Here is a 57,671-nt window from a genome sequence, read left to right as displayed (position 1 = left end):
TTCAAAGATTTTGCGAGCGTCACCCTCGTAACCATTATTGCTATATTTTTTTAGCATACAAATGTATTTACATTTTTTGTTACGTGTCAGAAGTTTGCGTTTGCTGAGGCTATAAAAGCATTACTTCTACTCTTATTTGTCGTCATTTGATTCTGTATTTGTTTTGTTGTCTATTACAAACCAAGATGCAACAAAAGCAGTAAATGTCCCGAATAAACCTACACCAGCCGTCATTAAGATTGCTGCAATAATTCGTCCTTCTGTTGTCACAGGAAATTTGTCACCATAACCAACTGTTGTGATAGTAACGTAAGCCCACCAAATTGCATCTTCGGCAGTTTTTATATTACTATTTGGGTCGTTTTCAACTTGTAAAATTCCAATTGCAGAAAAAATAACAAGTAAGATTGCAATTATGGATATTGATGTAAAAGCCCCTTGTGCTTTATTAGCAAAAATATGATTTACAAGATGTCTTGTTGAACGAAAAGCTCTTATAACTCTTAATAGTCTGATAAGTCTTAACAGTCTACCTGCACGAAGAAAACCAACCATAGGAATGCTTGAAAGTAGGTCAATCCAACCCCATTTCATAAATTTTAATTTACTTTCTGCTTTGAAGAACCGAATTGAAAATTCAAAAAAGAAAAATGCACAAATTGTATTATCAATGTAATTCAATAAGGTTGATGTTTCTGTCGGAAGAACGAAAATGGTGTCAATTATTAATGCTCCCAATACATAAATTGAAAGTATAATAACAATTATATTTAAAAGTCCAAGTTTGTTTTCGGTATTATTTAATGCAGTCATATTTTTTTTCTAATGTTGATAACACCTTCCGTTTGAACTGGTAGTCATTCTTTTGCATCTACTACCAGATTTTGTAGTTCCAGAGCATTGAACAGAAGTTGAACTGCTTTTTGTTGGTTCATTAGAATGGTTCTTGATTTCTTCGGTATTGCCTTTCGGATTGTCACTATTAATTTGCGTTTCGTGTTGATAACAATATCCACTAATATTTAATGTTTTGTTTTTACATTTCTCTCCGGCTTTTGTCACTCCATTACATTGAACGGATTCTGCTGCTTTATTTTCATTTTTTTCAATTGCTGTTTTGATGTTCTTCCAAGACCAACATTTAATACAAAGAGTTTTTTCAATTAAATCTTCTTGGTCGTCTTGTAGCAATGGGAAGAAGTCAATTCCAGTCATTTTTTCAACGCTGTCAATTGATACAGCATAATATTGAAGTTGTTCCTTAGACCCGGTATTTGGAAGAATAAAGCCAATGCCTTTTATGTTTGGTTCAGTGTAATCTAAAATTACCTTGTAATAATAATTTGGAATAGTAACTTTATTTTGACCAATTGTTTGAAGGCCATTTGTTAATACTGGTCCTGTAACAACGTAAACAGTATTGTTTTCAATTGCCCACGTCCTAACTAATTCTTCCAAATTTTTCCATATTCCTCTGTTGAAGCTGGGTGTCTGCGGACTCATATTACTATAGTAAAAAGATTCAGCCATTGTGTTAGCTGACCAACCCATATCAGACGCAGGAGCTAAGTGTCCTCTGTCATAACCAGAACCTTCATAATCATTTTCAGAAGCAGTTCCTGTTTTTACTTTTGGGTCTGATATGAATTTATCTGTTCGTTCAAAAAGTTTATTTGTTTCCTCTTTAGTAAGTTCGTAGGCAACCCAATTTGCTTGTTCGTGTGTTTCGTTGTATAAAAGCGAATAGCCTGTGTGCGTGATAATTTTGTCTTTGGAATTAGTTTTTGGGAGTTCTAATTTTGTTATGTTAGTTGCCTTAATGTTATACAATGGAATGCTGTCAGAGTATAACCAAGTACCGTCTCCATACAACAAAACAGTTTTTCCGTCATTTGATTTGACTTCCTGCTGTCCAAAAGTCAATGCTTGGATTGCTATAAGGGAGAATAATGTCAGTATAATTTTTTTCATTCTGTTTCGTCTGTTAGGGTTGATTTTAACTAATTTATTTGCGAAATATAACTTCGTATGTAAACCCATAATTGGGTAGCTATGTGAAGTTTTGTTTTGGTTTTGTATAAATCAAATGTAATAAATTATTTCCACACTTCTTTGTAGAATGATTTCTACAAAATGAGTAGGAGAAGAAATAAAAAAAGGGTTACTCAATAACCAATTCTTTCAATTGTTCGCGGTATTTTTCTAAAATATCCGCTTTGGATAGGAAACCAATAAATATTTTATCTTGCACTACGGGTAAAATGGCTTGGTGGGTGCTTTCAAATTTATTCATTATGCTTTCAATAGGATCTTCAAAATCTACAATGTCTTTGTCTTTTACCGGTTGTAATACTTCGGTAATAGACGTAAATTTTACTTTAAACGCAGAAAATATAATCGGACGAATATCATCCAAATAAATCAAACCAATAAGTTTGTTGTCGTCATTTAAAACAGGAAAAATAACATCGTCTGAAGTGGCTATTTTTTCAATTAATGCTTCTAAAGTTTTAGATTCGGTTACGGGTGTAAAATGATTGTTAATCAGTTTTTTAACATCAATAGATTGTAATATATTTTTGTCTTTATCATCTGTAAAAACGTCGCCTTTATCGGCAAGGTTTTTAATGTCAAACGAGTACGGTTCAAAGTGTTTAGATATGGCAAAACTTATAGAAGATACCAACATTAAAGGCACCATTAAACTATAGCCACCTGTAATTTCAGCAATCAAAAATATCGCGGTTAAAGGCGAATGAAACAAACCACTCAACACACCTGACATTCCTACTAATGTGAAATTACTAATAGGCAAATTTGTAATTTTCAACATATTGAAAAAATACGCTGTTGAAAATCCTAAATACGAACCTACAAATAGGGAAGGTGCAAAGTTACCACCATTACCACCCGCACCTAAAGTAATTCCGGTAGCGAAAACTTTAAATAATAAGGTTAAGGTAATGAAACCAAAAATAATCCATTTGTTGGAATCAAATTTTTCTACAAGGGTGTTTTCTAATAGTTTTTCAGGCTGGTTGGCCGCTAAGAGTTTTATGCCTTCGTATCCTTCACCAAATAAACTGGGAAATATAAAAATCAATATCCCTAAAATTAAGGCGCCAAACAAGGCTTTTCGGTAGGTGTTTTTACTTCGTGTTGCGAAAAAATGTTCTACTTTTCTAAAATTTCTGGCGTAATGAATGGAAACAAATCCAGACAAAATTCCTAAAATAATATAAAAAGGAATGTTTTTAGAATCAAAATCTTGTATCGATTTGAAACTAAATAACGCATCTTCATTTAATAATAACATCGAAACAATGGATCCCGTTGCGGCACTAATTATTAAAGGCGTAAAAGCCGTAATGCTAATTTCTGCTAAAACTACTTCAATAGCAAACAAAACGCCCGCAATTGGCGCGTTAAATGCAGCAGCTATTCCGGCAGCGACACCACAGGCTAAAAGTAAGGTTCTGTCTTTGTAACTTAATCGGTATTTTAAAGCATAATTACTCCCAAAAGCTGCACCAGTAATGGTAATAGGCGACTCCAATCCAGCGCTTCCACCCATACCTACAGTTAACGAACTGGTAATAATTTGGGCATACATTTGCTTACCAGGCATTACGCTTCTTTTTTTTGCCACGGCATACATAATTTGGGAGGTTCCTTTTTGGATGTTTCCGTTTAAGAAATTTTTAATTACAAATACCGTTAGTAAAATTCCAATAATAGGCAAGGTGCTTTTACTGTAAGGCAAATGCAGTTTTGTGTTTAGATATTGTGAAAATATAAATACGTTGTGGGCAAATGTTTTTAATACAATTACCGCCAAAGCCGCTGATAATCCTACTAAAACACTTGAAATGTATAAAAACTGACGCGGTTCTAAAACCGACTTCAGTTTAGAAAAATAGTTTTCAAAAAAATGCGCTATTTTTTGTAATCGTTTGAACACAAGGGTTTTTATTTAGAATGGCTAAAATACGCTAATTTTTTAAAAGATAAAATGTTTTAGGTACACAGATTTGACAGATGTAACGGATTTTATTTTCCTACGAAATACCGAACTATTATAAATTGAAATATTGAATTTGTAGCAAAAAAATAGCAATTAAATGATTTTTCTAATAGCTTCTTTTTTACTTAAGGGTTTTAAATTGGTGCTGTTTACATAATTTAAAACCGCTGTTGGATTTACCGAACCGTACTCGCGTAATGCCCAACCTATGGCTTTTTGAATGAAAAACTCAGTTGACTGTTTGTGTTTTTCACATTCAGAAACCAGTATATTAAAATCTGTTTTTTGTTTATAGCCCAATTGAAAAATAATCGCCGTGCGGTTGAGCCACATACTATCAGCATTTGAAAATGCTTCGATAATTTCATATGTTTTTTCTGGAAACGTTTCTAAATAGCCACCCACAGCGTATTTCGCTAAAGTGTCTACACTGTCCCACCAGGAGTTTGTAGTAATGAGTTTTTCAATTAAAAGTATATCTTCAATTTGATAGTTATTCTTGATTTCTTTGATGAAAATATCAATGGCAGCGTGATGCATTTCTCGATGTGGAAATTGATACAATTGCCAACAAATGGCTCTAAAATTTGTTTTGATTTCATCTTTATAAACAGAAGTACATTTTTTTAGAATATCACGTCTGGCTTGGGTTTGAATGCCATAAAAAGGAAAATTATTCTTTAAATAATCACTTTGCTTTTTTCCGTAGCCCACATTTTCATTGGCTTCAAACTGTTGCTTAATTGTAGTAACAAAACTCATTTCTTAATGTATCTAATTCTAATTTAGTATGTTGTTGTAATGCTGTAAAAAACGCTAAAAATTCTTGCTCAATTTCTGAATAAAACGCTTGAATGTCTTCCATCGCAGCGGGCATATTTACTCGGTTTTTAGTGCGATAATCCATTTGAAATAAAATTAATTCCAATCCTTCTAATGATTGATAACACACCAACCAATTGGTTTTTATCATATAAGGCAATGCATTTTGCGTTTTTGGTGTTAAAATTGCATATTCCTTTTGGAGTAGGTTATAAAAATCATCGGCATACTGTTCAAGAGGTGTGTCAGAAAATTGCTGCCAGTTTTTTGCTAAAAAATGATCGTAAACAATATCCATTATCACACCTGAATAATGTCCGAATTTCTGATGTAATCGATGTTTGCTTTTACGATATATTTCGTGTGAATCTGTAAAACTATCAATAAAACGGTGTAGTTTCACTCCAATTTGAATACCTACAGGATACGACTCGTATGAATTTCCTTTAATAGCATCGGCCATAAAATTGCCTATTTTAATGAAATTATCTTCATCGGAAAGGTATATGTGTGCGAGATAGTTCAAGTTTGTGGTTATTTGGTTAAATGGAATAGTAATTTAGAAACACAGATTTTAGAAATTTTAGAAATTTATATAATTTTTAAAATCTGTGTTGCAAAAAAAATTAATAGTTATTTCTTTCGTAAATATATAAAATTCTTTGAATGTTTTATTGTTATCTTATGTTGAAGATTTATCTTTGTATTTTATGCGGGGTTAACTTTTCAACAAATAACCCTTTTAAACTTTATAAACATTAAATAATGACATTAATAAAATCAATTTCAGGAATTAGAGGTACCATTGGTGGGAAAGTAGGCGATAACTTAACGCCTGTAGATGCGGTAAAATTTGCTTCGGCATATGGTACGTTTTTGAAAAACACCTCTACCGTTACAGATAGAAGACTTAAAGTTGTAATTGGTCGTGATGCGCGTATTTCTGGACCTATGATTCATAATTTAGTACAAAACACCCTTTTAGGATTAGGAATTGATGTTATCGATTTAGGACTTTCTACCACGCCAACAGTAGAAGTAGCGGTGCCAATGGAACAAGCGGATGGTGGTATTATTTTAACAGCTTCTCACAATCCGAAACAATGGAACGCCTTAAAGTTATTAAATGCCAAAGGCGAATTTTTAAGTGGGGCAGAAGGTGCTAAAATTTTAGAAATTGCCGAGGCAGAAGCGTTTGATTTTGTAGATGTTGATAGTTTAGGTGAAGTTACGAGTAACGATTCTTATATGGATATTCACATTGATGAAGTATTGGAATTGCCTTTAGTAGATGCAGATTTAGTGAAAACTAAGAAATATAAAGTTGTAGTAGATGGTGTCAATTCTTCTGGAGGTATTGTCATTCCTAATTTATTAGAACAAATGGGCGTGGAAGTGGTGAAATTATATTGCGAACCAAACGGACATTTTCCTCATAATCCAGAACCTTTAAAAGAGCATTTAACGGATATATGTAAGCTTGTTTTAGATGAAAAAGCCGATTTTGGAATAGTAGTAGACCCAGATGTAGATCGTTTGGCATTTATTTCAAATGATGGTGAAATGTTTGGTGAAGAATATACGTTAGTGGCTGTAGCCGATTATGTTTTGAGTAAAACACCTGGAAATACAGTTTCTAATATGAGCTCGTCTCGTGCATTGCGTGACATTACTGAAAAGCATAATGGAAGTTACCAAGCCAGTGCCGTTGGTGAAGTAAATGTAGTTGAATTAATGAAAAAAACCAACGCTATAATTGGTGGTGAAGGAAATGGCGGAATTATATATCCAGAATTGCATTACGGAAGAGATAGTTTGGTAGGCGTAGCGTTATTTTTAACGTATTTGGCAGGTCAAGATAAAACAGTTGCCGAATTACGTGCCAGTTATCCGCAATATTATATGAGTAAAAATAAAATTGAATTGACGCCACAAATAGATGTAGATGCTATTTTAGAATCGTTAACTGCGACTTATAAAAACGATAGTTCGACAAGCTCACTATCCACATTGGATGGAGTAAAAATTGATTTTGCTACCGAATGGGTACATTTAAGAAAATCGAATACCGAACCTATTATCAGAATTTATACAGAAGCACCAACGCAAAATGAAGCTGATGTTTTAGCTGAACGTTTTGTTAAGGAACTTAAAGTAATTGCTGGGATATAGTAAAAGAAATTATACCTGACAGGTTTAATAATAAAATAACATATAAAAAAAACCGTCAAGTTTTAAACGTGACGGTTTTTTTTATCGTAAATCGTAAATCTAAAATCGTAAATCTTAAATATGAATCACTTCATCATAAGCAGCAGCAACTGCTTCCATAACGGCCTCACTCATAGTAGGGTGTGGGTGAACGGTTTTTAATATTTCGTGTCCTGTAGTTTCAAGTTTTCTTGCTACAACTGCTTCTGCAATCATATCAGTAACGCCAGCACCAATCATATGGCATCCTAACCATTCTCCGTATTTGGCATCGAAAATTACTTTTACAAATCCGTCAGTAGTTCCTGCAGCAGTAGCTTTTCCAGATGCTGAGAACGGGAATTTACCTACTTTAATATCATATCCTTTTTCTTTAGCTGCTTTTTCAGTTAAACCAACTGAAGCAATTTCTGGAGTAGCATACGTACAACCTGGTATGTTTCCGTAATCTAATGGTTCAACGTGTAAACCTGCAATTTTTTCTACACATAAAATTCCTTCTGCAGACGCCACGTGTGCTAAAGCCTGACCAGGAGTAATATCTCCAATAGCATAATATCCAGGAACATTAGTTTGATAGAAATCGTTTACTAAAATTTTATCTCTGTCAGTAGCAATTCCTACATCTTCTAAACCAATGTTTTCAATGTTTGTTTTGATACCAACTGCAGAAAGTAAAATATCAGCTTCGATAACTTCTTCACCTTTAGCTGTTTTTACAGTTGCTTTTACGCCTTTTCCAGTTGTATCTATTTTTTCTACAGATGAATTTGTCATAATAGTAACACCTGCTTTTTTCATAGAGCGTTCCATTTGTTTTGAAATGTCTTCGTCTTCAACAGGAACAATATTTGGCATAAATTCTACAATAGTAACTTGTGTTCCCATTGCGTTATAAAAATGTGCAAATTCCACTCCAATTGCTCCAGAACCTACAATAATCATAGATTTTGGTTGCGTTGGTAATGTCATTGCTTGTCTGTATCCAATAACTTTTACACCATCTTGTGGTAAGTTTGGCAATTCACGAGAGCGTGCACCAGTTGCAATAATAATGTTATCAGCAGAATATTCTGTAACTTTTCCATCAGCGGCAGTTACATCAATTTTCTTTCCTGGTTTTACTTTTCCAAAACCATCAATAACATCAATTTTATTTTTTTTCATTAAGAATTGAACACCTTTGCTCATTCCACCAGCCACATTACGTGAACGGGCAACCACGGCGTTAAAATCTTTATCTACGTTATCTACTTTTAATCCGTAGTCGGCAGCGTGTTTTAAATAATCGAAAACTTGTGCTGATTTCAGTAAGGCTTTTGTTGGAATACACCCCCAATTTAAACATACACCACCTAAATTTTCTTTTTCAATAACGGCAACTTTAAATCCTAATTGTGAGGCTCTAATTGCTGTAACATATCCACCAGGACCACTTCCTAAAACTATAATATCGTATTTCATTTCTTTTGTGTTTTGTATCTTAATTTTCTTGTTGCGAAATTAGTAAATATTTATTTATTTTTTAAGTATTTTTTTAGTAAATAGGGAAAAGGTATTAGGTATTAGGGAAAAGGTGTAAGGTAAAAGGCGTAAGGCAAAAGTCTATCTTCTATTCTCTATTTTCTATTCTCTATTTTCTGATTTTTCAAATTGGGCTTCGTATAACTTTTTATAAAATCCGTTTTCAATTTGTAATAATTCTTTATGTTTTCCTTTTTCTACAATTATTCCTTTATCCATTACTAAAATCGTATCCGCATTTACAATAGTTGCCAAACGATGTGCAATAATAATAGATGTTCTTCCGTGTGTTAAGGTTTGGGTTGCTTTTTGTATTAATTCTTCAGAATGAGAATCTATTGATGAAGTGGCTTCATCTAAAATTAGTATACTTGGATTGCTAATATACGCTCGTAAAAAGGCAATTAATTGACGCTGTCCAGACGATAACATAACGCCACGTTCTTTTACATCATAATCGTATCCGTTTGGTAACGATATTATAAAATCGTGAATACCAATTTTTTTAGCGGCTTCATAAACTTGTTCACGTTGAATGGATGTGTTGAATAAGGTGATGTTATTGTAAATGGAATCGGCAAACAAAAATACATCTTGTAATACCATTGCAATTTCATTTCTTAAGCTATCAAGCGTATATTCATTAATGTTGATGTCGTCAATTAAAATTTTTCCAGAATCTATTTCGTAAAAACGATTTAGTAAATTAATAATTGTTGTTTTACCAGCACCAGTGGCTCCAACAATAGCAATTGTTTCACCAGCTTTTACTTCTAAATGTATGCCTTTTAAAATTTCTTCATCCTTTAAATAACCAAATCGCACGTTATCAAAAAGTATGTTTCCTTTAAATGTATCCGCATCAATTGTTCCGTTGTCTTGCACTTCTGAATTTGATTCTAAAATTTCAAAAACTCGATCTGCTGCCACAATTCCCATTTGCATCACATTAAATTTATCAGCAATTTGGCGTAACGGCGTGTATAGCATAGCAATATACATATTAAAAGAAATAAGTTGTCCTACGCTGGTAGTGGTGTCGCCATTTATAATAAATAGGGCACCAAAATATACAACTAATCCTAATGTAATACTCGAAACAATATCGGCAATTGGAAAGAAAATACTATTGTATAAAATGTTTTTCAGCCAAGCTTTGTTGTGTTTGTGATTGATTTCCTTAAATTTTTCTAATTCAATTTTTTCTCTATTGAATAATTGTACGATTTTCATTCCAGTTAATCGTTCTTGGATAAACGTATTTAAGTTGGCCACTTCATTTCGTACTTCATTAAACGCGACTTTCATTTTTTTATTAAAAATATTAGTGGCGATTAGAATTACTGGCATAATTAGCAATACGATACAAGTAATTTTCCAATTGATTACTAACATAAAAATCAGTACGATTAGCATCTTTAAGACATCGCTAATAATCATAAACAAACCTTGACTAAATATACTTGCAATGTTTTCAATATCCGAAACACATCGCGTAATTAACTTACCAACAGGCTCGTTATCGTAATATTTAATTTTGAAACTGGCTAAATGTGCAAATAATTTTTCACGAATGACTTTTACAATATCTTGTCCAAGCCAGCTGGAAGTAAATACAAAAAAGTATTGCGCTACAACTTCTAATAAAAGAATGATAAACATAATGGCTACTAATATTTTTATATTGTATGTAGCATTACCTTCGAGTAATATATTGCTAATTAGGTTTAAAAAGTAATCCTGAATAACATTGGTTTCTTTACTGGCATTTACAAAATATTTATCAATAGTAATATTTAACAATAAAGGTCGTAAGCCCGCAACAATGGCCAAAAATATTGCCCAAAAAGCAACTGAAAAAAGTTTGCTTTTAAAAGGAATGGCATATTGCATTAATTTTTTAAAAGAGGATGATTTTAAAACGCTCATTTGGCTTATAGTTTTTTGAAGGCTAAATATACGGATATTTTACTTTTGTTAAATACAATCCGTGTGCAGGGACAGAAAAACCAGCGTTATTTCGGTTTTTGCTTTCAATAATAGTTCTAAAGTCGGATAAAGATGTTTTATGAATACCTACATTTATTAGCGTTCCAACAATGGCACGTACCATATTTCGTAAAAATCTATCGGCAGTAATGGTAAAAATAATTTGATTTCCGTTTTGTTGCCAATATGCTTCTGAAATCTTACAATTAAAGGTCTTCACATCGGTATGAATTTTAGAAAAGCATTCAAAATCAATATATTCAAATAGAATTTTACAGGCGTCATTCATCAAATTTAAATCTAAATTATGATGTACTTTCCAACTGCCATCAGCGTTAAAAACGTCTTTAAATGTAGTAATGTGATATTCGTATGTTCTACTCGTGGCATCAAATCGAGCATGCGCATCAGGTTGCACTTCAATAATATTAAAAATGGCAATATCTTTTGGTAAAAAAGAATTTAGTTTTTGAATGGTAGTAGGAATATCAAATTCAATTTCTGTATCAAAATGCGCGAACATTTGCTTGGCATGCACCCCAGAATCTGTTCGTCCTGCACCAACAATTTCAATTTTATCTCGAAGTACTAAGGATACAGCCGTATCTAAAGTTTCTTGTATTGAAATGGCATTCGGCTGTATTTGAAACCCAAAATATTCTTTTCCGTTATATGCAAATTCAATGAAGTATCTCAATTATATTTAAGTTTCTAAGTTTCTGAGTTGCAAAGTTACTAAGAATTTGAATTATTATATTCAATGTTTTCTTAAAAATAAACAATAAACTATATTTTTTTGTCAACTTTGCAGCTTAGTTACACTGTAACATAGAAACTTTAATTAAATGAAAAAAATAGTACTCCTTTCTGATACACACAGTCATATTGATGATACAATATTAAAATATGTAAAATTAGCTGATGAAGTATGGCATGCTGGAGATATTGGCGATTTAAAAGTTACGGATACCATTAAAAAGTTAAAGCCTTTACGTGCTGTTTTTGGAAATATTGACAATCATGAAGCACGTTTGGAGTATCCTTTAAATAATCGATTTATATGTGAAGGTGTGGATGTATTGATTACCCACATTGGAGGGTATCCCGGAAAATATAGTCCTGCTATTCGAGAGGAAATTACTCAAAATCCACCTAAGTTATTTATTTGCGGCCATTCACATATTTTAAAAGTTATGTTCGATAAAAAACTCAATTGTTTGCATATGAATCCAGGTGCAGCAGGCATTTCAGGATTTCATCAAAAAAGAACGATGTTACGATTTGAAATTGATGGCGATAAGATTCAGAGTTTAGAGGTTATTGAGATAGGGGATAAGTAGCTTCGAGAGCCTCAGCTACCAGGATATTAATTTACGGTTACCATATTGTTGGCTGAGGCACTCGAAGCCAACAATGAAATTCAAAATAAAGAATAGTAGCTTCGAGAGCCTCAGCTACCATTATATTAATTCACGGCTACTATTTTATTATTTCACAGAAACCAAGATATTAATTCACAGCTTCCACATTGTTGGCTGAGGCACTCGAAGCCAACAATATTAATTAACCGAAGTATTCTAAACCAAACTCATATAAAACGAAAATCCGCTTTGATTTCTCAAAACGGATTTTCTACGCACTAATAAGCTAAGATGATAGGTTTATCGTATTCTGTCCACAGATTTTACGAGATCTTCGTCCTTTTTAATTGCTTTGTTAGCCAAAGCAAGAAAAACGATAGAAAAAATTGGTAGAAGCATCCCAATACCCTTCTCAGAAACTTTCGCTTCTCCAGATAGACTTAGTGAATGATATACTAATAATCCTATTATAATAAAGTTTAATATCATATTCAGTCTGTTTAACACAAACTGGTTTTGTCTTTTCTTGAAACTAAAAATACTTAGAACTGCTAAAATTGCAGAAATCAAAAACAATCCTATATATATTGTATTGGAATTCGCGTATACGTCTAATTTACTTTCAGTTGTCCAAATTTTAATAAAAAAAGGAAGCACACCTGAAATCAGCATACACAGTAACAAATATATCGTTTGAATTCTTTGTAACATTTTTAATTTTTATAACAACAAAAATAAGTTTTCTTTTTTTAAAAAACTATTGTTTTATAATAAAATATTCGTATTATTGCATCAAATAATCGTAAGTACTTCATATACGATACTTTAAAAAAGCAAAAAAATCTCATCACAGTTTTTTTATTATATTAAGATTAAAAAAATCAATCAACATTTATGTTTGACACATCTACATTAAAAGGGATGAAACTCTCTGATTTGCAAGAAATTGCCAAAGTAGCTAATATTCAAAAATTCAAAACTTTAAAAAAAGACGAATTAATTACTCAGATATTAGATTTACAAAATACCTCTGAAGCACCGACTCCAGTTTCTAAGCCAGTTAAAAAATCAACTCCTGTATCTAAAGTTATTGAAGAAGTAGTTGAGGAAACAAACACTAACGAAACTTCAGAAAATGAAACAAAAACGCAACGCGCACGAATAAAAAAAGTGGTTGTAAAGCCTACAAATAGAGAGAAAGAAGCAGCTTCTTTTGATTTAGATGCAGAAAAAAAATCTGAATCGTACAGCCAACAACCTAAAGAAGTCGTTGAAAACAATTCTGAAAATACAACTGAAGAAATAAAATCTGAAACTTCAGAGCAAGAAAAAACCAATGCCAATCCCAATTTCAAAAAGAATAACAATCCGAAGTTTGCTAAAAACAACGGAAACAAAAACTTTAGAGAATCGGATTTTGAATTTGATGGAATTATTGAAAGTGAAGGTGTTTTAGAAATGATGCCAGACGGATATGGTTTCTTACGTTCTTCGGATTATAATTATTTGGCCTCACCGGATGATATTTATTTATCTCAATCGCAAGTTCGTTTATTTGGATTGAAAACGGGTGACACTGTCAAAGGTGTGGTTCGTCCTCCAAAAGAAGGAGAGAAATTTTTTCCTTTGGTTCGCGTATCAAAAATTAACGGACACGACCCACAAGTAATTCGTGACCGAGTTTCTTTTGAACATTTAACACCACTTTTCCCTGAAGAAAGATTTAATTTATCAGGAAAAAACACGTCTATATCTACACGTATTATTGATATGTTCTCGCCAATTGGTAAAGGACAACGTGCTATGATTGTGGCACAACCAAAAACCGGTAAAACGATGTTATTAAAGGATATTGCTAACTCAATAGCAGCAAATCATCCTGAAGTATATTTAATTGTTTTACTAATTGATGAACGTCCTGAAGAAGTTACCGATATGCAACGTAGTGTGCGTGCCGAAGTTATTGCTTCTACGTTTGATGAGCCTGCAGACCGTCACGTAAAAGTGGCAAACATTGTCTTAGAAAAAGCAAAACGTTTGGTAGAATGCGGACACGATGTAGTGATTTTATTAGATTCGATTACACGTTTAGCAAGAGCGTACAATACGTGTCAACCTGCATCTGGAAAGGTATTGAGTGGAGGAGTTGATGCGAATGCATTACAAAAACCTAAACGTTTCTTTGGAGCAGCTCGTAATATTGAAAACGGTGGTTCGTTAAGTATTATAGCCACTGCATTAACAGAAACTGGTTCTAAAATGGACGAAGTTATCTTTGAAGAATTTAAAGGAACAGGTAATATGGAATTACAATTGGATAGAAAAATATCTAACAAACGTATTTTTCCAGCTATCGATTTGGTTTCTTCAAGTACGCGTCGTGATGACTTATTATTAGATAAATCAACGTTACAACATATGTGGATTTTACGTAAATATCTATCGGATATGAATCCAGTGGAAGCAATGGAATTTATCGAATCTCGTATCAAGCGTACCAAAAACAACGAAGAGTTTTTAATTTCTATGAATGATTAGAAATTGATAACAATTCATATAAAAAAAGCCGATTTTCATAAGAAAATCGGCTTTTTTTTACCTTAATTAAATATTTTCTTAATTAATTATTTTATATTACGTATATATTTTTTAATTTTACACGTAAATTAAATTGTATGAACACGAAATTAACATTAAATATTGACGATAATGTAATTGAAGAGGCTAAATCGTATGCTAAAAATAATAGTATAAGTCTTTCAAAGCTTATTGAAAATTATCTTTTATCATTGACTAATAAGAAATCAAAGACAACTAAAGTAAGCCCGCTTGTTGAAAGTTTAACGGGTGTTGTCTCACTTGAAAATGCGGATTATAAAAAAGAATATTCTGATTACTTGTCTAAAAAATATTCTTAATGGATAAAATATTAGTTGATACAAATATCGTTTTGGATTTACTTTCCAAACGAGAAGAATTTTATAAAGAAGCACAAGAATTATTCACTTTAGCGGATCATAATAAAGTGAAACTTTATATATCTTCTTTAACAATTGCAAACACGCATTATTTATTAGCAAGAAATCATAAATTAGATGAAGCAAGAAAGATTCTGAAAAAATTTAAAGTTTTAGTGGAAGTTTTACCAATGGATGATAAGATTTTAGAATTAGCGTTAGTTTCAGATTTTAAAGATTTCGAAGACGCTATTCAATATCACACCGCTTTAGAAAACGAGTTGGATTTGATTTTAACACGAAACAAAAAAGATTTCAAAAAATCTATTCTTGCAGTATTAACTGCGAAAGAATATTTAAACAAATAAAAAAAAGCCGATTTCCTTAAGAAAATCGGCTTTTAATTTTATAAAGAAATATTACTTCAAACCAGCAATACTTTGCTCAATCGTTGCAATTTTTGCCAAAGCATCGGCTTCTTTTTTGCGTTCGTTGGCTATTACTTGTTCTGGTGCACCCGCTACAAATTTTTCGTTAGATAATTTACCTTGTACGGATCTTAAGAATCCTTTCGTGTAATTTAATTCTTCGGTTAATTTTGCAATTTCTGCTTCTACATCAATATTTCCAGTAATTGGAATGAAATATTCGTTAGACTTTACTCTGTATGATAAGGCACCGTCTACTTTATCTGTTACATATTTTAAATCAGTAATGTTTCCTAATTTCATAATGATTGAATCGAAATAATTCGACGCTTTTTCATTATTTACTACTCGTAATTCAATTACTTCTTTAAATGGAATGTTTTTATCTTTTCTAATCGTTCTTATTCCAGAAATAACATCGGTTGCAAAATCAAAATCAGCAATTAATTTTGAATTTAAAGAAGTCATTTTCGGATATTCAGCTACAATTAGCGCTTGTTCTGGTGTTCTATCTGTAATGTGTTGCCAAATTTCTTCCGTTAAGAAAGGCATAAATGGGTGTAATAATTTTAAATTATTTTCCAACATTTCAATGGCTTTATCGAAAGTCGCCTTATCAATCGGTTGTTGATAAGCAGGCTTAATCATTTCTAAGAACCAAGAACAGAAATCGTCCCAAACTAACTGATAGGTTGCCATTAATGCTTCAGATAATCTGTATTTTTCAAAATTATCTTCAATATCTAATAAGGTTTGTTGCAGTTTTGCTTCGTACCATTCAATCGCTACTTTTGAAGATTCAGGTTGTAGAATGGTTTCAGAAACTTCCCAACCTTTAATCAATTTAAATGCATTCCAAATTTTATTGGTAAACGCTTTTCCTTGATTGCATAATTCTTCATCAAATAAAATATCATTTCCTGCAGACGCACTTAATAATAATCCTACACGAACGCCATCGGCTCCAAATTTTTCAATTAAACCAAGTGGTTCAGGAGAATTCCCTAATGATTTCGACATTTTTCGTCCTTGACTATCACGAACTAAACCTGTTAAATATACATTTTTAAATGGTTTTGCATCGGCGTATTCGTAACCTGCAATAATCATACGAGCTACCCAAAAGAATAAAATATCTGGACCTGTAACCAAATCGTTAGTTGGGTAATAATATTTAAAATCTTCATTTTCTGGATCCATAATCCCACCGAAAACAGCCATTGGCCATAACCAAGAGGAGAACCAAGTGTCAAGTGCGTCAGCATCTTGGCGTAAATCGTTTGTTGTTAATTGTTTATTGTTTGTTGCTTGTTGAGCTAAAGCTAAAGCTTCTTCTTTTGTTTCCGCTACAACGAAATCTTCTTTTCCATCTCCGTAGAAATAGGCTGGAATTTGTTGTCCCCACCACAATTGACGAGAAATATTCCAATCGCGGATATTATTTAACCAATGTGCGTATGTATTATTAAAACGATTTGGATATAATTTTATTTCGTCAGATTCTAAAACCGCGTGAATGGCAGGTTTTACTAAATCTTCCATTTTAAGGAACCATTGATCAGATAAACGCGGTTCGATAACGCATTTTGTTCTTTCAGAAGTTCCTACATTGTTAGTGTATTGTTCTACTTTATCTAAAGCATTAATTGAAGTTAATTCTGCTTCAATTTCTGTACGAACTACAAACCTGTCTTTTCCTTCATAATGCAATCCGAACGAGTTTAAAGTGGCATCTTCATTAAAAATATCTATGATTTCTAAATGGTGTTTGTCACCTAAAGTTTTATCGTTTACATCGTGTGCTGGTGTTACTTTTAAACATCCTGTACCGAATTCTAAATCCACATATTCATCTTCAATAATTGGAATCACTTTTCCAGAAATTGGTACAATAGCTTTTTTTCCTTTTAAATTGAAATGTCTTTCATCATTTGGATTGATACAAATAGCAGTATCTCCGAAAATGGTTTCAGGTCGAGTAGTAGCAACTACCAAAAATTGGGAATTGGGTGTTGGGTTTTGGGTATTTTCTTCGTCAAGAATTTGATATTTGATGTAATATAATTTTCCTTGACGTTCTTCAAAAATTACTTCTTCGTCAGACAACGTTGTTTTTGCTTCTGGATCCCAGTTTACCATTCTGTACCCTCTGTAAATAAGTCCTTTATTGTATAAGTCTACAAATGAACGGATTACAGAAGCCGACATATCTGGATCCATAGTAAATTTAGTTCGATCCCAATCACAAGAGCATCCTAATTGTTTTAGTTGTTCTAAGATTGTTCCACCGTATTTGTCAGTCCAATCGTATGCGTGTTTTAGGAATTCTTCACGAGTTAAATCTGCTTTATTAATGCCTTCCGATTTTAATTTCGCAACTACTTTTGCTTCGGTAGCAATAGAGGCGTGGTCTGTACCAGGCACCCAACACGCGTTAAAACCTTTTAATCGTGCACGACGAATTAATACATCTTGAATGGTATTATTCAGCATATGTCCCATATGTAATACTCCAGTTACATTTGGTGGAGGAATTACAATAGTATAAGGTGTACGATGGTCTGGAGTAGAATGAAAATAGTTGTTTTTCATCCAATAGTCGTACCATTTTTGTTCTACGGATTTGGCGTCAAATTGGGCTGGTATCATTTATATTTTGTTAATTGTAAATAATTGCGTCTTTTGGTATACTTTTTGAATTGTATCTGCAAAAGTAATTATATAAAACAGAATAAAAAAAATGTATTTACTTTTTGTTAGTTAGTTTAAATAACATATTTTTACAATTCTCAAATTAATATAAAAATGAAGAAATTAGTATTTATTTTAGGTTTAATGTTAGCAGGTTTTTCTGCTAAAGCACAAAGTGGTGCAAAAATTGAATTTAAAGAAGAAACCATTAATTATGGCGAGGTATACAAAGGTGAAGATTCAGGAAAACGAACTTTTGAATTTACAAATACAGGCGATATGCCATTGATTATTAAAGATGCGAAAAGCAGCTGTGGATGTACGGTGCCAACTAAACCAACTGAACCAATTGCGCCAGGAAAAACAGGTGTTATTGAAGTACAATACAATATGAATCCAGGGCCTATTAGTAAAACAATTACAGTTGATACTAATGCGGTTAACAAAGAAAACGGAATGGTTGCTTTACGAATTAAAGGAACGGTTTTAGTAAAAGAAGAAAAGAGTATTTTAGAAAAAAAATCGGCAGGACCGCTTTCTAAATAATAAAACATAGTTAAAATGAAAAAGCCAGAATAGTTAAATATTCTGGCTTTTTTTGTTTTTATAGTTTGATAATTACCAAACTAAGTTTACTTTTAATTCAAATTCGTCACTAATAGTTTTGTCTCCTAAGTCAGTAAAAAATGAACCTGAACCGTATTTGATGTCATATTTAGTTCTGTCAACTTTTAATGTAGTTGTAGCAGTATTTCCTTTAACTGTAATATCAAAAGTAATTGGTTTTGTTATTCCTTTGATAGTTAAATCAGCAGTTACAGTATATAAACCTTTTCCTTTATTGCTAATAGTTTTGAAAACCAAGTTTGCCGTTTTATGTTTTTCAACTCCAAAAAAGTCTTCTGCTTTTAAATGTCCGTCTAAACTTTCTTTACCTTGACCTGGTTTTAAATCAGTAGTGCTAATTGTTGTCATGTCAACTGTGAAATTTCCACCTTTCAATACTTTTCCATCAAATACTAAAGCACCACTTTGTAAACCGATAGTTCCTGTGTGTGAACCTGTTACTTTTTTACCCGTCCAAACGATTCCGCTTTTTGCAGCATTGATTTTTTTTGTTTGTTGTGCATTAACTGTAAATGATACCAATGTTACTAATGCAATTGCAATTGTTTTTAAATTTTTCATGTTTGTTAAATATTTAGTTATTAAATTGTTTCAAATAATTCTGTAATTGGTTTTCTTACTTTTGCATAATGTTGCGTCTCATCTTCTTCATGTCTGTAACCAATTGTTGCTACTAACGTAGCGTGTAATCCTTTTTCTTTAAGGCCTAAAATTTCGTTATATTGTTCTGGTAGGAATCCTTCCATTGGCGTAACATCAATTTTTAATTCAGCGGCAGCGTTTAATAAGTTGCCTAAAGCTAAATACGCTTGTTTTTGAGCCCAAATAATTTGTTTTTCTGGCGTTAAACTTGCAATGTTTCCAATCATAAATTCAGCATAACCTTTTACACTATCAAACGGAATATTTCTCGTTTTTGCCATGTTTTCGGCATATCGAGTAATGTATTCTGCATCCACATTAGTTTCACTAGCAAATACCAATAGGTGAGAGGCGTCTGTAATTTGACTTTGTCCCCAAGAAGCCGGTTGTAATTGTTTTCTAATTTCTTCGTTTTCGATAATTAAAACTTTATACGGTTGTAAACCATACGAAGAAGAAGATAATTGAATAGCCTCTTTTAAAATTTCTAAATCGGAATTAGATATTTTTTTATCGCTATTAAATTTTTTGGTAGCGTAACGCCAATTCTGATTTTCAATAAATGTACTCATAATTAATTTCTGTATTTTTCTAATAAATTATTTAATTGGGTTAACTCTTCTGTTGTTAAATTGCTTGCTAAATTATTTTCATGTTCAATTACAATTGGGTCTAATTTTTCTAATATAAGAAGTCCTTTTTCTGTAATTGTGATTTCCATTTTTCTTTTGTTTGACGGACAAATTTTTCGAATTACGAATTCTTTTACAATTAATTTATCAACCAAACGTGTAGTATTACTGTTTTTAGAAATCATACGTTCTTGAATAACCGACATGTTAGCTGGTTTTCCTTTCTGACCTCTCAAAATTCGTAACACATTATATTGCTCGCTCGACAAATCAAAAGGTTTTAGAATTTCCAAAAAACGATCAGCAACAATACTTCTCGAAAAAGATAAATTCAGAATTACCTTTTTTGCTAAAGATAATTCTACCGTACTTTTTATTTCTTCTTCAATTTTCATTTGAATTCTTATTTGTAGGTACAAATGTAATATAATTATTTTATTTGTATATACAAACGTTATTAATTTTATGTTAAATTTTAAAAATAAATGTAAAATGCAAAATTTAGCAGTTTGTGATTGAAAATAAATTTTTATATCTAAATTCTTATTGTAAATTTGATGAAAATTAAACGTATATGAATTTAGAACAAAAAGAGTGGTGGGAAAGTTTTTTAACCACTGAAAATGCCGTTATTTTAGACGTTAGAACAGAAGAAGAAGTGGCGAATGGAATTATTCCTGAAGCTATTAATATTGATATTTATAAAGGACAAGGTTTTATTTACCAAGTGGAAGAATTAGATAAAGATAAAACATATTTCGTATATTGCTTAGCTGGAGGCAGAAGCGCACAAGCTTGTGGTATTATGAAGCAATTAGGTTTTGAAAATGTTTACAATCTTGCAGGCGGAATTTCGCAATGGGAAGGTCCTATTGAAAATCAACAATAACCCAATAAATGAAGAAATTTAAAAATTCATTTTTTTATGTTACCATTCTGGTTGTTTTTTCTGGACTAATATATTCTATTTTATTACGAGGAAAGACATTGGAAGTTGGTAAAGTTTCTAATAAAATTATTGAGAAACATGATTATGTAAATGAATTTATTACTTCCATATTACACAATGTTTTTCATCCATTAGCAATCTTATTAGCTCAAATAGTTACTATTATATTTGTTGCACGATTTTTTGGTTGGGTATGTCGTAAAATAGGGCAACCAACAGTAATTGGCGAAATGTTGGCAGGTATCGCCTTGGGACCATCCTTATTTGGAGCCTATTTTCCAGATTTATTTCCAATATTATTTCCACAAGAATCAATTGTAAATTTAAAGTTTTTAAGTCAAATTGGCTTGATCTTTTTTATGTTTGTTGTAGGAATGGAATTGGATTTAAAAGTGTTGCGAACCAAAGTAAAAGAAGCATTTATAATAAGCCATACCAGTATTATTATTTCCTATGCATTAGGTTTGGTTTTGGCCACAATGCTTTATAAAGAATTTGCACCAGAAGGCGTTTCATTCATGTCATTCGGTTTGTTTTTAGGTGTAGCAATGAGTATTGCTGCTTTTCCAGTTTTGGCCAGGATTGTTCAAGAAAGAGGTTTACAGAAAACAAAAATCGGTGCTTTAGTGATAACATGTGCTGCAATAGATGACATAACGGCTTGGTGTTTATTAGCTGGAGTTATTGCTATTGTAAAAGCAGGTTCTGTTGCAAGTTCGTTGTTTATTATTGGTATGGCGATAGCTTACATACTTTTAATGTTGGTATTAGTGAGACCTTTTTTAAGACATATTGGTAATTTGTATAGTTCTGCAGAAAAAATCACAAAACCAGTAGTTGCCATTTTCTTCGTTACGTTATTAATTTCTTCTTATTTAACCGAAATTATTGGTATTCACGCTTTAGTTGGTGCCTTTGTTGCGGGTGTTATTATGCCTGATAACATGAAGTTTAGAAACATTTTTATTGAGAAGGTTGAAGATGTTTCTCTTGTAGTATTATTGCCTTTATTTTTTGTAGTAACAGGGTTAAATACCAAAATAGGTTTATTAAATACGGAGTATTTATGGAAAACAACAGGTATAATAGTATTAGTTGCCGTTGGAGCAAAATTTATTAGTAGTGCCTTAACAGCTAAATATGTTGGACAAAATTGGAAAGACAGTTTAACTTTAGGTGCCTTAATGAATACCCGCGGTTTAATGGAACTTATTGTTTTAAATATTGGATTAGAATTAGGTGTTTTATCACCAAAAATATTTGCTATGATGGTTATTATGGCGCTTTCAACAACTTTTATGACGGGCCCAGCGCTAAATTTAATTGATTTTATATTTAAAAAACGAAAAGCAATTCTTCCAAATACATCAGATAATTTAGAATATAAAGTATTGGTTTCTTTTGAAAATCCAGAAGATGGAAAACCGTTGTTAAAAGTTGCAAATAACTTTATTAGTTTAGAAAAAGAAAAGCAATCCATTACGGCTATGTATATTTCTTCCACAAATGAGGTAAATCCGTATAAGATTGAAGAATATGAACGCGAAAGTTTTAAACCTGTATTAAAAGAAGCCACTAAGTTAAATCGAAATATTGAAACACTTTTTAAAGCGTCACGTGACATCGATTCTGATATTGTAGAAGTGAGTAATAAAGGTGAATTTAATTTAGTTTTGATTAATATTGGTTCGTCTATTTTTGAAGGAACACTTTTAGGAAAAGTTTTAGGAATTACTTCCAAAATCATAAATCCTGAAAATTTATTAAACACCTTTACAGGAAAAGAAAAATTGTTTGAAGTCAATTATTTTGATGATAAAACACAAGCTATTATCAACAAAACAGAAGTGCCTTTGGGTATTTATGTAGATAAAGAACTTACCAAAACAGAAAACATTTCAGTCATTTTATTTAATAATGAAGATCAATTTTTATTAGATTACGTAAAATTATTGAAGAAGAATTCACAAGCTAAGATTTCAATTTTTGATACGTATGATATTGTAAATGAGAAGAATAAAATTACTCACGAAAATGTGAAAGTAATTCATTCATCTAAATTAGAAAAAGATTTCTTAAAAGAACAAGATTTATTAATTATGAGTATTGATAGTTGGAAAAAACTAATTGATACCAGAAGTGTTTGGTTAAACAATACACCATCACTTTTAATTATAAAACCATAATATGTTACAAATAGGTGTGTACCACACATTAAAAATAGATAGAGAAACAAAAGTAGGTTTGTTTCTTACCAATGGAAAAGACGATGTTTTATTACCAAATAAATATGTTCCAAATGATTTTGCCATAGGCGATGACTTAACGGTTTTTGTTTACTTAGATCACGAAGAACGTCCCGTAGCTACAACATTAAAACCATTTATTTCCTTAAATTCTTTTGCTGTTTTAAAAGTAAGTTACATCAATAAATTTGGTGCCTTTTTAAATTGGGGAATGGAAAAAGATTTGTTTGCTCCTTTTAAGGAACAAGCCCGCCCAATGGAAAAAGACAAACGTTACATAGTAACAATGTATTTAGATAAACAAACGGGTAGGTTAGCGGCATCAAGTAAAATCAATCAGTTTTTAGATAAAGAACCTTTAGATGTTGAAGTGGGACAAGAAGTAGATTTAATGGTTTCTCATATTACAGAAATTGGAATTAATGTAATTATCAATGGAAAATTTAGAGGATTGGCGTATCAAAATGAAGTTTTTGAAACGGTTTCTCCAGGATACAAAACAAAAGGTTACATTAAAGCCATTCGTCCTGATGGAAAAATAGACGTTTCCTTCCAAAAACAAGGATTTGAAGCCATAGACGACTCCGCGCAGCAAGTGTTAGAAGCTTTGAAACAAAATGATGGCGTTTTACGATTGAATGACAACAGTCATCCAGAAGAAATTAAATCGGTTTTAAAAATGAGTAAAAAAACATTTAAAAAAGCCATCGGAAGTTTATACAAGCAAAAGTTAATTGATATTAATAACGAAGGTATTAAGTTGGTATAACGTTTAAAAACTTACTCTAAATAATGAAAATTAAATTTCTAATCCTTTTTTTGTTCATATTTTTTAATTCTTTTTCTCAAAATATAACTTTTGTAGATATTCTTAGTTTAAAGGATAAAAACAAATCTGAAGTTATTAATTTCTTAAAGGAATATAACTGGGAAATTATGCATCAGCATTATTCAAAAGAAGAAAAATTTGGAGATATTCGCTTTGCATTTGATAACAAAAGTACAGATAGACAAATTCCACAATATATAACCTTTTATCACCAAAATGAAAAAAAAGAAAATAATAGAATTCAACTTCAAGTTTTAAATAAAGAGAAATTTGATAAGCATTTGACTGAGTTTAAATCTTTAGATTTTGATTATATTACAACTATTGTGGATGCCAATCAGACAAAAGAAATTTATAAAAACAATTCAACAACTATTGAAGTAATAATTATGCCGGTGAATAATTACTTTGGAAAACAACAAACTTTTTATACATTTTATATATTTGATAATTCATTTAATTCAATGATAAAAGAATAGAGTCAAGAAGTACTATAACTAAAAAAGCAAATTCAATTGAATTTGCTTTTTTTATATCTAATTATCTAATTTGTCTAAAAATCTAATATTCTAAAAAACTATTTCCCCCATTCACTCGGATTACTATTCCAAGATTTTAGCGTTTCTAATTCTTCTTCCGAAACATATTTTTTCTCCACGGCTTTTTCAATTAAGTTTTCGTAATTACTTAATGTATATACGTCTAATTTTGCAGCTGCAATTTTTTCTTCAGAAATAGGAAATCCATAAGTGAAAATAGCGGCCATTCCTTTTACATTAGCGCCTTCATTACGTAATGCTTCAACTGCCATTAAACTACTTCCGCCTGTAGAAATTAAATCTTCAACTACAATTACGGTCTGACCTTTTTGTAAAAAACCTTCAACCTGATTTTGTCTACCGTGCTTTTTTGCTTCTGGACGAACATAAACAAATGGCAATCCCATAGCTTCTGCAACTAAGATTCCGATAGCAATTGCACCAGTTGCTACACCAGCAATGACATCTGGACGACCAAATTTGGCTTCAATTTGCTTTACGAATTCATCTTTAATATAATTTCTAACCGCTGGAAATGAAAGAATTACGCGGTTATCACAATAAATTGGACTTTTCCAGCCAGAAGCCCAAGTAAAATGATTTTTTGTTTCTAATTTAATTGCGTTTATTTGTAAAAGCAATTCGGCTGTTTGTTGTGCTGTGTTGTTATTAAATATCATATTGCAAATGTATAAAGTTTTTGTAAACGAGAAACCACTTTTTTTAACAAATAAAATTGAAAAGGAAACAAATTTCAAAATTTATCTGTTAGAAACGGTAAATATTCCAAAAGTAATCTCAGAATTATTTTTGAATAAAATACAAAGTGCCTACCTATATCACTCAGATGAAAAGTTAATTATGAAAACTTTGAAATCTAAAATCCCTGTGGCTAAAGCGGGTGGCGGTTTAGTTTTTAACGCTGATGGCGATGTGTTGTTTATTTTTAGAAACGGTAAATGGGATTTACCCAAAGGAGGCGTTGAAAAAGAAGAAACGATGGAAAATGCCGCTATGCGTGAAGTAGAGGAGGAAACCGGTGTTTCAGGTTTAAAAATTACAGAAAAATTACAAAAAACCTATCACGTATTTAAACGTAACGGCGTTTTTAAATTGAAAATTACATATTGGTTTAAAATGCAAACCAATTTCACAGGAGCAACTTCTCCGCAAGAAAAAGAAGGCATTTCTAAAGCAGTTTGGATTAAACCTTCAGATATAGAGGCGACTTTAGGGAATTCTTATGAGAATATTAAGTTGTTGTTTGAATCTGAGAAGGTGATTTAGGTTTTTAATTATTCCAAAACCCTAAAAACAGGATAACGCATAAACTCTTTTTCAAAGTATTTCGAATGTTTGTATACCCAATATAATTGGTCGTTGCCATTTTCTGCAAAAGCTTTGTCGGTTTGTTTTTTTGTTTCGAATTCTTGTTTTAAAGTTGGATTTTCATCTAAAATTTGTTTCGCTACATCTTCAAAAACATAACTGGAATACCCTTCTTTTTGTTGTAAAATCGTATCGAAAAAATTCCAATTAAAATACGAATCAACCGCTTCTGGTTCTAAAGTTTCTAATAGATATTTTACACCTAATTGATTCGTTGAAATTTTATAGTCGCCAGCTCTAAATTCCATTTTCTCTATATTTTTTGTTACGGTAGTATTATAATGTCCGTAATGCCCTTCGTAGGCATTTTTTCCAGTTTGATAAGTGGCAATTGTATAGATTTCTACTTCAAAAATTTCATTTTGAGAAATTTGTGTCATTTCAATATTATTCAATTTCAACAATTCAATAATTTGCCATTGGCTTTGTGGTACCACATAATACTTTGGAATTGTTACAAATTTCGTTGGTTTATAATTTCCGTAAAACGGAATTTTCTTTGTAAAAGGTTTATTTCTATCATAAAACAATCTGTCTTTTCCTGAAATATCACTTGGTTTATATCCGCCTTCATAGCCTTTAAAATCCATATAAGACACTTTTGTAGAATCAATTTTCCAATGTAATGGATATTGCTTTCCAGCTTTAAAATCCTCTAAATTGGCTTTTCTTACTTGTTTGATTTTTTCCCAGTTCGCATCGGTATAATTAATTGCTGTAACCATAAATTCATAAGTCGTTTTCACCCTATCTTTATATGGTTTTAACATATGTGTTTCAGGCACAAATCCTAACGTATTAAATAACGTAGTATAACCTGTGGCATAACGTGGCGTATCGGTAAATTGTTCGTATCCTAAATCAGGTTTTGCACCGTGAATGTTGACATAGGGAATCACGTCAATTTTCTTATTTCGCATATCGTTTACCATTTCTGGATACATTTCATTTTTGAAAAAGTTGCCTAATTTCTCGCCTAAACGTTCGTGTTGTGTGGCAATGCAAGTAAATGTATATTGATAATCGGCGCCATTTGAAACGTGATTGTCTAAAAAAACATCTGGATTAACAGTATGAAAAAGTTCTTGAAAACTTCTGGAATTTCGAGTATCCGATTTAATAAAATCTCTATTTAAATCGTAATTTCTTCCGTTTCCTCTAAATCCGTAGGCTTCAGGTCCGTTTTGATTGGCTCTTGAAAAGGAATTTCTATTTAACATTCCATCAATATTATACACTGGAATAGCAACAACCATCGTGTTTTTTGGTACTTTTATTTTTGCATTGGCAATATCTCGCATTAACATCATAGTCGCATCAATTCCGTCCGGTTCGCCTGGATGAATTCCGTTATTGATTAGCAAAACCGCTTTATTCTGAATAAAACTAAAATTTTTATTTTCAGAAAAAACTATAATATGCAAAGGTTTTCCGCTATCTGTTAGCCCCATAGTTCGCATTTCAATTTTATCTGAATTGGCGTCTAATAATTGGTAAAACGAAATGCATTCTTCGTATGTGGTAGATTGATTTTTGTTACCTTTTTCAAAGGGTGTTGACAAATTTATTTGAGCATTTACTAATAAAGAAGCAAATAAAAACAGTAAGGTATAGCGCATAATTGAATATTTGAATTTCAAAAGTAAGAATTTTAAATGTCAATATCAATTTCAATGTCAATTTCAAAAATCAATTTCAATGTCAATTACAATTTCAATGTCAATTACAATTTCAAAAATCAATATCAATTTAAAAAATCAATTTCAATACTCCCCAAAACGTATAATTGAATATTGGCAAATTAAAAACTACCTTTGCAGGATGAATAAAAATTTACATTCCAACAATATACTTTTGAATTTAGGTATCGAAAGTTTAAATAAAATGCAGGTAGCTGCAGAAACGTCTATATTAATTGATTCTGATGTGGTGCTACTTTCGCCAACAGGTTCAGGTAAAACATTGGCTTTTTTATTGCCTATTTTTCAGCTTTTAGAAGAAGACAACAATAAAGTACAATGTATGATAATTGTGCCTTCTCGTGAATTGGGTTTGCAAATTGAGCAAGTTTGGAAGAAAATGGCTACAACTTTTAAAGTCAATATTTGTTATGGCGGCCATTCTATTGAAACAGAAATAAAAAATCTAAGCAATCCACCAGCAGTTTTAATTGGAACTCCTGGAAGGTTAGCAGACCATTTAGAAAGAGAAACCTTTGATCCAAAGTACATAAAAACCTTAATTTTAGATGAATTTGACAAATCATTACAATTAGGATTTCACGAAGAAATGCGTTTCATCATTGGAAAATTAACTAATTTAGAAAAGCGAATTTTAGTTTCGGCAACAGATGGAGTAGAAGTTCCAAAATATACCAGAATTGAAAATCCGAATGTTTTAAATTATATTGATAAGAAAAAAACAGAAACTAATTTAGATTTTAAATTGGTGATTTCTAAAGAAAAAGACAAGGTTAATTCTTTATTTCATTTAATATGTTCTTTGAAATCTCAGAATGCAATTATCTTTTGTAATCATAGAGAAGCGGTAGAACGAATTAGTGATTATTTAAATGACAAAGGTATTTTCTCTGTATTTTATCACGGTGGATTAGAACAAGAAGAACGCGAACGCGCTTTAATTCAGTTTAGAAATGGTAGTATTTCGTATTTAATTACAACCGATTTAGGGGCTCGTGGTTTGGATATTCCTGAAATGAAAAATGTAATTCATTATCATTTGCCTTCAAAAGTGGATGAATTTACTCACAGAAATGGTCGTACTGCACGTATGATGGCTTCTGGAACCGCTTACATTATCATACACGAAAGTGAGAAAAAAGTGGATTACATTGATTATGATATGAAGAAAATTGATGTTTCTAATTATAGCGTTATTCCAAAACCACCAGAGTTTAAAACCATTTACATAAGTGGTGGCAAGAAAAATAAATTAAATAAAGTAGATATTTTAGGCTTCTTTTCTCAAAAAGGAAAGTTAGAAAAAGGCGACTTAGGATTAATTGAAGTCAAAGATTTTGTATCCTTTGCAGCAGTAAAATATGCTAAAGTAGCACCATTGCTTAAAAATATTAAGGACGAAAAAATGAAAGGCAAGAAATATAAAATTGAAGTTGCCCGAGACGTTGTTAAAAACGCATTAGAAAATCTTTAAAAAAATAATAACCTTCAAGAAAAGAAACTTGAAGGTTTTTTTTATGCTTTATATTTTACCAATAACCGAATCGGGAACAAAAGGCGAAGCATCGCCACCATTTCGTATCACATCACGCACAATACTTGATGATATATATGATGTTTTTGCAGCGGTTAATAAAAAGACAGTTTCAATTTTTGACAACCGTCTATTAGTATGTGCAATCGCTTTTTCGAATTCAAAATCGGCAGGATTACGTAAACCGCGTAATATAAATTCAGCTTTTTCTTCTTTGCATAAATCGATAGTTAAGCCCGTGTAAGTAATTACTTTTACTTTTGGTTCGTCTTTAAAAGCGTCTTCTATAAAACGTTTTCTATCTTCTAAAGAAAACATATACTTTTTGTCTGCGTTTATACCAATGGCAACAATAACTTCATCAAATAAAGAAATGCCTCGCTTAATTATATCGTAATGGCCGTTTGTAATGGGGTCAAACGAACCTGGGAAAATTGCTTTTTTCATAATTAATATTTTTAAATATTTGATTCTGTTAGAATACAAAATTGACTTATTTTTTCCAAATTGGTTTTCTTTCCAAAGCCAATTTAATTTCGTTTTCTAATAAATCTGAAAAATTTAAATTAGCGTAAGCGGCTTGCTGAGGAAATATACTTTGTGGACTCAATCCAGGATTGGTGTTGATTTCGATAAAATGCGGAATGTCGTTCATCACAATAAAATCGATACGAGAAAATCCTTGCATTCCAAGAGCTTCGTATATTTTGGCAGCAGATTGTTCTACTAATTCTGAAACTTCTGACGACAATCGGGCAGGGGTGATTTCTTCTGATTTACCTAAATATTTGGCTTCATAATCGAAAAAATCATTTCCTGAAATGATTTCTGTTATTCCTAAAACTCTTGTATTTCCGTTTAATTTCATCACACCAACCGAAATTTCAACGCCTTTTAATTGTGATTCAATTAAAATGTCTTTATCTTCTGCAAAGGCAAATGCTAATGCTTTGTCTAATTCTGACAGTTCTTTTACCATTGAAACCCCTAAACTACTTCCAGATTGATTGGGTTTTACAAAAAATGGAAATCCCAAAGTTTTAGCAATTTTTTCACCATCAATTTCTTGTCCTTTAGTAACATAAACTGAATTTGCTTTTGGAATATCAAATTTCCCTAAAACGGATAAAGTATCGCGTTTGCTAAAAGTAAGTGCACTTTGGTAAAATCCGCAACCCGTGTAAGGTAAATCAATCAATTCCCAATACGATTGCAAATGCCCGTCTTCTCCCGGTGTACCGTGAATGGTGTTTATTGCTACATCGAAATTTATAGTATTTCCATCCTTTTCAAATGAAAAATCAGCTCTATTTATAGGCAATTTTTGGTCGCCCATTTTTACATACCAACCTTCATTTAGAATATGAACTTCGTAAACTTCGTGTTTATCTTTATTTAAATGGTTTAAAATAAGTTGTCCGCTTCTTAAAGAAATTACAGATTCGTCTGAATATCCGCCCATTACAACTGCTATCTTCATAAAAAAATAATTGTTTCTGTTTTATACAAAAATATCATAAAATGTTTTACTTTTCTTATATTTGCGAAAATATATTTCAATGAGTTTAAGAAAGTTTTTAACCAGTTCCACATTTTTCAAAAATTTATTTTTTGCATTAGTGATTGTCATCCTATTTTTAGTAGTGTTTGTGAAGTTTTTAGATTTCAGTACCAATCACGGCGAAGAAATAAAGGTGCCTGATTTATCTAAAATGAAATTAGAAATTGCCGAAGAAAAATTGGATGAGGATGGTTTAGAAGTTTTTTTATTAGATACGGTTGAATTTAAACCAGAATTTCCTCCTTATACTATCGTAGAACAAGATCCAATAGCGGGTTCAAAAGTAAAAGACGGTCGTAAAATTTACGTAAAGCTAAATGCTGGTGGTTATGCTATGGTTACTTTTCCAGATTTAAAAAACAAAACATTCCGTCAAGCTACAAATGCGTTAAGAGCATTAGGATTGGTAGAAGGCGAATTAAAATATGTTCCAGATATAGCAAAAGATATTGTTCTTGAAGTTTCATATAATGGAAGACCTGTAAAAGCGGGTGATAAATTAATGAAAAATTCTAAAATTGATTTTGTTTTAGGAGACGGGAAAGATATGTTTAAAGATGAAGATTTAGATTCAATCCCAAATAATGAACAAATTAACGATAGTATAGAATAATGCAAGAATTTATAGATGAGAATGAAACGGCTGATGAAGATTTATTTGAACATCATCGGTTTGAAATAGCGAAAGGACAACAACCCTTACGTATAGATAAATTTTTGATAAACAGTATTGAAAATACTACAAGAAGTAAAATTCAGAAAGCAGCTGATGCGGGAACTATTTTCGTAAACGATTGTGCTGTAAAATCCAATTATAAAGTAAAACCAGACGATATAGTTCGAGTAATGCTTGAACACCCACCTTATGAACACTTATTAAAAGGTGAAAACATTCCAATTGATATTGTTTACGAAGATGATCAAGTTATAGTTGTAAACAAACCCGCTGGAATGGTAGTGCATCCTGGACACGGAAATTATTCGGGAACTTTAGTAAATGCGTTGGCGTATCATTTTGATAATTTGCCAATGAATAGCAGCGAAAGACCTGGATTAGTTCATAGAATTGATAAAGATACTTCAGGACTTTTAGTAGTTGCCAAAACAGAAGAAGCTATGTTGCTTTTGACCAAACAATTTGCTGCAAAAACATCTGAAAGAGAGTATTTTGCATTGGTTTGGGGTAATATTGAAGAAGACGAAGGAACTATTGAAGGAAATATCGACCGTCATCCTATAAATAGAATGCAAATGCACGTTTATCCTGAAGGAGAACAAGGAAAACCAGCAATTACTCATTTTAAAGTTATTGAGCGTTTTGGTTATGTTACGGTGGTTTCTTGTCAATTAGAAACAGGAAGAACGCATCAAATTCGTGTACATATGAAATATATCGGACATACACTTTTTAATGATGAACGTTATGGTGGTGATAAAATTTTAAAAGGCACTACGTTTACAAAATACAAACAATTTATAGATAATTGCTTTAAAACATTACCAAGACAAGCGCTTCACGCACGAACTTTAGGTTTTGAACATCCTACCTCTGGGGAATTTTTACGTTTTACAAGTGAAATTCCTGAAGAAATTACGTCGTGGATTGAAAAATGGCGTGTGTATAGTAAAGCTGTACAAATAGAAGAAGAAGATTAATATTAAATACGAATCATAAAAAAAGCAATTATTTCTAATTGCTTTTTTTTATGATTTAATGAAATAATTATACTTTAACTGTCCAACCAAACGTGTCGTCTGCTAATTTGTATTGTATATTATTTAATTTTTCTTTTAAACTTAAAGCGAATGAATTTTCTAATTTAGGTAATTCAAAATATTCTTCTTTATAACAGAAACCAACAATTGGATTAATAACTGCAGCAGTTCCAGCACCGAAAATTTCTTTCAAGGTACCATTTTTTGCAGCAGCAACTAATTCTTCTACTAAAACAGGACGTACTTCAGTGTTTATATTATCTCTTTTTGCAATATCTAAAACAGATTTTCTGGTTACACCATCTAAAATTCGTTCCGAAGTAGGAGCAGTTAATAAGTTATCTCCAATTCTGAAAAATACATTCATCGTACCTGCTTCTTCTAATTTTGTATGTGTGGCGTCGTCAGTCCAAATAATTTGTTGATAGCCTAAATCATTTGCTAATTTTGTTGGATAAAATTGTGCTGAATAATTTCCAGCTGCTTTTGCTGCACCAATTCCACCATTTGCCGCACGACTATAATGTTCTGCAATAATCACTTTAACTTCGCCAGAATAATAAGATTTTGCAGGCGATAAAATTATCATAAAACGATATTGTGTAGACGGTTGCGCAATTACACCGCTACCAATTGCTATCATAAACGGTCTAATGTATAATGAATTCCCATTTCCAAACTTTACCCAATCTCTATCTAAATTCAATAACGATTTTAATCCGTCAATAAAAATTTCTTCAGGAACTTCGGGCATTGCCATACGAACAGCACTTTTATTAAATCGCGTATGATTTTCATCTGGGCGAAACATCCATACATCGTTTTTAGCATCTTTATAGGCTTTCATTCCTTCAAAAATAGCTTGTCCGTAATGAAACACTTTGGCAGAAGGGTCAATTGTAAATGGTTCGTATGCTTTAATTACAGGTGTTTCCCAAGCTCCATTTTTAAAATCACAAATTAACATATGATCTGTAAACGTATTTCCGAAGGTTAGGTTTTCAAAATCTACTTCATTAATTTTTGAAGTAGGGTTTTTTATGATTTTAATCTCGTTTGTAATGCTACTCATTATATGTCTTATGTGTAAGTTCCCCAAATTTTTTACAAATTTATTAAATAAAATATTGTTGAAGATTCATTTTTTGAATAATTATTAACAAAGTTTCGTATTAATGATTAATTTTGTTTTTTTATTTCACTAAACAATTCATAAATTATGAAGAAACTACTTATTCTATTATCTGTATTTATAATAGCTATTTCCTGCAATAAAAAGGAAACTAAAATAGCAGCTAAACCTGTATTTGCATCTTTTGGAGCTAAAATTACAGAAGAAAGTGCCCTTACTAAAGAAGTAGTATTAGAAAAATACAAAACCTTAAAGCCAGGTGATACTATTGAAGTAAAAGTAGCTTCAAAAATTAATGAAATTTGTCAAAACAAAGGGTGTTGGATGACTTTAGATTTAGGAAATGATGAAACAGCATTTGTTAAGTTTAAAGATTATGGTTTTTTTGTACCTATGAATGCTCAAAAAAGAGAAACTATTATTGAAGGTAAAGCGTTTGTTGAAGAAACTTCTGTTGCAGAATTAAAGCATTATGCAGAAGACGAAGGAAAAACTCCAGAAGAAATCGCAAAAATTATAGCACCAAAAACGGAATACAAATTTTTAGCTCACGGCGTTTTAATATCTAAGTAATGAAATATTTTGTACTAATTTTATCCGTTTTATTTATAAGTTGTAATCAGAATAAAACGGAAGAAGAAAATTCAACTTGTGAAAAACCAAAAGCCGATTTTGAAATGTATGAAGCATCTGAAATGGCGACTTTAATGGAACAAATGTATGTACATAACAAACAACTTCGTGAAAAAATAATTAAAAAAGATTCATTAGGAGAAATGCCTAAATATTTCTTGAAGATTTCTGAAGCTACAATGACTAAAGGAAAAGATAGAGACGATTTTTTTAATACTAAATCTGGATTTTTCTTAAAAACACAATCGGAAGTTTACAATTCTAAAAACACTAAGGAAAGTTTTAACACAATGGTAGATGCCTGTATCAGTTGCCACGAAGTGAAATGTGGCGGACCTATAGCAAGAATAAAAACATTATACATAAAGTAAATGAAATCAAAATATTAAACCAGAATGAATTCTGGTTTTTTTATTTTTATTCCGATTGACAAAAGTTATAAATTCCTTAAAATTTAATTTATTTAATTCACAAGTGTAACTTTTTTGTAATTTTATAGAAATATAAAAATTATGAAAAATATATTTATTATTTTATTGGCATTTAGTTTTATTTCGTGCAACAGTCAAAATAAAAATGCAGAACAAGTAAAATCGACTTCAAAAAAAGATACTATGGATTTTAAAATTGTAAAAACAGATGCAGAATGGAAAGCACAACTTTCACCAGAAGCCTATACTGTTTTAAGAGAAAAAGGAACCGAACGTCCTTACACCGGTGAATACGACAAACATTTCGAAAAAGGGATGTATGTGTGTGCTGCTTGTGAAAATCCGTTATTTACATCAGATACTAAATTTGATTCACATTGTGGATGGCCTTCTTTTGATGAAGCAATTAAAGGTGCAACCATATATCATAAAGATACCTCGTATGGTATGATTCGTACGGAAGTAATGTGTGCAAAATGTGGAGGCCATTTAGGTCATGTTTTTGATGACGGACCTCAAGAAACCACAGGGCAGCGTTATTGTACGAATTCGGTTTCAATAAAGTTTTTACCTGCTAAATAATTCTTTACATAGCAATTTAAAAACAACTAAAACTAAATTTTCTCATTCTAATATATAATTTTATCTTCGCATCTGCGTTATTACAGAATAACAGAAACATGCTAAGAAAACTTTTACCGATATTTATTGTCTTTGTTTCGCCTATTTATGCACAAGTAGGAGGACAGTCGGTATATCAGTTTTTAAATTTAGTTCAATCGCCAAGACAAGCCGCTTTAGGTGGAAAAACGGTAACTATTGTAGATTACGACGTAAATCAAGCCATTTTCAATCCTGCAACTATAAACCCAAAAATGCACAATCAATTGGCTACCAGTTATAGTAATTATTTTGGTGAAGTCACCTATGGTACTGCAAACTATGCTTATACGTGGGACAGACATGTGCAAACTTTTCATATTGGTGCGAATTATGTAAACTACGGAAATTTTGATGGGTATGACGAAGTAGGAAATACTACAAACAGCTTTACAGGATCAGAAGGTGCTTTGTCGTTTGGGTATTCTTATAATCTGCCATGGACGAATTTTTATGCAGGAACTAATGTAAAATTAATTACGTCAGCATTAGAATCTTATAATTCATTTGGTGTGGCGACAGATATTGGATTTTTATATATTGATGATAAAAATGATATTAATTACGGATTATCATTTAGAAATATTGGTTATCAAATTACGCCTTATGAAACTACGAGAGAAAAACTGCCTTTTGAAATTACAGCAGGAATTTCACAGTTAGTTGAAAATGTACCTATTAGATGGCACCTAACTTTTGAGAATTTGCAACAATGGAATATTGCTTTTGCAAATCCGAATAGAGCAAAAAGTAGTTTAGATGGTTCTTCCGAAGGCGAAAAGGTATCGTTTTTTAATAATGCGTTACGTCACGTAATACTAGGAGCGGAGTTATTTCCAGAAAAAGCGTTTAATATTCGTTTAGGATATAATTTTCGTCGTGGACAAGAATTAAATATTATAGATCAAAGAAATTTTTCTGGAATTTCAGCAGGTTTTAGTTTGCGATTTAATAAAGTACGATTTGATTTTTCACATTCACGTTATACGGTTGCAGCAAATTCGAGTATCTTTGGTTTAATGATTAATCTAGATTAATAGGGTTAAAGGTTTTGGGTAAAAGGCAAAGGGAAAACAAATGTTTAAAATATGAAAAAAATTACCATAGCAATAGACGGATTTTCGTCGACAGGAAAAAGTACATTAGCCAAACAAATTGCTAAAGAACTTGGTTATATTTATGTAGATACCGGTGCAATGTATCGTGCGGTAACGTATTTTGCTATGCAACATAATTTTGTTACTGATACGCATTTAGATGCTGAAGAATTAATAAAAAATCTTTCAAATATTACGTTGCAATTTCATTTTAATGAAACATTAGGATTTGCTGAAATGTTTTTAAATAATGAAAACATTGAACAAGCCATTCGTACTATTGAAGTCTCACGTTTAGTAAGTAAAATTGCTGAAATATCTGAAGTTCGATCTAAATTAGTGGAACAGCAACAAAAAATGGGACAAAATAATGGTATCGTTATGGACGGTCGTGATATAGGAACCGTTGTTTTTCCGAATGCCGATTTAAAACTATTTATGACTGCAAGTTCACAAACCAAAGCCCAACGCCGTTTCGATGAATTACTTGAAAAAGGGCAACGGGTAACGTTTGAAGAAGTGCTTCAAAACGTTCAAGAACGAGATTATATTGATACGCACAGAGAAGATTCACCATTAGTAAAAGCTGAAGATGCTATTGAAATTGACAATTCAGACTTGACTAAAAAAGAACAATTTGAATTGGTGATGGAGTTGGTGAATGAGAAGTTAGAAGAGTAATGTTATAAAATAATAAATAATTTTAAAATTAAATAAAGATGAAAAAAGTCATTATAAATTGTTTTGCTATTTTGTTTTTTATTCAAATTAGTCATTCACAAAGTGTTCAATTTGGTATAAAAGCTGGTGCGAATTATGCAAATGTTACGGGTTCAAAAATAAATACAAATGCTATTGTAAATTATCATGCGGGCATTGTAGCGAAAATTGGGCTAACAAAAGGTTTGTCATTTCAACCGGAATTGCTTTATACTACTCAAGGAGCTTCGTACGAGACAGCACTTGCTGATTATAAAAATGAGTTGGGATATATCGTTATACCTGCAATGCTCCAAATTCACCTTTCTAAAAGCATAACACTAGATATGGGTCCACAAGTGGGTTTCTTATTAAATGAAAAAAATAATTTTGATGTTCAAAAATCCAACACATTTGATGCTTCAGCAAATGCAGGTTTAGGATTGAAAATTACGAATTCTATTTTTGCTCAAGCTAGATATTGTGTAGGCTTAACAAAATTACAACCCAATTCAGACATTAAAAACAATGTAGTGCAACTTTCTTTAGGAATATTGTTTTAATTGCAGTCACTTTTTCCTACAAATTATTTGTATTTATCAAAAAAATAGTATCTTTGCACACCTTTTGGCGGAGTAGAGTTTTCAATTGGTAATCAAATATTTATGTAAATCACTGTTGTTGTTTTAACCTGCACAATAAAACTCAAAAAAAACACAACATACAAATTAAACACGCATGTCTGAATTAAACAAAGACCAAGAGTCGTTTTTAGCAGATTTCAACTGGCATAATTATGCTGAAGGAATTGACCCTATTGACGCAAGTAACCTTCAAGAATTTGAAGATTTAGTATCAAAAACATTCATCTCAACTTCTGACGAAGAAGTAGTAGAAGGAGTAGTTGTAAGAATCACTGACAGAGATGTTATTGTTGATATCAACGCTAAATCTGAAGGAGTTATTTCTTTAAACGAATTCCGTTACAATCCATCTTTAAAAGTGGGTGACAAAGTGGAAGTATTAATTGATATCCGTGAGGATAAAACAGGTCAATTAGTATTATCTCACAAAAAAGCAAGAACAATCAAAGCATGGGATAGAGTTATTTCTGCTAACGAAACTGGAGAAATTGTTAACGGTTTTGTTAAATGTAGAACTAAAGGTGGAATGATTGTTGATGTATTTGGTATTGAAGCTTTCTTACCAGGTTCTCAAATTGATGTGAAACCAATCCGTGATTACGATCAATACGTAAACAAAACTATGGAATTTAAAGTTGTGAAAATTAATCACGAATTTAAAAACGTAGTTGTTTCTCATAAAGCGCTTATCGAAGCTGATATCGAAGTTCAGAAAAAAGAAATCATCGGTCAATTAGAAAAAGGACAAGTATTAGAAGGTGTAGTTAAAAACATTACTTCTTATGGTGTGTTCATTGACTTAGGTGGTGTAGATGGATTAATCCATATTACAGACTTATCTTGGTCTCGTATCAATCATCCAAGCGAAGTATTAGAATTAGATCAAAAATTAAATGTTGTAATTTTAGATTTCGATGACGAGAAAACAAGAATTCAATTAGGTTTAAAACAATTAAACGCTCATCCATGGGATGCTTTATCAGCTGAATTAAATGTTGGTGACAAAGTAAAAGGTAAAGTAGTTGTTTTAGCTGATTACGGTGCTTTCATTGAAGTAGCTGAAGGAGTTGAAGGATTAATTCACGTTTCTGAAATGTCTTGGTCTACACATTTACGTTCTGCTCAAGATTTCGTTAAAGTTGGTGATACTGTAGATGCAGTTATCTTAACTTTAGATAGAGATGATAGAAAAATGTCATTAGGTATTAAACAAATGACACAAGATCCATGGACAGGAATTACTGAGAAATATCCAGTAGGTTCTAAACATACAGGAATTGTAAGAAACTTTACTAACTTCGGAATTTTCGTAGAATTAGAAGAAGGAATTGATGGTTTAGTTTATATTTCTGATTTATCTTGGACTAAAAAAATCAAACATCCATCAGAATTTGTTAACGTTGGTGACAAATTAGATGTTGTAGTTTTAGAATTAGATGTTGAAGCTCGTAAATTATCTTTAGGTCACAAACAAACTTTAGATAATCCTTGGGACAAACACGAAGCTGCTTATGCAGTAGGTACAGTTCACACTGGTACTGTTTCTGAAATTGTTGATAAAGGTGCTACTGTAGAATTTTCTGAAGACGTTCAAGGATTTGTTCCAACGCGTCATTTAGAAAAAGAAGATGGTAAAAAATTGAAAAAAGGTGATTCAATTGAATTTAAAGTTATCGAATTTAACAAAGAATTCAAAAGAATTGTTGCTTCACATACTGCTACTTTCAGAGAAGAAGAAGAGAAAAACTTCAAAGCTGCTTCAAACGAATCTAGCAATAACAATGTAGCTTCATCTTCAAACAATGCTGAAAAATCTACTTTAGGAGATATCGATGCATTAATGGAGTTAAAAGCAAAAATGGAAAAATCAGAGAAAAAATAATTTTCTAATTTTATACAAAAACAATCCCAATCAGAAATGGTTGGGATTTTTTTATTAATACAATCAAACGTTATGTTTAAAGATATCGACTTCAAAAGAGCACTGCAAGAATTACCAGAAAAGGAGAAAGACAAACTTATTTTAAGATTGTTACGACGAGATTTGGATTTAGCAGAAAAATTATATTTTGAGTTGGTAGACACCGATTCTATAGAAGACAAACGAAAAATAATGGAAATAAATATTTCTAAACAAATTCATCGTTTTTCTGAAAATTTTCACTCATTAGATTATATAGCAATTGAAATGCGTAACATCAGCGGAAAAATTTCGCATCACGTGAAAATTACAAAAGATAAGTTTGGAGAAATTAGTTTGAATTTACAAATGCTAAATGAAGTTATTGAGCAAAATGCCTTTTCATTAACACATTCAAAACCACAAAAATCTACTAAATTTTATAATTATGTAATTGTTCGAGCTTTTAAAATTTTACTTTTAAATCAGGCACTTCACGAAGATTTTCTTTTGGATTTTAAAGAAGATTTGAATAGGTTAGGAGTCAATATTTCTAAGGACAAGATGCTTTTAAAATCGGCAAACTATAACAGTTTAGATATCAACTGGATTTTAGAGGCAGAAATACCAGAAAATATTCTTCAAATTCATAAAGAAATAAAAGCGGTAGGTTTTTTAAAATAGAAATAACGCTGAGATTCGCAGAGAAAGTACAGAGCTTCACAAAAATAAATTATTAAATAATAAGTTGTCAATCTGAACTTGTTTCAGATTCTATATTGTTTAGATTCTGAAACAAGTTCAGAATTTCAGAATGGACAAAAAAAATCCTTTTAAGTTTTAAATTAAAAGGATTTATATATTCTATTATAATTATTTTATCTTAAAACCGCTTCAAATTTTGTTTCGAAATTGCTTTGTAATTTATTCATAATTTTATCAATCTGAACATCTGTTAGTGTGTTTGAGGTATCTTGTAAAACAAAACTTAAGGCATACGATTTTTTCCCTTCTGGTAGGTTTTTCCCTTCGTACACATCAAATAAGTTGATATTTTTCAATAACGATTTTTCCGTTTGTTTTGCCATTACATATAACTCTTCAAAAGTTACAGATTGATTTACTAATAGCGCTAAATCTCTTCTTACTTCTGGGAATTTAGGAATATCAACTAATTTTATTTTATTTGAAACATATTTTTGAATGGCATCCCAATTTACATCTCCATAAAACACATCTTGTTTGATGTCGAATTGTTTTAAAACTGATTTTTTAATGGTTCCTAATTCGACAATCACTTCATTTCCAATAGCGAAACCCATTCCTTCAGCAAAAACATCATGAGTAACAGGAACCGTTTTAACTTTCGTATCGATATTTAATTTTGACAAAATAGCAGTAATATATCCTTTAAATAAAAAGAAATCGCTTGGTTTTTGAGCAACATTCCAGTTTTCAGAAGTTGCATTTCCAGACATTGTAATGGTCAAATGCTTTTTTTCTGAATATTTTCCTTCTATACTATGGTATGTTTTTCCAAATTCAAATAATTTTAAATCTGAATTTCTTCTATTAATATTATAAGAAACCGCTTCTAAAGCTGAAAACAATAATGATTGACGCATTACAGATAAATCATTACTTAATGGATTTAACATCGTAACGGTTTCCTCTGAAAGAATTTGTTCTGAATAGGCGATGTAACTCGAAGTTGTTAAAGAATTGGCCATCATTTCATTAAATCCTAATGAACACAATTGATTAGCAATTATATTTTGCACTTTAAATTCTTCTGTTCTTGAAGAATTTGAAACCGATGCATTAATTTTATTAGGGATTTTAATGTTGTTATAACCAAAAACTCTAAGAATTTCTTCAATAACATCAACTTCTCTTTGCACATCTACACGGTACGGAGGAATATTTAAACCTAAACCAGCATCAGAAATACTATTGATTTTAATATCTAATGAAGCTAAAATATTTTTAATGGTTTCTTTTTTAAGTTCTTCACCAATAAGTTTATTTACTTTTTCAAAAGATAGAAAAACATTAAAATCTTCTATCTTTTTAGGATAAATGTCAATTAAATCTGAAGTAATTTCGCCACCTGCAACTTCTTGGATTAACAAAGCAGCACGTTTTAACGCATAGTCTGTTATTTGTGGATCAATTCCTCTTTCAAATCGGAATGACGCATCCGTTGATAAAGTATGTCTTTTTGCCGTTTTTCTTACAGAAACAGGATTAAAATAAGCGCTTTCTAAGAAAATATTAGTTGTAGTTTCCGTTACTCCAGAATTGGCACCACCAAAAACACCAGCCATACAAATAGGTCCAGATTCATCGCAAATCATTAAATCTTCCTCATGTAATGCACGCTCTATACCATCTAAAGTTGTGAATTTTGTATCGGCTGAAACTGTTTTTACAATAATTTTATTACCACTAATTTTATTGGCGTCAAAAGCGTGTAAAGGTTGCCCTAATTCGTGTAATACATAATTTGTTACGTCAACAATATTGTTTTTTGGAGTAAGTCCAATTGCTTTTAATCGGTTTTGTAACCAACTTGGTGAAGGTTTTACTGTAATTCCTGAAATAGTTACACCAGCATATCGAGGCGCTAATTTAACATCTTCAACTTTTACATCTATTTTTAAGGTTCTTTTATCTACTTTAAATTTACTTACAGAAGGTGTAATAAATTCAGTAGTTACGTTTGATTGTAATAAACCTGCTTTTAAATCACGAGCAACTCCCATATGACTCATGGCATCTGCACGATTTGGAGTTAATCCAATTTCAAAAACTTCATCTACTTCAATGTTAAAAACTTTACTTGCTGGAGTTCCTGGTTTTAAATCATCAGCTAAAATCATAATTCCATCATGACTAGTGCCTAAACCTATTTCGTCTTCGGCACAAATCATTCCGTGGCTTTCTTGCCCTCTAATTTTTCCTTTCTTTATTTCAAAAGCGTTTCCTTCTTTATCATATAATTTTGTTCCAATAGTAGCTACAGGTACTTTTTGACCTGCCGCAACATTGCTGGCTCCACAAACTATTTGTACTGGTGGATTTCCGTCACCTAAATCTACGGTTGTAATTTTTAACTTATCGGCATCAGGATGTTTTTCACAAGTTAATACATGTCCAACTACAATACCTTTCAGGCCGCCGGTAACACTTTCAAATGCTTCAACAACTTCAACTTCTAAACCTAAATCGGTAAGTAAAGCGGCTGTTTCATCTGATTTCCAGTCTATTTTAATAAATTGTTTTAGCCAATTATAAGAAATACGCATGTTTCGAAATTTTAATAAGATTGCAAAGATAAGTATTTGATTAGAATTTAAAAGTAATTTTTGTACTTCATACAGAATTTATTGGTAAAATATTTTTCCCTAAAATTCAATTTGAAACATATTGTTTTTGTAATTTTGTATTTCGTTTTATAAAAATCAAAATGGAAAAAGGTCATCATGGCTTGCACAAACTTTCTGCAGCCGGTTTACTAGTTACGCTAGGTATTATTTATGGAGATATTGGAACTTCTCCTTTGTATGTTCTTAATGCAATTATTGGAAAAAATCCTATAGATTCAGATATCATAAAAGGAGCTATTTCTTGTATTTTTTGGACATTAACACTTCAGACCACAATAAAATATGTAATTCTAACGCTTCGAGCGGATAATAATGGAGAAGGTGGTATCTTTTCGTTATACGCTTTAATTAGAAAAGCCAAAATTAAATGGTTGTTGTTTCCTGCCATAATTGGAGGTTGTACGTTATTAGCGGATGGTATAATTACACCGCCCATTTCTGTTTCATCAGCAATAGAAGGAGTAAAGACAATGTACCCAAGTTTTGAAGAAAAATATATAATGTACATTGTAATTTTAATTCTGACGTTGTTATTTGCTATACAACAGTTTGGAACTAAATTTATTGGGAAGTTTTTTGGACCTGTAATGTTCGTATGGTTTGCTATGCTTGGTGGTTTAGGTTTAATCCAAACGATTAATAATGTTGATATTCTATCTGCTTTAAATCCGTATTATGCTTATAAGCTTCTTTCAATTCACGGAGGTTATTTATATTTAGGTGCTGTATTTTTATGTACAACAGGGGCAGAGGCCTTGTATTCAGATTTGGGACATTGTGGAAAAGAAAATATTAGAATTAGTTGGATTTTTGTAAAAGCAACTTTAATTTTAAATTATTTAGGTCAAGGCGCTTGGTTAATTCAGCATGATGGTCAAACTTTAGTACAAGCTGGAATTACAAATCCTTTTTACGGAGTAATGCCAGAATGGTTTTTACCTTTCGGAATTGCAATAGCTACTTTAGCAGCAATTGTAGCGTCACAAGCATTGATTAGTGGATCATTTACTTTAATTAATGAAGCCATTCGTTTGAATTTTTGGCCAAAAGTTAAAATAAAATATCCAACAGAATTACGCGGACAATTATATATTCCGTCTTTAAATTGGTTACTATGGGCAGGTTGTATTTTTATTGTACTTTACTTTGAAAAAGCGGCTGCAATGGAAGCGGCATATGGTTTGGCAATTGTTTTAACGATGTTAATGACAACCACATTGCTGAATTTTTATATGATAATTAAAAGATATAATAGAACCTTTATTTGGGTAATTGTAATCACGTATTTAATTATAGAATTGGCCTTCTTATATGCTTGTATGCATAAATTTGGCGAAGGTGGATACATTACTTTAATTATTGCATTTGTATTATTTGCCGTAATGACATGTTGGTATTTTGCAAGAAAAATTAGAAACAGATTTGTAGAATTTGTGAAATTAGATAAATATTTACCTGTTTTAGAAGATTTAAGTAGAGATGAATCTATTGCAAAATACGCTACAAATTTAGTGTATTTAACAAGTGCGGATAACCGATACGAAATTGAATCTAAAATTATTTACTCTATTATTAATAATAGTCCGAAACGTGCTGATATTTATTGGTTTGCTCACGTACATGTTGTAGATGAACCGTATACAATGGAATACAGAGTTTGCGAATTTATTCATGATGATGTTATCCGTGTCGATTTTAGATTAGGATTTAGAGTTGCACCAAAATTCAATAAAATGTTTGCTCAAGTTGTAAAAGACATGCAAAAAAGGGGAGAAGTAGATTTAATAAGTAGATATACTTCTTTGCATAAACATAAAATTATTAGCGATTTCAGATTTGTATTAATAGAAAAATTCATGTCGTATGACAATGCTTTGCCTTTCTATGAAAAACTGATTTTAGACGGCTATAATGTATTGAAAAAATTAGGCTTATCGGAAGAAAAAGCATTTGGTTTAGATCCAGGTTCGGTTACTATTGAGAAGTTTCCGTTAAAAATTTCAGAGACGAAAGCATTAAAATTAACAAGAATAGATTAAAATAAAAAAGCCAGAATATTAGTCCTGGCTTTTTTATTAAATCACTTTTTTAATCACTCTTAGTTTGTGAGTATGTCTTCCTGTATCTACATTATAAATACCTAAATGGTCAATTCTGTCAATTCTAACTTTTCCTGAAGCGTGAATGATATAATTGTTCTCCATCATAATTCCAACATGAATTATATTTCCTTCATCGTTATCAAAAAAAGCCAAATCTCCAGGCTCACTTTCTTCAATAAAGCTTAATGCTTCTCCTTGAATTGCTTGTTGTGAGGCATCTCTTGAAAGGGTATACCCGTTAAGTTTATACACCATTTGTGTAAAACCTGAACAATCAATTCCAAAAGGCGTTTTTCCACCCCATAAATAAGGCGCGTTTAAATATAAATAAGCTGTTTTTAGAATATTATCTTTGGATTTTATGCCGCATTCTTTTTGACCTTCAAATTGATAATTCGACGTATTAATTTCGTTATTATCTAAAAAATTTAAGCTACTACCTAATGGAATAGGCATAAGTTGATTCGAATCATAAGAAATAAAATCAATTAATTCGCCGTTTAAAACCGTTTCTGATTTTTCTAAAATAAGGTATTGGTTTTCTGTAATCTTTTGAAATTGTTTGATATCTATCCAACCTTCATAAGTATCGAATGTAGTTTGAATTTTTGTCCACTTAGGTGTAGATTCTGTAATCTTGAATGTGTCGCCAAATAGCAATTGTGAAACCATTTCGCTTTTATCGCTGGCTTCACTTCGTATGGGTACAATTCCTAAATTACAAATTCCAAACATGCCGTTATAATTTATGCTCTTTCAATAACAATTGCAGAAGCACCACCACCACCATTACAGATAGCTGCAGCACCAATTTTTGCATTGTTTTGCTCAAGTACATTTATTAATGTTACGATAATTCTTGCACCAGAACATCCTAATGGATGACCTAATGAAACAGCACCTCCATTAACATTTATTTTATCATTATCTAATCCTAAAATTTTAGCATTAGCTAAGCCTACAACTGAAAAAGCTTCATTAAACTCAAAAAAGTCAACATCCGAAAGGGTTATTCCAGCTTTGTCTAATGCTTTTGGTAATGCTTTTGCAGGCGCCGTTGTGAACCATTTAGGCTCCTGTGCCGCATCTGCGTATGATTTAATGAATGCTAAAGGTTTTAAACCTAATTCATTTGCTTTTTCTTCACTCATTAATACCAATGCAGCAGCACCGTCATTAATAGTTGAAGCATTTGCCGCAGTAACTGTTCCTTCTTTTGTAAAAACAGCAGCTAAAGTAGGTATACGATCTAATTTTACATTAGTGTATTCTTCGTCTTTAGAAACTATTATTGGATCTCCTTTTCTTTGTGGTACTTCAACAGGAACAATTTCGGCATCAAATTTACCAGCATCCCAAGCAGAAGCTGAACGTGTGTAAGATTGAATGGCAAAATTATCTTGTTCTTCACGAGAAATACTATGTTCTGTAGCACATAAATCAGCTGAAACACCCATAGCATTCCCATCATAAGCATCAATAAGCCCATCTTTTTGCATCCCATCCACAAAAGTTGTAGGACCAAACTTTACGCCATTTCTTAAATGTGCATAATGTGGAATTAAACTCATGTTTTCCATACCACCAGCCACAATAATTTCTGCATCTCCAGCCATAATTGCTTGAGCGCCTTGCATTACTGCTTTCATTCCAGATGCACAAACTTTATTTATAGTGGTACATATTACTTCATTAGATAATCCAGCAAATAATGCAGCCTGACGAGCAGGTGCTTGACCATTACCAGCCTGAACCACATTACCCATTATTACTTCGTCTACTAAAGAAGGGTTTAAATTTATTTTATTTAAAGCACCTTTAATCGCTGCTGCTCCTAATTTAGTTGCAGGTACACTTGATAATGCGCCCATAAAACTTCCAATTGGCGTTCTCACAGCGGATACAATTACTACTTTTTTATTCATTTTGTTTCAATTTTGTTTTGCGAAAGTAACAAAATTTTACCAAATTTTAAACAATTTATTGCTTTTTTAATGAGATATAATAGACATTCAAAAGAAAAAATGAATAGAAGTCCAATATGATTTTTTCTGTATGATGTTGATATTTAGCAGGTTTGTTTTAAATTTAAAAATTATACTATTTTTTAATTGGAAATAAAAGAATGTTATCCTATATTTGCAACCGCAAAAAAGGATAATTCTTTGCGGAATTAATAGGAGAGGTGCCGGAGTGGTAACGGAGCAGATTGCTAATCTGTCGACGGGTGACTGTCGCCAGGGTTCGAGTCCCTGTCTCTCCGCTTTTTTTCGGGGTGTAGCGTAGCCCGGTTATCGCGCCTGCTTTGGGAGCAGGAGGCCGCAGGTTCGAATCCTGCCACCCCGACAAAAATAGGCTAACTCGATAGAATCGGGACAAGCCCCCGACAACATTTGGTTGTCAAAAGTATAAAAATTTAGGTTGCGTAGCTCAGCTGGATAGAGCAACTCACTTCTAATGAGTAGGTCCCAGGTTCGAATCCTGGCGCGATCACAAAAAAACCTCGATAGTTATATCGAGGTTTTTTGTTTTAAAAACTAACTTGTCTTAAAATGGTTTTGCCAAATGGGATAAGTCTAATATTTTCTATTTGATTGGTTGTTTTATTTTTGGCATTCAAAATAATTTGACCATTATTCAAGGAAGCTTGATTTTCTTCAATAAATTCAAAACGATTGGTATTAATTGGCTTATAGGTTAAATCATTAAAATTAGTGAAATACGATTTTCCTCTTTGCTCAATAGCATCGATGGGTTTTGCATAAAACAATGCGCCGTAGCTAAAGTATTTCTCTTGATTTGCATCTACTTTAATTTGAATTTCGGTTTTAAATTCAATTTGAATTTTATCCTCATTTTCAAATTTTCTATCAATAACTATGAAATCATTTTCCAAAACATAGCTTTCATTAGTTATAACTTTACTAGCCCATGCTGGTTTTCTAATTTTGATTATAGGTTGCGCATAAGTAGGATTTGAAATCTTGAAAGTAAATTTATTCTCATATGGATATTCGGTAATTGTTTCAATTTTAATGAATTGATTTTGAATTTTTGTTTCTACAGAATTAGGCATTAAAAGCACATTTACAAGCGTATTTTCGTTTTCTTTTAGCCATGATTTTTCAATGAAATAAGGAGTAATTCTACCAGCATTGGGATTGCAACAAACAGCTACATCTTGATGTGCGGGCGAATATTTGTATCTGGTTTGATTTCGGTTAGGCTCCACTTCACCATTTTTTGTACCCATCATTTCATACGAATTGTCGGTCTTTAAATAAGCAATACAAGAATGATTCGGGTTTCTAGAACCTTGAGCTGCATTGTAGAAAATAGTCTCTATGACTTCTGCCGTTTTAGGATTTCCTTGCTTTTGTAATAAAACGGTATAACTGTCTAATAATTCATGTAACGAACAATATTCATAACCTGTATGGGTTGCATCTGCAGTTCTTTCGGCAATCCATTCATCGCCAATAGCCCCACCTGTTAGTGTTGTGGTGTTCTCAATTCGTTGAATGTAAATCTCCAATGCTTTTTGTAATTCAGTATTTTTATCAGCATAAGTGGCAACTAATAATGGACGTAAATGCTCGTAGGTATGCACACCATGCGATTGTAACTTGTAGTTTGGATTTAAAATATTGTTCAATTGAACGTCTTTTTCGGATTGATAGGTTTTGCTAAAATCCAAAAATAAAAATAGGGCATAGTCTGCATATTTTGTATCGCCTGTGATTTGATACATTTTATCTAAAACATCGGTAAACGTTAATCCGTGTGATACGCCACCATTAAATGCTTTGCCTGATTCAAACGGACTTGATTTACCTATTGGATAATTTGTCATTACATTATCTACAGCTTTCACAATAGCATTCCATACTTTTTTGTCTTTTGAATACTCATAATACGCCAGTAAACCACGATACATAGTAGCTTTTGACCATAACTCGCCATTTTCAGAGTTGAATTGGTAACGTAATTCTTTATCGTAAATGCCAATATAACCGTCTTCATCTTGCGATTTCAAAACTTTTTGAACATATTGTTCTACTTTTTTAAGCCCTGCTTTGTCATTCAATAGGATTACATTTCGAATGTACCCATCCCACCAATTGGATTGTGTTTCGCTGTTCCACCATTTGTATTGTTCGCTACCTTCTGCATCACCTTCTTTATTGTTCCCTAAATCTTTAACCGTACTATTTTTGTGAAGTCTTCCAGAGCTATAAATGGGGTCATTGATTAAGTCAGGGACCAATTTATCCAAATTGCCCACAAAACCATCAACATCTTTTTGCATTTGTGTCTTCAGCCAGCCAGTTGGCTTGATGCTTCCAAAAGGTAGTATTTGATATTTTTCAGCCACTTTATTTTGGTTTTGACCATGTATTGTCAAAGAGAATAAAGTCAAAATTAGTAGTGTTTTATGAATATTTCTCATAATTAGTATTGATTTGTCATTTGAAAAATAAGTGTTCCGCCATTTATAATATCCGAATAGTTTATAATTGGTTTATTTAATTCTTTATTATTAAGTTTTTGAGTGTTTGAATAACTATTATCTTCAGAAAAATTAGATGTACTTATAGTAAATTTTTTATTATTTTTTAAATGGATTGTTGCGTTTTTGACTTGAGGCACTCCCAAAACAAACTCGCCATTGGCAGGATTTACAGGATAAAAACCTAGCGTAGACAAAATATACCAAGCCGACATTTGTCCGCAATCGTCATTTCCTATCATTCCATCTGGTGTATTATTGTGAAATTCGTTGATAATTTTATGAATGTATTTTTGTCCCACTTTTGGTGTATCGGAAAAAGCATATAAATACACTATATGATGACTCGGTTCGTTACCATGAGCATATTGTCCAATCATGGCTTCTTGTCCTAAAAATTTATTTGGATTGACACTTTCAATGGTAAAAAAATCATTTAATTTTTTGGTGAAAGCCGATGTTCCTCCCAATAGATTTTTCATACCCTTTACATCATATTGCGCTGGAGTCCAAAAGTATTGCCAAGCATTGGCTTCGGTATAATCGCCTGGATTGTTCATGGGTGAGGTAGCTGTCAAAGGGTCAAATGGCGTTCTCCAATTGCCATTGGTATCTTTACCTCGAAAGAGTTGGGTTGATGTGTCAAATAGATTTTTGTAGAAATTAGCTCTTTTAGTGAAATTTGAATAGGTTGCTTTATCGTTCAATTTTTCAGCCATTTCGGCTACACACCAATCGTCATAGCCACTTTCTAACGTTCTTGAAACCGCTTCATTATCTAATTTATCAAAGGGATAATAGCCATATTGATTATACAATTCCCAATCGGAATTAATGTGACTTTTGGCTGAAGTTTCAATCATAGCTTTGAATGCTTCGTTTTTATCAAAACCCATAAATCCATTAGTATAAGCCGATAAAATCATCGGTATTGCGTGATTGCCAATCATACAATAATTATCTTGTCCCCAAGCCGTCCAAATAGGTAAAAATCCAGCGGCTTTGTGATGTAATAATAAGGTATTTATAATTCCATCAATTTTTTCAGGCGCAATAATTTGCAACAACGGAAAAGCACCTCTGTAAATATCCCAAATAGATAAAGTGGAGTAATATTCCTTATTTGTAGCATTATTGATTGCATCATTAGCGCCGCGATAGTTGCCATCTACATCGGCAATATTTGAGGGTTGTAATAATAAATGGTATAGCGAAGTATAAAAGATTTCTTTTTGTTTTTGAGGTGCTTCGAAGTCAATTCGGTTGAGATAATCATTCCAAACTTTCTCGGCATTTAGTTTTACTTTTTCAAAGTTCCAATGCAGTATCTCAGATTTCAAGTTCAATTGTGCACCTTCAATACTAACAGTAGATAATGCAATTTTCGTAAGTAAAATTTTATTATCCGATAAATCAAAATCAATTTTAAATATCGGTGCATTTTGCTTTTTACCTTTCGGAAGCTCTTGTATTGCAGAAAAAGGACTATCAAAATGTATCGTAAAAAAATATTTTTTGGTTACCCAACCTTTGGTTTTACAATACCCTGAAATCGTTGTATTGTTTTCAATTTTAATATCATTCTCTAACACCAAACTATCGTTTAAAAATTGAATTCCGTGTTGAAAATCCAACAACAATTGCGCTTGTTTGTTAGGATAAGTATATTTATGAAAAGCTACTCTTTCTGAACACGTTAATTCTACTTTAATACCATCTTTCTTAGTTAAAGTGTAATAACCAACACTCGATTTTTCTGAGTCTTTATGATAACTATTCTTGTATTTTATTTTATTTTGATTGAACGGCAATAAAAGAATATTACCCATTTCGCCAATTCCTGTGCCACTAAAACGCATTTGTGAAAAACCTAAAAGTAACGTGTCTTTGTATTGATAGCCGCTCGTGTGATTCCAACCTTCAATTGAATTGTCAGGTCCCGGTTGCACCATTCCAAAAGGCATAGAAGGGCCTGGGAACGTATGGCCTGTTCCATCAGTTCCTATAAAAGTATTTACAAACTTGGCATTGTTTTGAGCATTTACACCTAAAATAGTAAGCAAAAACAATATACAATAATTGATTTTTTTTATTTCCATAAAGTATCCATTTGTTCGAGGGTTTTATTCTTGGTTTCAGGCACTTTTTTCCAAACAAAAAATAATGAAAATAAGCAAATTACAGAAAACAAATAAAATGGAAATGCACCATTAAAATGATCTTTCAACCATTGGTTTTCAACTAAAGTAGGAAAAAATTGAGTTACCACAAAATTTGCCACCCATTGAATGAAAACACTAATAGCCAAAGCTAAACTTCTTATTTTAGTTGGAAAAATTTCAGATAATAATACCCATACAATTGGACCCCAAGAAATACTAAAAGCGCCCATAAATAGCAATAAGAATGGTAAGACCCAATTACCAACAGCATCAAAATAAATGAAAAGACCAACCGCAGCTAAGGCAATAGTCATACCGATAGAACCGATGTAAAGCAGTGGTTTTCGACCCATTTTATCTACTAATTTAATGGCAAACAAAGTGAAAATTAAATTCACAACACCTAGAATACTGGTTTCTAACAGCGAAACATCGGTAGAACTTCCTAAGCTTTTAAAGATTTCTGGAGCATAATACAATATGGCATTAATTCCGGTTAATTGCTGTAAAATAGAAAGTCCGATACCTACAAAAAGTGCTTTTTTAAACATAGGACTACCTAAATGTTTCCATTGATTTTTATCTTCCTGATGTAATGAATTTTCAATTTCAGATTGAACTTGAGCTACCTCTTCAGCCGTATTTAATTTTTGAAGAATTGCAATAGCTTTGCTGGTTTCACCTTTTTGAAACAACCATCTAGGACTTTCTGGAATTAGAAAAATAAAAAATAGAAATAGGAGCGAAGGAATAATTTCAGAGCCAAACATCCATCGCCAACCGATATTCAAATTCCAATTGGCATCACCCTGTAATGCGATAAAGTAATTTACAAAATAGACCACCACAATACCAATTACAATAGCCAATTGATAGTTTCCTACTAAGGCGCCGCGTCGTTTAGGCGGTGCAATTTCGGCAATATACATAGGTACAACCATAGAGGCAATTCCAACACCAATTCCACCAACAATACGAAATAGTACAAACATCGTAAACGAAGTAGGGAAGGCCGTTCCGACAGAATTTAGAATGAAAAGTATCGCTGTAATGAGCATGGTTACTTTTCGTCCAAACGTATCGCTTAAAAAATCGGAGAAAAAAGCACCAATTAAACAACCCACCAATGCGCTAGAAATTGCCCAACCTGTTTCAACAGGCGATAAATGGAAAAATTCGGTTAAATTTCCGATAGCACCAGATATAACGGCTGTATCATATCCAAATAATAAGCCACCCAATGCGGCGCTTAATGCTATAAAAAGAATGTAGTTTTTGTTATTTTTAGCCATATGATTTAAAGATTTTGTTGTAAATAGTTTTTCATTTGAAGGTTTATTTCCCATTGATTAGAAAGCGGTTTCTTAGTAAATGGTTCTTGAGGCATATAGGGAAAAGGTCCAAACTCTGGAGTAATGGTGCAAATTGCACTTTTTTTATTCTTTTGAATAGCTATAATTTCTTTCCACCAACTTAAATACTGCTCTAAATAGGTTTTCCATTCTGGCGCAAACGGATTGTTTACTTGCGGACTTTGTTCAAAACCAATACGTGCATGAATGTGTTTAATATTTGAGTATATTTTAGAAAGCAAATCGTATTGATCGTGTAAATCACTTTCCGAAACTACAGAAAAATGTGAAAAATCGGCTATTAAATTTATTTTTGGAAAAATATCCAAGTAACTAACTAATGTTTTTAAATGAAATGAAAATCGCCCTCGATGAATTTCGTGCCAAATAGGTATTCCAGAAACTCTTGTAAGTTTATTGCAGATTTCAATGATTTTACAATTATCACTAAAATCAAAAAAATCTTTTCCGGTGTGAGAATTAATATAATTTGGTTTTAATTGGATTAAAAATTCTAAACGTTGTGTAATTCTATCAATATATTCGTTAACTGTTTCTTTTTTATTAGGGAGCACTTGTTGGGCTATGAAAATAAAATTAGGGTTTATAGTATTTCTGATGCGTTCTAATTCAGCATTAAATTCCGCGATAAAATGTTCATCATCAGGAAAATTAATTTCTACGCCATCGTAGCCATTTTCCAAAACATTTGATAGAAATTGTTTTGCTGAAAGATGTTCACAACCCCAAAAGGTACATATGTATTTGATTTCCATATTATTCAGCATATAATACAGGATTAATTGGCGAATTAATTATTTCACCTACTTTAGCGCCCGGACACCAAGTATTCCAATCGTGAATTTGATTTTGATTTTCAGGATTTTTTAATTTCATATCTTTATCCATATAAATTATGGTCATTACTTTTCGCATTTCGTTGGTAACATTTGCACCTGCACGATGAAAAACCCAACCCGAATGAAAACTAATTTCTCCCACGTCAAATGGTTCAATCACATGCTCAAAATCGGTTACACGTAATTTCTTCTGAATCAATTCTTCACTTTCATCACCAATTTCTAACTCGCGTCCTTCTACTATTGTGTGACTCCCAGCGCTAAATTCTAACGGACCCATTTCAAGTGGTGTAGCTTGTAACGGAATCCAAGCCGTAACCGTTTTATCAGTTTCCAATGGCCAATAATACTGATCGGCGTGCCAAGGCGTAATGCCGCCTCCTGCTTCTTTATATAAGGCTTGGTCGTGGTATAATCGAACACCATTTACTTGCATCAAATCTGATGCTATTTTTGCAATACGTTTACTGAAAATCAGTTCCTTAACAACTTCATTTTCTAACCATAAATTGAATAATTGCAAAAACGCTTTTCCATAAGTTGTTCTTTCTTCAAGTGCCGTTTGCTCTTGATTCATGATATTTACTTGCTTGGTAATCGCTTCATTGAAGAAATCAACTGCTTCTTCATTTAGCACTTCTTTCAATTTGATGTATCGATTTTTTTGGTAAAAATTAATTTGTTCTGAAGTCAATGAATACGGTTCGTTAAGAAATTCTGATATTGATTGCATTGTGTATTGAATTAAAAGTAAATATTTTATTAAAAGCTAATATTCAAAATTATTTAAACTTGTTTGTTTGATTTAACATAAAATTGTTAATTTGTAACACTATATTGAATTTTTTTTATTCATTTTTATGTTATAATGTCAATTTATTGTTATGAAAGCTATTTTAGAAGATATCAAATCAAATAAAGGAACATCAAGTTTTCATGCTTTTCGGTATCAAGTTCCCTATTTTCAGTTTAAATGGCATTATCACCCAGAATTTGAATTAACCTATATTGTAAAAGGAAAAGGGTATCGAATTGTAGGTGATTCATATGAGTATTTTACTGATGGTGATTTAGTATTACTGGGTAGTAATTTACCACATACATGGTCAGGAAAATCGAATGATGATATAGACTCTGATGCCGTTGTAATTCAGTTTTCAAATGAATTTATTGCCCCGTTTTTAGAATTAAATGAAAGTATATCAATAAAAAATATGCTTGAAAACGCAATACGAGGAATTAGTTTTGAGGCTGATGAGTCGATAGTTTCAAAAATAATTGATTTATCCACTACAAATGGTATGGATCGAATTATTAATTTGATTTCTATTTTAGATGATTTATCAAAAAAACAAACAAAACGCATCGCATCAAATACTTTTCATAACGTAGTTTCAAAGAAAAACGAAATGCGAATTAATAAAGTGTGTCTTTATATTCAAAACAATTTTAATAATAAAATTTGCTTAAAAGAAGTGGCAGACCTTGTTTATTTAACCGAAAGTAATTTTTGCAAGTTTTTTAAAAAAGCGACAGGTAAAACGTATTCCGATTATTTGAATGAATTACGAATCAATGAAGCTTGCCGATTATTGGTTCAATCCGAAAAATCAATTAATCAAATATCTTTTGATTGTGGTTTTGAAACACTGAGTTATTTCAATAGGGTTTTTTTAAATAAAAAAGGAGTGACGCCATCAAAATATAGAAACTCAAAAACAATTTAATTTATTTACTCTACTTCAGGAAAATCTCTATAGGCATAATAGTGTAATACTTCTTCTAAAGCCATTTGTAACGCTTTGTTTATGTGAACATATGTATTTCCAAGACGAAAATCTATTTGAGATAACTTCATATAATAATCTGTAAAAATAGGAACATATAATCCGTTATTTATGGCTTCGTTTGCGGCGTTATAATTATTAGTTTGTTCGTCTTTTATTATAGAACAAGTTGCCAAACGTAGTTGTGCAAATTTATCTCTTGCGGCTCCATATCCAAATAATCTGCAAACTAAACCTCGATATTTATAAGTACTACAACTTCCTAAATTTAAATTTATTTCTGAAGTTTGACTATAATTATAACAAATAGGGTTGGAGTGATTGTTTAGTTTTTCAAGTATATTTTCTGCTTCGCCTATTTTAAACAAATGAAATGCCCAAGGTAAAAATTCTAATGGAGAGGCTTCCATAGTAGGATTTGTACAGCATTTTCCACAACCGTTATTGCAAAATAATTGGGTTGTAGCGGTAAAATTGTTTAATTCGATTTCTAATGTATCGAACAACAATTCAATATCCTGAACCATTTTTTGAATTGACATTCTTTTTTTTTGCGAATTTACGTTTTAAAAAAGAATTGTCAAATCAATATACAGCAATAATGAAATGAATGTTAAGCAATATTTTTAAATCCATTCGGTAAAGGTCGATAGGCGTAATACTGCAATACTTCTTCAATGGCATATTTTAATGCTTTATTAATTGGTAAAATAATATTTCCTAAATGATAATCGATTTGAAATAAATTCATATAGTAATCCGTAAATATAGGCACAGGAAGTCCATTTTGAATCAGATTGGAAGCATTTTTGAAATTATCGACTTGTTCTGTTTTAATAATTTTACAAGTGGCTAACCGCAACTGTCCGTATTTGTCTTTGGTTGCAGCATAACCAAACAACCTACAAATTAATCCGCGATAGGGATAATTACTGCAACTTCCGTTTACTTTATCTAACAAGGTCAAGGGATTGTATATATGGCAAATACTGGAAGTTTTTATTTCTAATTCGGCTAATACTTTTTCTGCATCGCCATTTAAAAAAATATGAAACGCCCATGGTAAAAATTCCAACGGTGAGGCTTCTATATCCAATTTCGTACAACATTTACCGCAACCTGAATTACAATGTAGGTTGGTTTCTGTTTGAAGTGTGTTTATTTCTAAATCTAATTTTCTAAATAATTCTTCTACAGCTGCAACCTTAATTTCAATGGACATATTTTTTTTACGAATGTACGCTTAATAATATCCGAAAAGAGTTGATATCCTATTTATTTCTAAAATAAAAAATCTCTAACTAAAAAATAATTAGAGATTTAAAATATAATTTTAAAAACTAAATTAGTTCACAATAATTTTTTTAGTCAAATTTCCTTTTTCAGCGGTAATTTGTAAAAAATAAAATCCTTGTGGTAAATTATTTATTTTATATGTGTTTTGGTTAAATATTGGCTTACTAACTTCTTTTACTATTTGACCATTAACATTAATTAAAGTAAGTTTCGAAATGCTTTCTTCTGTAGCAATTTCAATTTCATTAGTATTTGTTGGGTTTGGGTATATCTGAACTGCTGAATCTGATATGAAACTTTGAGAAGATAAAAATACTGTTGGCCATCTGTTTTCAGCCGCAGGTCCTCCCCAAATAACAGTTGCTAAATAAGGATTGTCAATAAATGGATTTCTATTTCCTTGTGCATACGTGTTTGAAGTATTTCCATGATATGTATTTCTGTTATCTTCGTAAGCAGAAACTGGATCTTCTGCATTCCACTGCAAAAACAATTGAATCATATTTGTATCTGTTGAAACAGTTGCTCCAGTTCCAACGTTAATTGGTAAGCATTGTGAAGGATATCTTAAATACATATACATCATCATTCTTGCTACATCACCTTTCCACTCATTTCCAGGATACCAACCGCCTGTTACAGTTCC

53 protein-coding genes and 3 tRNA genes are annotated in these 57,671 nt (G+C 31.7%); 27 read left to right on the top strand and 29 right to left on the bottom strand.

The window, feature by feature from the left end; translation table 11 throughout:
• Positions 1–132 precede the first annotated feature (132 nt).
• The 5 genes from ABWO04_RS00280 to ABWO04_RS00260 form a co-directional block, all read right to left on the bottom strand.
• Positions 133–813 (bottom strand): potassium channel family protein, encoded by a 681-nt coding sequence (locus tag ABWO04_RS00280; RefSeq protein ID WP_353076462.1) that lies wholly within the window; start codon positions 811–813, stop codon positions 133–135.
• 9 nt (positions 814–822) lie between these two features.
• Positions 823–1,971, bottom strand: a complete 1,149-nt coding sequence (locus ABWO04_RS00275) for a DNA/RNA non-specific endonuclease (RefSeq protein WP_353076461.1) — start codon at positions 1,969–1,971, stop codon at positions 823–825.
• A 190-nt stretch (positions 1,972–2,161) separates the two neighbouring features.
• Positions 2,162–3,961, bottom strand: a complete 1,800-nt coding sequence (locus ABWO04_RS00270; RefSeq protein ID WP_353076460.1) for a chloride channel protein — start codon at positions 3,959–3,961, stop codon at positions 2,162–2,164.
• 156 nt (positions 3,962–4,117) lie between these two features.
• Positions 4,118–4,786, bottom strand: a complete 669-nt coding sequence (locus ABWO04_RS00265; protein ID WP_353076459.1) for a DNA alkylation repair protein — start codon at positions 4,784–4,786, stop codon at positions 4,118–4,120.
• Positions 4,764–5,372: an acyl carrier protein phosphodiesterase gene (locus ABWO04_RS00260; RefSeq protein ID WP_353076458.1), complete on the bottom strand. Its 609-nt coding sequence runs from the start codon at positions 5,370–5,372 to the stop codon at positions 4,764–4,766. Before ABWO04_RS00260 ends, ABWO04_RS00265 begins: the two co-directional genes overlap by 23 nt.
• Positions 5,373–5,611: 239 nt before the next feature.
• On the opposite strand from ABWO04_RS00260, the gene glmM reads away from it, so the two are divergent.
• Entirely contained in the window at positions 5,612–7,018 is a 1,407-nt protein-coding gene (gene glmM, locus ABWO04_RS00255) for a phosphoglucosamine mutase (protein WP_353076457.1), read from the top strand.
• A gap of 114 nt (positions 7,019–7,132) precedes the next feature.
• On the opposite strand, the gene lpdA is transcribed toward glmM, so the two are convergent.
• The 3 genes from lpdA to truA form a co-directional block, all read right to left on the bottom strand.
• Complete coding sequence (gene lpdA, locus ABWO04_RS00250) at positions 7,133–8,521, bottom strand: dihydrolipoyl dehydrogenase (RefSeq protein WP_353076456.1); 1,389 nt, start codon at positions 8,519–8,521, stop codon at positions 7,133–7,135.
• A gap of 162 nt (positions 8,522–8,683) precedes the next feature.
• Positions 8,684–10,510 carry an ABC transporter ATP-binding protein gene (locus ABWO04_RS00245; RefSeq protein ID WP_353076455.1) on the bottom strand — a complete coding sequence of 609 codons (1,827 nt, stop codon included), beginning with the start codon at positions 10,508–10,510 and terminating at the stop codon, positions 8,684–8,686.
• Between the two features lie 22 nt (positions 10,511–10,532).
• Positions 10,533–11,267 (bottom strand): tRNA pseudouridine(38-40) synthase TruA, encoded by a 735-nt coding sequence (gene truA, locus ABWO04_RS00240; protein ID WP_353076454.1) that lies wholly within the window; start codon positions 11,265–11,267, stop codon positions 10,533–10,535.
• Between the two features lie 148 nt (positions 11,268–11,415).
• On the opposite strand from truA, the gene ABWO04_RS00235 reads away from it, so the two are divergent.
• Entirely contained in the window at positions 11,416–11,910 is a 495-nt protein-coding gene (locus ABWO04_RS00235; protein ID WP_353076453.1) for a metallophosphoesterase family protein, read from the top strand.
• Positions 11,911–12,231: 321 nt separating this feature from the next.
• Here the strand turns inward: ABWO04_RS00235 and ABWO04_RS00230 are convergent, their stop codons facing one another.
• Complete coding sequence (locus tag ABWO04_RS00230) at positions 12,232–12,642, bottom strand: DUF4293 domain-containing protein (protein ID WP_353076452.1); 411 nt, start codon at positions 12,640–12,642, stop codon at positions 12,232–12,234.
• Positions 12,643–12,825: 183 nt separating this feature from the next.
• On the opposite strand from ABWO04_RS00230, the gene rho reads away from it, so the two are divergent.
• From rho to ABWO04_RS00215, 3 genes are all read left to right on the top strand, one after another.
• Entirely contained in the window at positions 12,826–14,469 is a 1,644-nt protein-coding gene (gene rho, locus ABWO04_RS00225) for a transcription termination factor Rho (protein ID WP_353076451.1), read from the top strand.
• 137 nt (positions 14,470–14,606) lie between these two features.
• Entirely contained in the window at positions 14,607–14,849 is a 243-nt protein-coding gene (locus tag ABWO04_RS00220) for a DUF6364 family protein (protein ID WP_291241948.1), read from the top strand.
• On the top strand, positions 14,849–15,256 hold the full coding sequence (locus ABWO04_RS00215; RefSeq protein ID WP_291241949.1) for a type II toxin-antitoxin system VapC family toxin: 408 nt from the start codon (positions 14,849–14,851) through the stop codon (positions 15,254–15,256). The genes ABWO04_RS00220 and ABWO04_RS00215 overlap by 1 nt, the downstream gene beginning before the upstream one ends.
• 51 nt (positions 15,257–15,307) lie before the next feature.
• Here the strand turns inward: ABWO04_RS00215 and ABWO04_RS00210 are convergent, their stop codons facing one another.
• A complete protein-coding gene (locus ABWO04_RS00210; RefSeq protein ID WP_353076450.1) occupies positions 15,308–17,965 on the bottom strand; it encodes a valine--tRNA ligase in 2,658 nt (885 codons plus the stop codon).
• A gap of 156 nt (positions 17,966–18,121) precedes the next feature.
• Between ABWO04_RS00210 and ABWO04_RS00205 the strand changes: the two genes are divergently transcribed.
• Positions 18,122–18,553: a DUF1573 domain-containing protein gene (locus ABWO04_RS00205; protein ID WP_353076449.1), complete on the top strand. Its 432-nt coding sequence runs from the start codon at positions 18,122–18,124 to the stop codon at positions 18,551–18,553.
• A gap of 72 nt (positions 18,554–18,625) precedes the next feature.
• Here the strand turns inward: ABWO04_RS00205 and ABWO04_RS00200 are convergent, their stop codons facing one another.
• Genes ABWO04_RS00200 through ABWO04_RS00190 form a run of 3 tightly spaced genes read right to left on the bottom strand, consistent with a single transcriptional unit; the run spans position 18,626 to position 20,303 of the window.
• On the bottom strand, positions 18,626–19,195 hold the full coding sequence (locus ABWO04_RS00200) for a YceI family protein (RefSeq protein ID WP_353076448.1): 570 nt from the start codon (positions 19,193–19,195) through the stop codon (positions 18,626–18,628).
• A 20-nt stretch (positions 19,196–19,215) separates the two neighbouring features.
• A complete protein-coding gene (locus ABWO04_RS00195) occupies positions 19,216–19,848 on the bottom strand; it encodes an NAD(P)H-dependent oxidoreductase (protein WP_353076447.1) in 633 nt (210 codons plus the stop codon).
• A gap of 2 nt (positions 19,849–19,850) precedes the next feature.
• The gene (locus tag ABWO04_RS00190; RefSeq protein WP_291241954.1) at positions 19,851–20,303 is read right to left on the bottom strand and encodes a MarR family winged helix-turn-helix transcriptional regulator; all 453 of its coding nucleotides are present in this window, start codon (positions 20,301–20,303) and stop codon (positions 19,851–19,853) included.
• 179 nt (positions 20,304–20,482) lie between these two features.
• Here ABWO04_RS00190 and ABWO04_RS00185 point away from each other — a divergent pair, with 179 nt between their 5' ends.
• From ABWO04_RS00185 to ABWO04_RS00170, 4 genes are read left to right on the top strand one after another with little or no spacing between them, the layout of a single operon-like run.
• The gene (locus ABWO04_RS00185; protein ID WP_353076446.1) at positions 20,483–20,797 is read left to right on the top strand and encodes a rhodanese-like domain-containing protein; all 315 of its coding nucleotides are present in this window, start codon (positions 20,483–20,485) and stop codon (positions 20,795–20,797) included.
• Between the two features lie 8 nt (positions 20,798–20,805).
• Positions 20,806–23,043, top strand: coding sequence for a cation:proton antiporter (locus ABWO04_RS00180; protein WP_353076445.1), 2,238 nt, complete (start codon positions 20,806–20,808; stop codon positions 23,041–23,043).
• Between the two features lies 1 nt (position 23,044).
• On the top strand, positions 23,045–23,872 hold the full coding sequence (locus tag ABWO04_RS00175; protein ID WP_353076444.1) for a CvfB family protein: 828 nt from the start codon (positions 23,045–23,047) through the stop codon (positions 23,870–23,872).
• 23 nt (positions 23,873–23,895) lie between these two features.
• Positions 23,896–24,411: a hypothetical protein gene (locus ABWO04_RS00170; protein ID WP_353076443.1), complete on the top strand. Its 516-nt coding sequence runs from the start codon at positions 23,896–23,898 to the stop codon at positions 24,409–24,411.
• Positions 24,412–24,509: 98 nt separating this feature from the next.
• On the opposite strand, the gene pyrE is transcribed toward ABWO04_RS00170, so the two are convergent.
• The gene (gene pyrE / locus ABWO04_RS00165) at positions 24,510–25,151 is read right to left on the bottom strand and encodes an orotate phosphoribosyltransferase (RefSeq protein WP_353076442.1); all 642 of its coding nucleotides are present in this window, start codon (positions 25,149–25,151) and stop codon (positions 24,510–24,512) included.
• Positions 25,152–25,158: 7 nt separating this feature from the next.
• Here pyrE and ABWO04_RS00160 point away from each other — a divergent pair, with 7 nt between their 5' ends.
• Positions 25,159–25,758, top strand: a complete 600-nt coding sequence (locus ABWO04_RS00160; protein WP_353076441.1) for an NUDIX hydrolase — start codon at positions 25,159–25,161, stop codon at positions 25,756–25,758.
• Between the two features lie 8 nt (positions 25,759–25,766).
• On the opposite strand, the gene ABWO04_RS00155 is transcribed toward ABWO04_RS00160, so the two are convergent.
• Positions 25,767–27,479, bottom strand: a complete 1,713-nt coding sequence (locus tag ABWO04_RS00155) for a M14 family metallopeptidase (RefSeq protein ID WP_353076440.1) — start codon at positions 27,477–27,479, stop codon at positions 25,767–25,769.
• A 202-nt stretch (positions 27,480–27,681) separates the two neighbouring features.
• On the opposite strand from ABWO04_RS00155, the gene ABWO04_RS00150 reads away from it, so the two are divergent.
• Positions 27,682–29,034 carry a DEAD/DEAH box helicase gene (locus ABWO04_RS00150; protein WP_353076439.1) on the top strand — a complete coding sequence of 451 codons (1,353 nt, stop codon included), beginning with the start codon at positions 27,682–27,684 and terminating at the stop codon, positions 29,032–29,034.
• 48 nt (positions 29,035–29,082) lie between these two features.
• Here the strand turns inward: ABWO04_RS00150 and coaD are convergent, their stop codons facing one another.
• Together coaD and ABWO04_RS00140 are read right to left on the bottom strand one after the other, a co-directional pair.
• A complete protein-coding gene (gene coaD, locus ABWO04_RS00145) occupies positions 29,083–29,541 on the bottom strand; it encodes a pantetheine-phosphate adenylyltransferase (protein WP_353076438.1) in 459 nt (152 codons plus the stop codon).
• 46 nt (positions 29,542–29,587) lie between these two features.
• Positions 29,588–30,574 (bottom strand): D-alanine--D-alanine ligase, encoded by a 987-nt coding sequence (locus ABWO04_RS00140; RefSeq protein WP_353076437.1) that lies wholly within the window; start codon positions 30,572–30,574, stop codon positions 29,588–29,590.
• A 79-nt stretch (positions 30,575–30,653) separates the two neighbouring features.
• On the opposite strand from ABWO04_RS00140, the gene ABWO04_RS00135 reads away from it, so the two are divergent.
• Both ABWO04_RS00135 and ABWO04_RS00130 read left to right on the top strand, forming a co-directional pair.
• A complete protein-coding gene (locus ABWO04_RS00135) occupies positions 30,654–31,268 on the top strand; it encodes a PASTA domain-containing protein (RefSeq protein ID WP_353076436.1) in 615 nt (204 codons plus the stop codon).
• Positions 31,268–32,311, top strand: coding sequence for an RluA family pseudouridine synthase (locus ABWO04_RS00130; RefSeq protein ID WP_353076435.1), 1,044 nt, complete (start codon positions 31,268–31,270; stop codon positions 32,309–32,311). The genes ABWO04_RS00135 and ABWO04_RS00130 overlap by 1 nt, the downstream gene beginning before the upstream one ends.
• Positions 32,312–32,378: 67 nt before the next feature.
• On the opposite strand, the gene ABWO04_RS00125 is transcribed toward ABWO04_RS00130, so the two are convergent.
• A complete protein-coding gene (locus tag ABWO04_RS00125; protein WP_502903955.1) occupies positions 32,379–33,443 on the bottom strand; it encodes a branched-chain amino acid aminotransferase in 1,065 nt (354 codons plus the stop codon).
• 147 nt (positions 33,444–33,590) lie between these two features.
• Here ABWO04_RS00125 and ABWO04_RS00120 point away from each other — a divergent pair, with 147 nt between their 5' ends.
• The 8 genes from ABWO04_RS00120 (at position 33,591) to ABWO04_RS00085 (ending at position 40,251) form a co-directional block, all read left to right on the top strand.
• Positions 33,591–34,076, top strand: coding sequence for a DUF4920 domain-containing protein (locus tag ABWO04_RS00120; RefSeq protein WP_353076434.1), 486 nt, complete (start codon positions 33,591–33,593; stop codon positions 34,074–34,076).
• Positions 34,076–34,507, top strand: a complete 432-nt coding sequence (locus ABWO04_RS00115; RefSeq protein WP_353076433.1) for a hypothetical protein — start codon at positions 34,076–34,078, stop codon at positions 34,505–34,507. Before ABWO04_RS00120 ends, ABWO04_RS00115 begins: the two co-directional genes overlap by 1 nt.
• Positions 34,508–34,648: 141 nt before the next feature.
• Entirely contained in the window at positions 34,649–35,149 is a 501-nt protein-coding gene (gene msrB, locus ABWO04_RS00110; protein WP_353076432.1) for a peptide-methionine (R)-S-oxide reductase MsrB, read from the top strand.
• A 98-nt stretch (positions 35,150–35,247) separates the two neighbouring features.
• Positions 35,248–36,264 carry a type IX secretion system protein PorQ gene (gene porQ, locus ABWO04_RS00105; RefSeq protein WP_353076431.1) on the top strand — a complete coding sequence of 339 codons (1,017 nt, stop codon included), beginning with the start codon at positions 35,248–35,250 and terminating at the stop codon, positions 36,262–36,264.
• 51 nt (positions 36,265–36,315) lie between these two features.
• Complete coding sequence (cmk, locus tag ABWO04_RS00100; protein ID WP_353076430.1) at positions 36,316–37,005, top strand: (d)CMP kinase; 690 nt, start codon at positions 36,316–36,318, stop codon at positions 37,003–37,005.
• Between the two features lie 38 nt (positions 37,006–37,043).
• On the top strand, positions 37,044–37,586 hold the full coding sequence (locus ABWO04_RS00095) for a porin family protein (RefSeq protein ID WP_353076429.1): 543 nt from the start codon (positions 37,044–37,046) through the stop codon (positions 37,584–37,586).
• Positions 37,587–37,761: 175 nt separating this feature from the next.
• Positions 37,762–39,549, top strand: coding sequence for a 30S ribosomal protein S1 (rpsA, locus tag ABWO04_RS00090; protein ID WP_353076428.1), 1,788 nt, complete (start codon positions 37,762–37,764; stop codon positions 39,547–39,549).
• A gap of 72 nt (positions 39,550–39,621) precedes the next feature.
• Positions 39,622–40,251 carry a hypothetical protein gene (locus ABWO04_RS00085; RefSeq protein ID WP_353076427.1) on the top strand — a complete coding sequence of 210 codons (630 nt, stop codon included), beginning with the start codon at positions 39,622–39,624 and terminating at the stop codon, positions 40,249–40,251.
• A gap of 194 nt (positions 40,252–40,445) precedes the next feature.
• Here the strand turns inward: ABWO04_RS00085 and pheT are convergent, their stop codons facing one another.
• The gene (pheT, locus tag ABWO04_RS00080) at positions 40,446–42,875 is read right to left on the bottom strand and encodes a phenylalanine--tRNA ligase subunit beta (RefSeq protein ID WP_353076426.1); all 2,430 of its coding nucleotides are present in this window, start codon (positions 42,873–42,875) and stop codon (positions 40,446–40,448) included.
• Between the two features lie 161 nt (positions 42,876–43,036).
• Between pheT and ABWO04_RS00075 the strand changes: the two genes are divergently transcribed.
• Positions 43,037–44,995 carry a KUP/HAK/KT family potassium transporter gene (locus tag ABWO04_RS00075; RefSeq protein WP_353076425.1) on the top strand — a complete coding sequence of 653 codons (1,959 nt, stop codon included), beginning with the start codon at positions 43,037–43,039 and terminating at the stop codon, positions 44,993–44,995.
• A gap of 36 nt (positions 44,996–45,031) precedes the next feature.
• Here the strand turns inward: ABWO04_RS00075 and ABWO04_RS00070 are convergent, their stop codons facing one another.
• Together ABWO04_RS00070 and ABWO04_RS00065 are read right to left on the bottom strand one after the other, a co-directional pair.
• Positions 45,032–45,793 (bottom strand): NlpC/P60 family protein, encoded by a 762-nt coding sequence (locus tag ABWO04_RS00070; protein WP_353076424.1) that lies wholly within the window; start codon positions 45,791–45,793, stop codon positions 45,032–45,034.
• 11 nt (positions 45,794–45,804) lie between these two features.
• Positions 45,805–46,983, bottom strand: coding sequence for an acetyl-CoA C-acyltransferase (locus tag ABWO04_RS00065; protein WP_353076423.1), 1,179 nt, complete (start codon positions 46,981–46,983; stop codon positions 45,805–45,807).
• A gap of 254 nt (positions 46,984–47,237) precedes the next feature.
• Between ABWO04_RS00065 and ABWO04_RS00060 the strand changes: the two genes are divergently transcribed.
• The 3 genes from ABWO04_RS00060 to ABWO04_RS00050 all read left to right on the top strand — a co-directional run bounded on the left by ABWO04_RS00060 (position 47,238) and on the right by ABWO04_RS00050 (position 47,551).
• Positions 47,238–47,321, top strand: a tRNA-Ser gene (locus ABWO04_RS00060).
• Between the two features lie 8 nt (positions 47,322–47,329).
• A tRNA-Pro gene (locus ABWO04_RS00055) sits at positions 47,330–47,404 on the top strand.
• A 73-nt stretch (positions 47,405–47,477) separates the two neighbouring features.
• Positions 47,478–47,551, top strand: a tRNA-Arg gene (locus ABWO04_RS00050).
• 37 nt (positions 47,552–47,588) lie between these two features.
• Here the strand turns inward: ABWO04_RS00050 and ABWO04_RS00045 are convergent.
• Genes ABWO04_RS00045 through ABWO04_RS00025 form a run of 5 tightly spaced genes read right to left on the bottom strand, consistent with a single transcriptional unit; the run spans position 47,589 to position 54,675 of the window.
• The gene (locus ABWO04_RS00045) at positions 47,589–49,508 is read right to left on the bottom strand and encodes a beta-L-arabinofuranosidase domain-containing protein (protein ID WP_353076422.1); all 1,920 of its coding nucleotides are present in this window, start codon (positions 49,506–49,508) and stop codon (positions 47,589–47,591) included.
• Positions 49,509–49,510: 2 nt separating this feature from the next.
• Positions 49,511–51,667 (bottom strand): GH92 family glycosyl hydrolase, encoded by a 2,157-nt coding sequence (locus ABWO04_RS00040; protein ID WP_353076421.1) that lies wholly within the window; start codon positions 51,665–51,667, stop codon positions 49,511–49,513.
• The gene (locus tag ABWO04_RS00035; RefSeq protein ID WP_353076420.1) at positions 51,658–53,076 is read right to left on the bottom strand and encodes a sugar porter family MFS transporter; all 1,419 of its coding nucleotides are present in this window, start codon (positions 53,074–53,076) and stop codon (positions 51,658–51,660) included. Before ABWO04_RS00035 ends, ABWO04_RS00040 begins: the two co-directional genes overlap by 10 nt.
• Positions 53,028–53,870 (bottom strand): sugar phosphate isomerase/epimerase family protein, encoded by an 843-nt coding sequence (locus tag ABWO04_RS00030; protein ID WP_353076419.1) that lies wholly within the window; start codon positions 53,868–53,870, stop codon positions 53,028–53,030. The genes ABWO04_RS00035 and ABWO04_RS00030 overlap by 49 nt, the downstream gene beginning before the upstream one ends.
• Complete coding sequence (locus tag ABWO04_RS00025; RefSeq protein WP_353076418.1) at positions 53,860–54,675, bottom strand: phytanoyl-CoA dioxygenase family protein; 816 nt, start codon at positions 54,673–54,675, stop codon at positions 53,860–53,862. Before ABWO04_RS00025 ends, ABWO04_RS00030 begins: the two co-directional genes overlap by 11 nt.
• A gap of 151 nt (positions 54,676–54,826) precedes the next feature.
• Between ABWO04_RS00025 and ABWO04_RS00020 the strand changes: the two genes are divergently transcribed.
• Positions 54,827–55,669 (top strand): AraC family transcriptional regulator, encoded by an 843-nt coding sequence (locus ABWO04_RS00020; RefSeq protein WP_353076417.1) that lies wholly within the window; start codon positions 54,827–54,829, stop codon positions 55,667–55,669.
• A 5-nt stretch (positions 55,670–55,674) separates the two neighbouring features.
• Here the strand turns inward: ABWO04_RS00020 and ABWO04_RS00015 are convergent, their stop codons facing one another.
• From ABWO04_RS00015 to ABWO04_RS00005, 3 genes are all read right to left on the bottom strand, one after another.
• Positions 55,675–56,271, bottom strand: coding sequence for a YkgJ family cysteine cluster protein (locus ABWO04_RS00015; RefSeq protein ID WP_353076416.1), 597 nt, complete (start codon positions 56,269–56,271; stop codon positions 55,675–55,677).
• Between the two features lie 71 nt (positions 56,272–56,342).
• The gene (locus ABWO04_RS00010) at positions 56,343–56,951 is read right to left on the bottom strand and encodes a YkgJ family cysteine cluster protein (protein WP_353076415.1); all 609 of its coding nucleotides are present in this window, start codon (positions 56,949–56,951) and stop codon (positions 56,343–56,345) included.
• A gap of 123 nt (positions 56,952–57,074) precedes the next feature.
• The coding region (locus ABWO04_RS00005; RefSeq protein ID WP_353076414.1) for an endonuclease at positions 57,075–57,671 on the bottom strand (597 nt) is incomplete at its 5' end.

It is taken from the genome of Flavobacterium sp., assembly GCF_040382755.1.
In the GTDB taxonomy this organism is placed as follows: Bacteria; Bacteroidota; Bacteroidia; order Flavobacteriales; family Flavobacteriaceae; genus Flavobacterium.
The sequence above is the reverse complement of the archived record's forward strand: the minus strand, read 5'-3'. Positions and strand labels throughout refer to the sequence as shown.

What these genes read in the sequence shown, in the direction of transcription:
- cmk (WP_353076430.1), top strand. Translation starts at nt 36,316, where the DNA reads ATGAAAAAAATTACCATAGCAATAGACGGATTTTCGTCGACAGGAAAA.
- ABWO04_RS00155 (WP_353076440.1), bottom strand. Translation starts at nt 27,479, where the DNA reads ATGCGCTATACCTTACTGTTTTTATTTGCTTCTTTATTAGTAAATGCT.
- rho (WP_353076451.1), top strand. Translation starts at nt 12,826, where the DNA reads ATGTTTGACACATCTACATTAAAAGGGATGAAACTCTCTGATTTGCAA.
- ABWO04_RS00220 (WP_291241948.1), top strand. Translation starts at nt 14,607, where the DNA reads ATGAACACGAAATTAACATTAAATATTGACGATAATGTAATTGAAGAG.
- ABWO04_RS00205 (WP_353076449.1), top strand. Translation starts at nt 18,122, where the DNA reads ATGAAGAAATTAGTATTTATTTTAGGTTTAATGTTAGCAGGTTTTTCT.
- ABWO04_RS00065 (WP_353076423.1), bottom strand. Translation starts at nt 46,983, where the DNA reads ATGAATAAAAAAGTAGTAATTGTATCCGCTGTGAGAACGCCAATTGGA.
- ABWO04_RS00020 (WP_353076417.1), top strand. Translation starts at nt 54,827, where the DNA reads ATGAAAGCTATTTTAGAAGATATCAAATCAAATAAAGGAACATCAAGT.
- ABWO04_RS00245 (WP_353076455.1), bottom strand. Translation starts at nt 10,510, where the DNA reads ATGAGCGTTTTAAAATCATCCTCTTTTAAAAAATTAATGCAATATGCC.
- ABWO04_RS00175 (WP_353076444.1), top strand. Translation starts at nt 23,045, where the DNA reads ATGTTACAAATAGGTGTGTACCACACATTAAAAATAGATAGAGAAACA.
- ABWO04_RS00015 (WP_353076416.1), bottom strand. Translation starts at nt 56,271, where the DNA reads ATGTCAATTCAAAAAATGGTTCAGGATATTGAATTGTTGTTCGATACA.
- ABWO04_RS00120 (WP_353076434.1), top strand. Translation starts at nt 33,591, where the DNA reads ATGAAGAAACTACTTATTCTATTATCTGTATTTATAATAGCTATTTCC.
- ABWO04_RS00170 (WP_353076443.1), top strand. Translation starts at nt 23,896, where the DNA reads ATGAAAATTAAATTTCTAATCCTTTTTTTGTTCATATTTTTTAATTCT.
- msrB (WP_353076432.1), top strand. Translation starts at nt 34,649, where the DNA reads ATGAAAAATATATTTATTATTTTATTGGCATTTAGTTTTATTTCGTGC.
- ABWO04_RS00160 (WP_353076441.1), top strand. Translation starts at nt 25,159, where the DNA reads ATGTATAAAGTTTTTGTAAACGAGAAACCACTTTTTTTAACAAATAAA.
- ABWO04_RS00085 (WP_353076427.1), top strand. Translation starts at nt 39,622, where the DNA reads ATGTTTAAAGATATCGACTTCAAAAGAGCACTGCAAGAATTACCAGAA.
- ABWO04_RS00135 (WP_353076436.1), top strand. Translation starts at nt 30,654, where the DNA reads ATGAGTTTAAGAAAGTTTTTAACCAGTTCCACATTTTTCAAAAATTTA.
- ABWO04_RS00235 (WP_353076453.1), top strand. Translation starts at nt 11,416, where the DNA reads ATGAAAAAAATAGTACTCCTTTCTGATACACACAGTCATATTGATGAT.
- pyrE (WP_353076442.1), bottom strand. Translation starts at nt 25,151, where the DNA reads ATGATATTTAATAACAACACAGCACAACAAACAGCCGAATTGCTTTTA.
- ABWO04_RS00075 (WP_353076425.1), top strand. Translation starts at nt 43,037, where the DNA reads ATGGAAAAAGGTCATCATGGCTTGCACAAACTTTCTGCAGCCGGTTTA.
- rpsA (WP_353076428.1), top strand. Translation starts at nt 37,762, where the DNA reads ATGTCTGAATTAAACAAAGACCAAGAGTCGTTTTTAGCAGATTTCAAC.
- ABWO04_RS00265 (WP_353076459.1), bottom strand. Translation starts at nt 4,786, where the DNA reads ATGAGTTTTGTTACTACAATTAAGCAACAGTTTGAAGCCAATGAAAAT.
- lpdA (WP_353076456.1), bottom strand. Translation starts at nt 8,521, where the DNA reads ATGAAATACGATATTATAGTTTTAGGAAGTGGTCCTGGTGGATATGTT.
- ABWO04_RS00045 (WP_353076422.1), bottom strand. Translation starts at nt 49,508, where the DNA reads ATGAGAAATATTCATAAAACACTACTAATTTTGACTTTATTCTCTTTG.
- coaD (WP_353076438.1), bottom strand. Translation starts at nt 29,541, where the DNA reads ATGAAAAAAGCAATTTTCCCAGGTTCGTTTGACCCCATTACAAACGGC.
- porQ (WP_353076431.1), top strand. Translation starts at nt 35,248, where the DNA reads ATGCTAAGAAAACTTTTACCGATATTTATTGTCTTTGTTTCGCCTATT.
- ABWO04_RS00185 (WP_353076446.1), top strand. Translation starts at nt 20,483, where the DNA reads ATGAATTTAGAACAAAAAGAGTGGTGGGAAAGTTTTTTAACCACTGAA.
- ABWO04_RS00275 (WP_353076461.1), bottom strand. Translation starts at nt 1,971, where the DNA reads ATGAAAAAAATTATACTGACATTATTCTCCCTTATAGCAATCCAAGCA.
- ABWO04_RS00025 (WP_353076418.1), bottom strand. Translation starts at nt 54,675, where the DNA reads ATGCAATCAATATCAGAATTTCTTAACGAACCGTATTCATTGACTTCA.
- ABWO04_RS00215 (WP_291241949.1), top strand. Translation starts at nt 14,849, where the DNA reads ATGGATAAAATATTAGTTGATACAAATATCGTTTTGGATTTACTTTCC.
- ABWO04_RS00200 (WP_353076448.1), bottom strand. Translation starts at nt 19,195, where the DNA reads ATGAAAAATTTAAAAACAATTGCAATTGCATTAGTAACATTGGTATCA.
- ABWO04_RS00210 (WP_353076450.1), bottom strand. Translation starts at nt 17,965, where the DNA reads ATGATACCAGCCCAATTTGACGCCAAATCCGTAGAACAAAAATGGTAC.
- ABWO04_RS00115 (WP_353076433.1), top strand. Translation starts at nt 34,076, where the DNA reads ATGAAATATTTTGTACTAATTTTATCCGTTTTATTTATAAGTTGTAAT.
- ABWO04_RS00095 (WP_353076429.1), top strand. Translation starts at nt 37,044, where the DNA reads ATGAAAAAAGTCATTATAAATTGTTTTGCTATTTTGTTTTTTATTCAA.
- ABWO04_RS00035 (WP_353076420.1), bottom strand. Translation starts at nt 53,076, where the DNA reads ATGGGAAATAAACCTTCAAATGAAAAACTATTTACAACAAAATCTTTA.
- ABWO04_RS00180 (WP_353076445.1), top strand. Translation starts at nt 20,806, where the DNA reads ATGAAGAAATTTAAAAATTCATTTTTTTATGTTACCATTCTGGTTGTT.
- ABWO04_RS00280 (WP_353076462.1), bottom strand. Translation starts at nt 813, where the DNA reads ATGACTGCATTAAATAATACCGAAAACAAACTTGGACTTTTAAATATA.
- ABWO04_RS00140 (WP_353076437.1), bottom strand. Translation starts at nt 30,574, where the DNA reads ATGAAGATAGCAGTTGTAATGGGCGGATATTCAGACGAATCTGTAATT.
- ABWO04_RS00150 (WP_353076439.1), top strand. Translation starts at nt 27,682, where the DNA reads ATGAATAAAAATTTACATTCCAACAATATACTTTTGAATTTAGGTATC.
- ABWO04_RS00030 (WP_353076419.1), bottom strand. Translation starts at nt 53,870, where the DNA reads ATGCTGAATAATATGGAAATCAAATACATATGTACCTTTTGGGGTTGT.
- ABWO04_RS00125 (WP_502903955.1), bottom strand. Translation starts at nt 33,443, where the DNA reads ATGAGTAGCATTACAAACGAGATTAAAATCATAAAAAACCCTACTTCA.
- glmM (WP_353076457.1), top strand. Translation starts at nt 5,612, where the DNA reads ATGACATTAATAAAATCAATTTCAGGAATTAGAGGTACCATTGGTGGG.
- ABWO04_RS00130 (WP_353076435.1), top strand. Translation starts at nt 31,268, where the DNA reads ATGCAAGAATTTATAGATGAGAATGAAACGGCTGATGAAGATTTATTT.
- ABWO04_RS00040 (WP_353076421.1), bottom strand. Translation starts at nt 51,667, where the DNA reads ATGGAAATAAAAAAAATCAATTATTGTATATTGTTTTTGCTTACTATT.
- ABWO04_RS00190 (WP_291241954.1), bottom strand. Translation starts at nt 20,303, where the DNA reads ATGAAAATTGAAGAAGAAATAAAAAGTACGGTAGAATTATCTTTAGCA.
- ABWO04_RS00010 (WP_353076415.1), bottom strand. Translation starts at nt 56,951, where the DNA reads ATGTCCATTGAAATTAAGGTTGCAGCTGTAGAAGAATTATTTAGAAAA.
- ABWO04_RS00195 (WP_353076447.1), bottom strand. Translation starts at nt 19,848, where the DNA reads ATGAGTACATTTATTGAAAATCAGAATTGGCGTTACGCTACCAAAAAA.
- ABWO04_RS00070 (WP_353076424.1), bottom strand. Translation starts at nt 45,793, where the DNA reads ATGTTTGGAATTTGTAATTTAGGAATTGTACCCATACGAAGTGAAGCC.
- ABWO04_RS00230 (WP_353076452.1), bottom strand. Translation starts at nt 12,642, where the DNA reads ATGTTACAAAGAATTCAAACGATATATTTGTTACTGTGTATGCTGATT.
- pheT (WP_353076426.1), bottom strand. Translation starts at nt 42,875, where the DNA reads ATGCGTATTTCTTATAATTGGCTAAAACAATTTATTAAAATAGACTGG.